The 57,176-nt window shown below is 69.5% G+C and carries 54 protein-coding genes (2 of these 54 only partly in view); 33 read left to right on the forward strand and 21 right to left on the reverse strand.

All coding sequences use genetic code 11. The features are described 5' to 3' along the window. The 3 genes from G4X40_RS15690 to G4X40_RS15700 form a co-directional block, all read left to right on the forward strand. Positions 1–333: the 3' portion of a glutathione peroxidase gene (locus G4X40_RS15690; RefSeq protein WP_277833796.1), read on the forward strand. The gene continues 165 nt to the left of window position 1, outside the view; 333 of the gene's 498 nt are visible here — the last part of the coding sequence; the start codon falls outside the window, past its left edge; it ends in the stop codon at positions 331–333. 132 nt (positions 334–465) lie between these two features. Then, entirely contained in the window at positions 466–1,032 is a 567-nt protein-coding gene (locus G4X40_RS15695) for an OmpA family protein (RefSeq protein ID WP_277833797.1), read from the forward strand. A gap of 99 nt (positions 1,033–1,131) precedes the next feature. Then, a complete protein-coding gene (locus tag G4X40_RS15700; protein WP_277833799.1) occupies positions 1,132–1,809 on the forward strand; it encodes a DUF2334 domain-containing protein in 678 nt (225 codons plus the stop codon). Between the two features lie 4 nt (positions 1,810–1,813). Here G4X40_RS15700 and G4X40_RS15705 read toward each other — a convergent pair whose 3' ends face one another. After that, positions 1,814–2,458 carry an MBL fold metallo-hydrolase gene (locus G4X40_RS15705; protein WP_277833800.1) on the reverse strand — a complete coding sequence of 215 codons (645 nt, stop codon included), beginning with the start codon at positions 2,456–2,458 and terminating at the stop codon, positions 1,814–1,816. Between the two features lie 204 nt (positions 2,459–2,662). Here G4X40_RS15705 and purS point away from each other — a divergent pair, with 204 nt between their 5' ends. Together purS and purQ are read left to right on the forward strand one after the other, a co-directional pair. Further along, entirely contained in the window at positions 2,663–2,899 is a 237-nt protein-coding gene (gene purS / locus G4X40_RS15710; RefSeq protein ID WP_277833802.1) for a phosphoribosylformylglycinamidine synthase subunit PurS, read from the forward strand. Beyond that, positions 2,896–3,573 carry a phosphoribosylformylglycinamidine synthase subunit PurQ gene (gene purQ, locus G4X40_RS15715; RefSeq protein WP_277833804.1) on the forward strand — a complete coding sequence of 226 codons (678 nt, stop codon included), beginning with the start codon at positions 2,896–2,898 and terminating at the stop codon, positions 3,571–3,573. Before purS ends, purQ begins: the two co-directional genes overlap by 4 nt. 68 nt (positions 3,574–3,641) lie before the next feature. On the opposite strand, the gene G4X40_RS15720 is transcribed toward purQ, so the two are convergent. Both G4X40_RS15720 and G4X40_RS15725 read right to left on the reverse strand, forming a co-directional pair. Further along, positions 3,642–4,442 carry a family 1 encapsulin nanocompartment shell protein gene (locus tag G4X40_RS15720; protein ID WP_277833806.1) on the reverse strand — a complete coding sequence of 267 codons (801 nt, stop codon included), beginning with the start codon at positions 4,440–4,442 and terminating at the stop codon, positions 3,642–3,644. Positions 4,443–4,495: 53 nt separating this feature from the next. Further along, positions 4,496–5,563, reverse strand: coding sequence for a Dyp-type peroxidase (locus tag G4X40_RS15725; protein WP_277833807.1), 1,068 nt, complete (start codon positions 5,561–5,563; stop codon positions 4,496–4,498). Between the two features lie 167 nt (positions 5,564–5,730). Here G4X40_RS15725 and G4X40_RS15730 point away from each other — a divergent pair, with 167 nt between their 5' ends. The 7 genes from G4X40_RS15730 (at position 5,731) to G4X40_RS15760 (ending at position 13,633) form a co-directional block, all read left to right on the forward strand. Beyond that, positions 5,731–6,081: a VOC family protein gene (locus G4X40_RS15730; protein WP_277833808.1), complete on the forward strand. Its 351-nt coding sequence runs from the start codon at positions 5,731–5,733 to the stop codon at positions 6,079–6,081. A gap of 91 nt (positions 6,082–6,172) precedes the next feature. Next, the gene (locus tag G4X40_RS15735) at positions 6,173–7,462 is read left to right on the forward strand and encodes a M18 family aminopeptidase (RefSeq protein WP_277833809.1); all 1,290 of its coding nucleotides are present in this window, start codon (positions 6,173–6,175) and stop codon (positions 7,460–7,462) included. A gap of 139 nt (positions 7,463–7,601) precedes the next feature. Further along, positions 7,602–8,171, forward strand: coding sequence for a Uma2 family endonuclease (locus G4X40_RS15740; protein ID WP_277833810.1), 570 nt, complete (start codon positions 7,602–7,604; stop codon positions 8,169–8,171). A 44-nt stretch (positions 8,172–8,215) separates the two neighbouring features. Further along, positions 8,216–10,510 carry a phosphoribosylformylglycinamidine synthase subunit PurL gene (gene purL, locus G4X40_RS15745; RefSeq protein ID WP_277833811.1) on the forward strand — a complete coding sequence of 765 codons (2,295 nt, stop codon included), beginning with the start codon at positions 8,216–8,218 and terminating at the stop codon, positions 10,508–10,510. 165 nt (positions 10,511–10,675) lie between these two features. Then, entirely contained in the window at positions 10,676–12,337 is a 1,662-nt protein-coding gene (locus G4X40_RS15750; RefSeq protein WP_408642230.1) for an alpha/beta hydrolase, read from the forward strand. A 212-nt stretch (positions 12,338–12,549) separates the two neighbouring features. After that, on the forward strand, positions 12,550–12,990 hold the full coding sequence (locus G4X40_RS15755; protein WP_277833815.1) for a CPBP family intramembrane glutamic endopeptidase: 441 nt from the start codon (positions 12,550–12,552) through the stop codon (positions 12,988–12,990). Then, positions 12,983–13,633 carry a TetR/AcrR family transcriptional regulator gene (locus G4X40_RS15760; protein ID WP_277833817.1) on the forward strand — a complete coding sequence of 217 codons (651 nt, stop codon included), beginning with the start codon at positions 12,983–12,985 and terminating at the stop codon, positions 13,631–13,633. Before G4X40_RS15755 ends, G4X40_RS15760 begins: the two co-directional genes overlap by 8 nt. A gap of 24 nt (positions 13,634–13,657) precedes the next feature. Here G4X40_RS15760 and G4X40_RS15765 read toward each other — a convergent pair whose 3' ends face one another. The 6 genes from G4X40_RS15765 to G4X40_RS15790 are packed head-to-tail and all read right to left on the reverse strand — an operon-like array spanning position 13,658 to position 21,353. After that, the gene (locus G4X40_RS15765) at positions 13,658–14,953 is read right to left on the reverse strand and encodes a serine hydrolase domain-containing protein (RefSeq protein ID WP_277834157.1); all 1,296 of its coding nucleotides are present in this window, start codon (positions 14,951–14,953) and stop codon (positions 13,658–13,660) included. Positions 14,954–14,987: 34 nt separating this feature from the next. Beyond that, the gene (locus tag G4X40_RS15770) at positions 14,988–16,943 is read right to left on the reverse strand and encodes an aldehyde dehydrogenase family protein (RefSeq protein ID WP_277833819.1); all 1,956 of its coding nucleotides are present in this window, start codon (positions 16,941–16,943) and stop codon (positions 14,988–14,990) included. After that, the gene (locus G4X40_RS15775; RefSeq protein WP_277833820.1) at positions 16,940–17,857 is read right to left on the reverse strand and encodes a short-chain dehydrogenase/reductase; all 918 of its coding nucleotides are present in this window, start codon (positions 17,855–17,857) and stop codon (positions 16,940–16,942) included. The genes G4X40_RS15770 and G4X40_RS15775 overlap by 4 nt, the downstream gene beginning before the upstream one ends. After that, on the reverse strand, positions 17,857–19,308 hold the full coding sequence (locus G4X40_RS15780; protein WP_277833821.1) for a flavin-containing monooxygenase: 1,452 nt from the start codon (positions 19,306–19,308) through the stop codon (positions 17,857–17,859). The genes G4X40_RS15775 and G4X40_RS15780 overlap by 1 nt, the downstream gene beginning before the upstream one ends. Before the next feature lie 57 nt (positions 19,309–19,365). Next, the gene (locus G4X40_RS15785) at positions 19,366–20,415 is read right to left on the reverse strand and encodes a PDR/VanB family oxidoreductase (RefSeq protein ID WP_277833822.1); all 1,050 of its coding nucleotides are present in this window, start codon (positions 20,413–20,415) and stop codon (positions 19,366–19,368) included. Continuing rightward, positions 20,412–21,353 carry a metal-dependent hydrolase gene (locus tag G4X40_RS15790; protein ID WP_277833824.1) on the reverse strand — a complete coding sequence of 314 codons (942 nt, stop codon included), beginning with the start codon at positions 21,351–21,353 and terminating at the stop codon, positions 20,412–20,414. The genes G4X40_RS15785 and G4X40_RS15790 overlap by 4 nt, the downstream gene beginning before the upstream one ends. 275 nt (positions 21,354–21,628) lie before the next feature. On the opposite strand from G4X40_RS15790, the gene G4X40_RS15795 reads away from it, so the two are divergent. From G4X40_RS15795 to G4X40_RS15825, 7 genes are all read left to right on the forward strand, one after another. Then, entirely contained in the window at positions 21,629–22,795 is a 1,167-nt protein-coding gene (locus tag G4X40_RS15795; protein WP_277833826.1) for an acyl-CoA dehydrogenase family protein, read from the forward strand. Positions 22,796–22,822: 27 nt separating this feature from the next. After that, positions 22,823–24,034: an acetyl-CoA C-acetyltransferase gene (locus G4X40_RS15800; RefSeq protein ID WP_277833827.1), complete on the forward strand. Its 1,212-nt coding sequence runs from the start codon at positions 22,823–22,825 to the stop codon at positions 24,032–24,034. Between the two features lie 28 nt (positions 24,035–24,062). Continuing rightward, a complete protein-coding gene (locus G4X40_RS15805) occupies positions 24,063–26,228 on the forward strand; it encodes a 3-hydroxyacyl-CoA dehydrogenase NAD-binding domain-containing protein (RefSeq protein WP_277833828.1) in 2,166 nt (721 codons plus the stop codon). A 72-nt stretch (positions 26,229–26,300) separates the two neighbouring features. After that, positions 26,301–26,924 (forward strand): TetR/AcrR family transcriptional regulator, encoded by a 624-nt coding sequence (locus G4X40_RS15810; RefSeq protein WP_277833829.1) that lies wholly within the window; start codon positions 26,301–26,303, stop codon positions 26,922–26,924. Between the two features lie 149 nt (positions 26,925–27,073). Next, on the forward strand, positions 27,074–28,618 hold the full coding sequence (locus G4X40_RS15815) for an acyl-CoA synthetase (RefSeq protein WP_277833831.1): 1,545 nt from the start codon (positions 27,074–27,076) through the stop codon (positions 28,616–28,618). Between the two features lie 34 nt (positions 28,619–28,652). After that, a complete protein-coding gene (locus tag G4X40_RS15820; RefSeq protein WP_277833833.1) occupies positions 28,653–29,042 on the forward strand; it encodes a sterol carrier family protein in 390 nt (129 codons plus the stop codon). Positions 29,043–29,115: 73 nt separating this feature from the next. Further along, positions 29,116–30,159 carry a zinc-binding dehydrogenase gene (locus G4X40_RS15825; protein WP_277833834.1) on the forward strand — a complete coding sequence of 348 codons (1,044 nt, stop codon included), beginning with the start codon at positions 29,116–29,118 and terminating at the stop codon, positions 30,157–30,159. Positions 30,160–30,204: 45 nt separating this feature from the next. Here the strand turns inward: G4X40_RS15825 and G4X40_RS15830 are convergent, their stop codons facing one another. Further along, positions 30,205–30,810: a hypothetical protein gene (locus G4X40_RS15830; RefSeq protein ID WP_277833836.1), complete on the reverse strand. Its 606-nt coding sequence runs from the start codon at positions 30,808–30,810 to the stop codon at positions 30,205–30,207. Positions 30,811–31,059: 249 nt separating this feature from the next. Here G4X40_RS15830 and purF point away from each other — a divergent pair, with 249 nt between their 5' ends. The 3 genes from purF (at position 31,060) to purM (ending at position 35,105) form a co-directional block, all read left to right on the forward strand. Next, positions 31,060–32,676 (forward strand): amidophosphoribosyltransferase, encoded by a 1,617-nt coding sequence (gene purF, locus G4X40_RS15835; RefSeq protein WP_277833837.1) that lies wholly within the window; start codon positions 31,060–31,062, stop codon positions 32,674–32,676. A 97-nt stretch (positions 32,677–32,773) separates the two neighbouring features. Beyond that, positions 32,774–33,811 carry an oxidoreductase gene (locus tag G4X40_RS15840; RefSeq protein WP_408642222.1) on the forward strand — a complete coding sequence of 346 codons (1,038 nt, stop codon included), beginning with the start codon at positions 32,774–32,776 and terminating at the stop codon, positions 33,809–33,811. A gap of 169 nt (positions 33,812–33,980) precedes the next feature. Continuing rightward, positions 33,981–35,105 (forward strand): phosphoribosylformylglycinamidine cyclo-ligase, encoded by a 1,125-nt coding sequence (gene purM, locus G4X40_RS15845; protein WP_277833838.1) that lies wholly within the window; start codon positions 33,981–33,983, stop codon positions 35,103–35,105. Positions 35,106–35,210: 105 nt separating this feature from the next. Here the strand turns inward: purM and G4X40_RS15850 are convergent, their stop codons facing one another. The 3 genes from G4X40_RS15850 to ygfZ form a co-directional block, all read right to left on the reverse strand. Continuing rightward, positions 35,211–35,408 carry a DUF3073 domain-containing protein gene (locus G4X40_RS15850; RefSeq protein ID WP_277834161.1) on the reverse strand — a complete coding sequence of 66 codons (198 nt, stop codon included), beginning with the start codon at positions 35,406–35,408 and terminating at the stop codon, positions 35,211–35,213. A gap of 215 nt (positions 35,409–35,623) precedes the next feature. Further along, positions 35,624–36,274, reverse strand: a complete 651-nt coding sequence (locus G4X40_RS15855) for an MOSC domain-containing protein (RefSeq protein WP_277833839.1) — start codon at positions 36,272–36,274, stop codon at positions 35,624–35,626. Next, entirely contained in the window at positions 36,271–37,404 is a 1,134-nt protein-coding gene (gene ygfZ, locus G4X40_RS15860) for a CAF17-like 4Fe-4S cluster assembly/insertion protein YgfZ (RefSeq protein WP_277833841.1), read from the reverse strand. Before ygfZ ends, G4X40_RS15855 begins: the two co-directional genes overlap by 4 nt. 120 nt (positions 37,405–37,524) lie before the next feature. Between ygfZ and G4X40_RS15865 the strand changes: the two genes are divergently transcribed. The 5 genes from G4X40_RS15865 to cydC all read left to right on the forward strand — a co-directional run bounded on the left by G4X40_RS15865 (position 37,525) and on the right by cydC (position 44,644). Next, positions 37,525–38,403, forward strand: a complete 879-nt coding sequence (locus G4X40_RS15865) for an aminodeoxychorismate lyase (RefSeq protein WP_277834162.1) — start codon at positions 37,525–37,527, stop codon at positions 38,401–38,403. A 167-nt stretch (positions 38,404–38,570) separates the two neighbouring features. Next, the gene (locus G4X40_RS15870; RefSeq protein ID WP_277833843.1) at positions 38,571–40,052 is read left to right on the forward strand and encodes a cytochrome ubiquinol oxidase subunit I; all 1,482 of its coding nucleotides are present in this window, start codon (positions 38,571–38,573) and stop codon (positions 40,050–40,052) included. 23 nt (positions 40,053–40,075) lie between these two features. Next, positions 40,076–41,110 (forward strand): cytochrome d ubiquinol oxidase subunit II, encoded by a 1,035-nt coding sequence (gene cydB, locus G4X40_RS15875; RefSeq protein ID WP_277833845.1) that lies wholly within the window; start codon positions 40,076–40,078, stop codon positions 41,108–41,110. Next, positions 41,107–42,852, forward strand: a complete 1,746-nt coding sequence (gene cydD / locus G4X40_RS15880; RefSeq protein WP_408642231.1) for a thiol reductant ABC exporter subunit CydD — start codon at positions 41,107–41,109, stop codon at positions 42,850–42,852. Before cydB ends, cydD begins: the two co-directional genes overlap by 4 nt. After that, positions 42,839–44,644, forward strand: a complete 1,806-nt coding sequence (gene cydC / locus G4X40_RS15885; protein WP_277833847.1) for a thiol reductant ABC exporter subunit CydC — start codon at positions 42,839–42,841, stop codon at positions 44,642–44,644. The genes cydD and cydC overlap by 14 nt, the downstream gene beginning before the upstream one ends. A gap of 308 nt (positions 44,645–44,952) precedes the next feature. Here the strand turns inward: cydC and G4X40_RS15890 are convergent, their stop codons facing one another. The 6 genes from G4X40_RS15890 to G4X40_RS15915 form a co-directional block, all read right to left on the reverse strand. Continuing rightward, complete coding sequence (locus G4X40_RS15890) at positions 44,953–45,681, reverse strand: FABP family protein (protein WP_408642223.1); 729 nt, start codon at positions 45,679–45,681, stop codon at positions 44,953–44,955. Positions 45,682–45,912: 231 nt separating this feature from the next. After that, entirely contained in the window at positions 45,913–46,218 is a 306-nt protein-coding gene (locus G4X40_RS15895; protein ID WP_277833848.1) for a DUF1416 domain-containing protein, read from the reverse strand. Positions 46,219–46,223: 5 nt separating this feature from the next. Continuing rightward, on the reverse strand, positions 46,224–47,057 hold the full coding sequence (locus G4X40_RS15900) for a sulfurtransferase (protein ID WP_277833849.1): 834 nt from the start codon (positions 47,055–47,057) through the stop codon (positions 46,224–46,226). A gap of 45 nt (positions 47,058–47,102) precedes the next feature. Then, positions 47,103–47,600 (reverse strand): DUF4395 domain-containing protein, encoded by a 498-nt coding sequence (locus tag G4X40_RS15905; RefSeq protein WP_277833850.1) that lies wholly within the window; start codon positions 47,598–47,600, stop codon positions 47,103–47,105. 224 nt (positions 47,601–47,824) lie between these two features. Then, positions 47,825–48,307, reverse strand: coding sequence for a thioredoxin family protein (locus tag G4X40_RS15910; protein WP_277833851.1), 483 nt, complete (start codon positions 48,305–48,307; stop codon positions 47,825–47,827). Next, the gene (locus G4X40_RS15915; RefSeq protein ID WP_277833852.1) at positions 48,304–49,092 is read right to left on the reverse strand and encodes an LmeA family phospholipid-binding protein; all 789 of its coding nucleotides are present in this window, start codon (positions 49,090–49,092) and stop codon (positions 48,304–48,306) included. Before G4X40_RS15915 ends, G4X40_RS15910 begins: the two co-directional genes overlap by 4 nt. A gap of 215 nt (positions 49,093–49,307) precedes the next feature. On the opposite strand from G4X40_RS15915, the gene G4X40_RS15920 reads away from it, so the two are divergent. The 6 genes from G4X40_RS15920 to pstB all read left to right on the forward strand — a co-directional run bounded on the left by G4X40_RS15920 (position 49,308) and on the right by pstB (position 55,162). Further along, entirely contained in the window at positions 49,308–50,069 is a 762-nt protein-coding gene (locus tag G4X40_RS15920) for a winged helix-turn-helix transcriptional regulator (protein WP_277833853.1), read from the forward strand. 8 nt (positions 50,070–50,077) lie between these two features. Next, positions 50,078–50,965, forward strand: a complete 888-nt coding sequence (gene mshD / locus G4X40_RS15925; protein WP_408642232.1) for a mycothiol synthase — start codon at positions 50,078–50,080, stop codon at positions 50,963–50,965. Positions 50,966–51,168: 203 nt separating this feature from the next. Further along, positions 51,169–52,305, forward strand: coding sequence for a phosphate ABC transporter substrate-binding protein PstS (gene pstS / locus G4X40_RS15930; protein WP_277833855.1), 1,137 nt, complete (start codon positions 51,169–51,171; stop codon positions 52,303–52,305). 55 nt (positions 52,306–52,360) lie between these two features. Next, positions 52,361–53,449, forward strand: coding sequence for a phosphate ABC transporter permease subunit PstC (gene pstC / locus G4X40_RS15935; protein WP_277833856.1), 1,089 nt, complete (start codon positions 52,361–52,363; stop codon positions 53,447–53,449). Then, the gene (pstA, locus tag G4X40_RS15940; RefSeq protein WP_277833858.1) at positions 53,449–54,357 is read left to right on the forward strand and encodes a phosphate ABC transporter permease PstA; all 909 of its coding nucleotides are present in this window, start codon (positions 53,449–53,451) and stop codon (positions 54,355–54,357) included. The genes pstC and pstA overlap by 1 nt, the downstream gene beginning before the upstream one ends. A 28-nt stretch (positions 54,358–54,385) precedes the next feature. Further along, on the forward strand, positions 54,386–55,162 hold the full coding sequence (gene pstB / locus G4X40_RS15945; protein ID WP_277833860.1) for a phosphate ABC transporter ATP-binding protein PstB: 777 nt from the start codon (positions 54,386–54,388) through the stop codon (positions 55,160–55,162). A 96-nt stretch (positions 55,163–55,258) separates the two neighbouring features. On the opposite strand, the gene phoU is transcribed toward pstB, so the two are convergent. Beyond that, the gene (phoU, locus tag G4X40_RS15950) at positions 55,259–55,936 is read right to left on the reverse strand and encodes a phosphate signaling complex protein PhoU (protein WP_277833861.1); all 678 of its coding nucleotides are present in this window, start codon (positions 55,934–55,936) and stop codon (positions 55,259–55,261) included. Between the two features lie 68 nt (positions 55,937–56,004). Beyond that, on the reverse strand, positions 56,005–57,176 hold the 3' portion of the coding sequence (locus G4X40_RS15955) for an LCP family protein (RefSeq protein ID WP_408642224.1). The gene runs 400 nt beyond the window's last position; the window shows 1,172 of its 1,572 coding nt (coding positions 401–1,572); the start codon falls outside the window, past its right edge; the stop codon is at positions 56,005–56,007.

Genomic DNA, 57,176 nt, shown 5'->3' on the forward strand with positions numbered 1-57,176 from the left:
GACCGCGGGCTGACCGTCGTCGGCGTGCCCTGCAACCAGTTCATGGGCCAGGAGCCGGGTACCGCCGAGGAGATCGAGACCTTCTGCTCGACCACCTACGGCGTCACCTTCCCGCTGCTGGAGAAGATCGAGGTCAACGGCGACGGCCGGCACCCGCTGTACGACGTGCTCACCGCGACCACCGACGCCGACGGCGAGGCCGGTGACATCCAGTGGAACTTCGAGAAGTTCCTCGTCGCACCCGACGGCGAGGTGGCGGCGCGTTTCCGTCCGCGCACCGAGCCCGACGCCCCCGAGGTCGTCGCCGCGATCGAGGCGATCCTGCCGCGCTGATCGACTCGCCCGCAATGTCCGGCCGCACCGCCCGGAGTGTGTGACGATGACGGGCAACCGCCCTGCCGGCGGGGCCAGCGCGCCGGCAGGTCCCGGTCGACGCAGGTCCCGGTCGAGCGAGGGGGAGTGCAGATGCCAGGTGGGGCACGGGGGCGCATGCTCATCGGCGCCGCAGTGGTCGTGGGCGCGGTGCTCGCCGTCGCGGGCTGCTCGGTGGGCGATTCCGTCGGCGACCCTCCGTTCACCTCGGCGGTGAAGACGTCGTCCGTGGCGGTGTCCCCGTCCGGCGCGGCATCGGGCGGCGCGGCATCGGGAGGTCCGGCACCGACCGTCGGCGACCCCGGGGGGAACACCCAGGGCAAGCAGCTGCAGGGCGCCATCGATGCGATCGTCTCCACGTCTCCGATCGCCTTCGACGTCGACAGTGCCGAGCTGACCACGCTGGACGTGGGGACGCTCAAGGCTGTCGCGGCGGTCCTCGAGGGCAATGGTCGGGCGGTGGTCGTCAAGACCTTCGCCCACGGACACACCGACGATCCGGTCGCCGCGAGGTCACTGGCGCACCAGCGCGGTCAGGCAGTCGTCGAGCAACTCGAGGACAACGGCGTCGACATGTCGCGGTTGACCGTCGAGGCGTCCGTCAACCCGCCCGACGGTGTCGATCCGGACCGGGCGCTGGTGACCGTCGGTTCGCGCTGAGTATTCGGTTCTGCCGGACATCGTTCGCGCAGGACGAGCGTCACGCGATGTTCACCCGGACGATCCGTGTCGGTCAACCCGGCTGGTCAGACTCGTGTCATGGCAGGACCGCTGATCGTGTCGGTTTCCGGGATCCACGCGCAGACCCTGCCCCGGGCAGCGGAACTCGCGGCATGGACGGACAGCCGGGGCGTGCCGCTGTCGTTGCTCGTCACCCCGCGACTGTGCGACGGCCGTCGGCTGTTCGACGATCGGGTGACGGTCGCGTGGCTGCGAATGCGCCGGGACGGCTCCGACGCGATCGTGCTGCACGGATACCACGCGGACGCCGGCACGCGGCGCGGCGAGTTCGGGGCACTCTCACGGCGCGAGGCGGAACTGCGACTCGCGGCGGCCGACGGGCTCCTCGATCAACTGGGTCTGCCGACCCGACTGTTCGCGGCACCGCGCTGGGCGCTGTCTCGCGAGGCGTTGCAGGCCTTGGCGCGCAACGGGTTCCGGCTGTCGATCGAGCAGCGTGGGGTCCGGGATCTGTGCGGCGGGCGGCTCGAGGACATGCACCTGCTGGACCTGCGCGCGCGGGTGCGACCCGCGGCGGTCCAGCGGGTCGCCCGGCAGGTGCGCAGCGGACGGGCGGTCCGGCTGGCCGTGAGCGCCGAACGGCTCTGCCGGCCCGAGGTACGGGCCCTGCTGCGGGACGCCATCGTCACCGCCCTCGACAATGGGGCCCACCCCGAGGTCTACCGGTGCGTGAGCGACCGCCGGGCAGCTGCCTGACCCGTCAGCCCAGCTGGACGGACTCGCCGAGCGGGAGCACCCGGAACTCGGTGCCCGCGGGCGCCAGTTCGTCGAGCCGGCCGTGATAGATCCCCTGCGCCTCCGCGGTGATGATCGCCTGGTGGATGGGGACCGCGACGCGCGGTGCCACCGCCCGCAGGTAGTCCACCGACTCGGCGATCTTCGCCCAGGGCGCGGCCGCCGGCACCGCGAGCACACCGATCGCGTGCTCCGGGACGAACAGCGAGTCGCCGGGATGCATGAACACGCCCGGTTCGCTCTCGGTGCCGAGCAGGAACGCCGCGTTGTCGATCACCGGCAGGTCCGGATGGATCACCGCATGCTTGCCGCCGCCGATCGTGACCTGCACGTCGCCGATCGTGAAGTTGTCGCCGGGCCGTACGGCCGTGAAGCCCTCGAACAAGGCCGCGCTCTGCGGGTCGCTGTAGCGCGCTGCGCCGGGGTTGGCGGCGAGCAGCGCAGGCAACCGCTCCGGATCGGCGTGGTCGGGGTGCTGATGCGTCAGCGCGATCGCGTCCAGCCCCGTCAGCGATTCGAACCCCGACGAGAACGTGCCGGGATCGAAGAGGATTCGCGCACCGAGGAGTTCGACGAGTACGCAGGAATGTCCGAAGTGCGTCAGTCGCATGATGATCAGTATGCGCGCCAACGGGGACCGGCGCGCCGCGTACCACCCACGCAGCCGTGATGACGGCAGACGCGGGCTGACCGGTAGACTCCCTGACCGGGGACGGGGCTCGCCACGCAGGCTCGTCACCCACCCCAGGATCGGCCCCTCGAGGTCGGCAACCTCAGGGTCGACAACCCAGGATCGACAACAAGGAGCGACGCGGTGGCCCGTGTAGTTGTGGAAGTCATGCCGAAGGCCGAAATTCTCGACCCGCAGGGGCAGGCCATCGTCGGCGCGCTCTCGCGGCTCGGCTTTCCCGGCGTGTCCGACGTGCGTCAGGGCAAGCGTTTCGAGCTCGAGATCGACGGCAGCGTCGACGACGCCGAGCTGGAGAAGATCGCCGAGTCGCTGCTGGCGAACACGGTGATCGAGGACTGGAAGGTGGTGCGCGTCCAGTGAGTGCCCGGGTCGGAGTCATCACCTTCCCCGGCACCCTCGACGACATCGACGCTGCGCGTGCGGTGACCGCGGTCGGTGCCGAGGCGGTCAGCCTGTGGCACGGCGACGCGGACCTCAAGGGCGTGGACGCGGTGATCGTGCCGGGCGGGTTCTCCTACGGCGACTACCTGCGTTGCGGCGCGATCGCACGGTTCGCGCCGGTGATGGGCAAGGTCGTCGAGGCCGCCAAGGCCGGCATGCCGGTGCTCGGCATCTGCAACGGTTTCCAGGTGCTCTGCGAGGCCGGTCTGCTGCCCGGTGCGCTGACCCGCAACGAGGGCCTGCTGTTCGTCTGCCGCGACCAGTGGCTGCGCGTCGAGTCGAACGCGACGGCCTGGTCGTCACGGTACGAGCAGGGCGCCGAGATCCTCGTGCCGCTCAAGTCGGGTGAGGGCCGCTACCAGGCCTCCGAGAAGGTGCTCGACGAGCTCGAGGGCGAGGGCCGGGTCGTGTTCCGCTACGTCGGCGACAACCCGAACGGCTCGCAGCGCGGCATCGCCGGCGTCGCCTCGGCCAACGGCCGGGTGGTCGGGCTGATGCCGCACCCCGAGCACGCCACCGAGGCGCTGACCGGACCGAGCGACGACGGGCTCGGCATGTTCTATTCGGTGCTCGACGGGGTACTCACCGCCTGAGCGCGACCCGTACACACGCCGAGGGCGGACCGGAATCGACCGGTCCGCCCTCGGCTGTGTTGCAGGGGTCAGCGGGCCTCGAGCGCGACCGACGCCTCGGCGGTGTACGCCAGGAAGGTCAGCGTCTCGACCAGGTACAGCTCGACGGACTCGGCGTCGTGGTGCGTGTAGCCGATCGACAGGTCCTGGCCCAGGCGCAGCTCGAAATCTCCGCCGCGGGTGCTGACCACGAACGCGCCGTCGATGGCGGGCGCCCAGATGATGCCCCCGTCGACCAGCCGGTTCAGGTGCTCGCGGATCGGATAGCCGTGGTCGGACGTCTCGCTGACCGCGGTGTAGACGTCGGCGCCGAGCAGCACCGAGTACGGACCGTCGATCCCGGCCAGGCGCAGCTCGGTCAGCGACTGCGCGATCGCGTTCGGGAGGTCACGCACGTCGGCGGGGATCGGCACCGGGGCGTTGGAACTGCTCGCCCGGATGCCGTCGATGGAGGCCGCGCGGTAGCCCTCGAAGATCGCCCGGTCCTCCACGAACGCCATCTTCTTGGCCGCATCCATGACCGGACCCCAATCGGAGTCCTGCGAGCCACGCTCGACGTCGTCGATCGCCGCGCGGGTGACGGTGAACGGCACGCGCAGTTCGACGAGCGGGACAACCGAGCGCAGTCGGGCCTGCGCGCCCTCGGCCGGCGGGTCGACCGGCGTGAGGTGCCCGGTGCCGACCGCGGCCAGCGTGGGGCCGTCGGGTCCGGTCACGTCGACGACCCTGCGTCCGGCGATGTGACGCTTGAACGTGCGGGCCGCCTCCTCCTCGATCTGCGACCAGGCGTCGGCGCTGATCGGTGCGAGCTCGCGGTGCAGGTTGTTCATCTGCTGCTCCTTCGGTCGGGGGCCTGGTGGGAGTCGGGCCTGGTGGGGTGGGGCTAGCGGGAAGCGTCCGGGTGGGGTGAGTCCGGGTGGGATGAGTCGCTGCCGGGGCGCAGGCTGCCGATGCCGAGCGACCCGGCCGTCGGGGGCGGGGCCGTCGCGGGGGAGTCGGGCTCGGAGGTCGGCCCCGGCAGCGGCGGCAGGTCGTCGAGGAAGTCCGCCGACGGGACGAAGAACAGTGAGCCGGTGACCGCGGTGGTGAAGTCGAGCAGGCGATCGGTGTTGCCGGGCGGGTCGCCGAGGAACATGTTCTCCAGCATCCGCTCGGTGATCGACGGGGTCGCGCAGTAGCCGATGAAGTAGGTGCCCATCTCCCCGTCGCCGACCGAGCCGAAGGGCATGTTGGCACGCAGGATGTCGAGTCCGTTGCCGTCCTCGTCGTCGATCGAGGTGAGCGCCGAGTGCGCGTTCGTGGGCTTGACGTCGTCGGGCATCTCGATGTCGTCGAGCTTGCTCCGCCCGATCGCGCGCTCCTGCTCCTCCACCGAGATCGACTCCCAGGCCGCCATGTCGTGCAGGTATTTCTGCACGTGCACATAGCTGCCGCCGGCAAAGTCGGGGTCGTTGTCGCCGACGGTGACCGCGGCGACGGCGGCCTGACCGACGGGGTTCTCGGTGCCGTCGACGAATCCGATCAGGTCGCGGTTCTCGAAGTACCGGAAGCCGTGGGTCTCGTCGATGACGGTCGCGAACCCGGCCAGGCGCTTGACGATCTGACGGCCCAACTCGAAGCAGGCGTCCATGTCCATGGCCCGGATGTGGAAGAGCAGGTCGCCGGGGGTCGACGGCGCCCGGTGGCGCGGCCCCTGCAGTTCGATGAACTCGTGCAACTCCGCGGGCCGGGCGCCGTCGAACAACCGGCCCCAGGCCGCCGAGCCGATGCCGGTGATCAGCTCCAGGCCGGTGCCGGGCACCCGCATACCCACCGCGCGCTGCAGGCCGATGACGTCGTCGAGCAGATCGTGCACCGTCGCCTCGCCGCCGGGATCGACGGTCGCCACGAGGAAGAGCGCGGCGGGCGTCATCGGGGTGGTCACCGGCTGGGATTGGGCTAACTCGGGCATCAGTCACTCCGACTCGGGTTGATCTTGTCCTCCCCGACGGTAGCCCACGCCGCCGGTCGTCGCCCGATCGTCCGACGCCGCCGGAGAGGTGGGTGCCCGCTGTCGGTGTCTGTTGCCCGGGCTTGACGTCCGGGCCTGATGTCGGGGCTTGGCGCTACCGTGCGTTCATGGCACTGACACTCGGCATGATCACGATCGACTCGGCCGACCCGGGTCCGCTCGCGCGATGGTGGGCGGAGCTGACGGGCGGCACGATCGAGCAGGAGAACGACGGCTGGTTCCACGTCGTCGGCGTTCCAGGGTGGGGGCACAAGCTCGGCTTCCAGAAGGTCGACGACCCGACCCCCGGCAAGAACCGCCAGCACATGGACCTGTCCGCGCCGGACCTCGAAGCCGAGGTCGACCGCGTGCTCGCGGCCGGCGCCACCGAGCTGTACCGGGAGAACATGGACGGCTTCCGGTGGGTGGTGTTCGCGGATCCCGAGGGCAACCGGTTCTGCGTGTCCGGGGCGCACTGAACCGGGTCCCGTGCTGAGCCGGGCACCGCACTGAGCCGGGTCCTGCGCTGAGGCGAACCGGGCACAGACGGGCTCCTGCATGATGGTCGGTATGCCATCGATGACGCAGGCCGACGCCCAGGGATTGTGTTCGTTCGTCGACGCCTCACCGTCGCCGTTCCACGTCTGTGCGACGGTGGCCGGTCGTCTGGCGGAGCAGGGCTTCACCGAGCTGCGCGAGGTGGACGCCTGGCCGTCCGAACCCGGTCGTCACTACCTGATCCGCGGCGGGTCGCTGATCGCGTGGAGCACCGAGGGCGCCGCGGACCGGGCTGCGACACCGTTCCGGATCGTCGGCGGCCACACCGACAGCCCCAACCTGCGGGTCAAGCAGCACCCCGACCTGAACTCGGCCGGGTGGCAGCTCGTCGGGCTCGAGCCCTACGGCGGCGCGTGGCTCAACTCGTGGCTGGACCGCGACCTCGGCATCTCCGGACGGATCAGCGTGCGCGACGGTAACTCGGTGCGCGACAAGCTGGTTCGCGTGGACCGCCCGATCCTGCGGGTGCCCCAGCTGGCGATCCACCTGTCGGAGGACCGCAAGGGCGTGCAGTTGGACCCGCAGCGGCACGTCAACGGGATCTGGGGGATCGGCGACGAGCCGCGGTCGTTCCTGGAGTTCGTCGCCGCGCAGGCCGGGGTCGCCGTGGGGTCGGTGCTGGGCTGGGAACTGATGACCCACGACCTGGCGCCGAGCGCGGTCGTCGGCGAGCGCGGCGAGCTCGTCAGCGCGTCGCGCCTCGACAACCAGGGCACCTGTTACGCCGGGCTGGCGGCACTGCTGGCCGCGGCGCAGCGGCCCGGCCCGGCGATCCCGGTGCTGGCGCTGTTCGACCACGAGGAGGTCGGCAGCATGTCCGACCGCGGCGCGTTCTCGGACCTGCTCTCGGCGGTGCTCGAACGGATCGTCCTCTCCCGCGGCGGCGACCGGGAGGACCTGCTGCGCGCGAAGCCGGGGTCGGTGTGCGCGTCCGGGGACATGGCGCACGCGACGCACCCGAACTACCCCGATCGGCACGAGCCCGCCCATCGGATCGCGGTGAACGGCGGACCGGTGCTCAAGGTCAACCAGAACCTGCGCTACGCCTCGGACGCCGCCGGTGCGGCCGCCTTCGCGCTGGCCTGCGACCGGGCGGGGGTGCCGCTGCAGCGCTACCTGCACCGCGCGGACCTGCCGTGCGGCTCGACGATCGGTCCGATCACCGCCTCGCGCATCGGGGTGTCGACGGTCGACGTCGGTGCCCCGCAGCTGGCCATGCACTCGGCGCGCGAGCTGATGGGCGCCGCCGATGTGACGGCGTACGCCGAGGCGCTGGCGGCCTTCCTGACCCCAGGCGAGTAGTCGCGGCGGGTCGGGCGCCGGGCGGTCGACGCGCACCACGGTCGGTGCGAGACTGGAAGTGGTGCAGGTGCCCCGCGATCCGTGCGGGTCCCACGTGATCACGGGCGTTCCGACCGGCATCCGGTTGAAGGGAGGAACCGTGGCCAGCCCCACCGTCCCCGATCATCTCGTCACGCTGGACGAGTGGAACTCCCGGCCGCGATACGAGCGTTTCGTCGTCGAGGTGGTCGCCGGCGTGCCGGTGATCGAGCCCCGGCCGATGCTGCTGCATCAGCGGGTCGCGAACCGGTTGGTCACCGCCCTCGACCGGCAGCTGCCGGATGAGCTGTCCGCGGTGGGTCACATCGAGTTGCTGCTCGAGAGTTCCCCGCTGACCGTGCGCTGCCCGGATGTGCTCGTCGTCGGTAGTGCACTGGTCGCCGCGAACCGCCGCCGAGCCCGGGCCACGGACGTGTCGTTGGTGGTCGAGGTGGTGTCGGAGTGCACGCGCCGCACCGACCGGGTGACGAAGTTCGCCGAGTACGCGCGGGCCGGGATCGGCCGGTACTGGATCGTCGACATCGCGGGCACACCGCGGTTGTCCGCGTTCGAGTCGAGCGGTGCCGGTTACGTGCCGGTCGGCGAGCTGGTCGGTGACGGTCGTCTCATCGTCGCGGGGCGCGAGGTCGCGCTGGACGTCGCTGCGCTGACGGCTCGTCGTCCCCGGTAGACTCGGGCACACTGCCTGCCTCCAGGGAAGGGACCGAAAAGCTCGTGTCAGCAGAAGGCCGCTCCACGTCAGTCGACACCGTCACCAACGCCGCAGCGACCCCCGAGCTGGCTCAGCCGCACCGGGAACTCGGCCTCAAGGATGACGAGTACGCCCGCATCAAGGAGATCCTCGGACGCCGTCCGACCGACGCCGAGCTGGCGATGTACTCGGTGATGTGGTCCGAGCACTGCTCGTACAAGTCCTCCAAGGTGCACCTGAAGTACTTCGGCGAGACCACCACCGACGAGATGCGCTCGTCCATGCTCGCCGGCATCGGCGAGAACGCCGGCGTCGTCGACATCGGCGACGGCTGGGCGGTCACCTTCAAGGTCGAGTCGCACAACCACCCGTCCTTCGTCGAGCCCTATCAGGGCGCGGCGACCGGTGTGGGCGGCATCGTCCGCGACATCATGGCGATGGGCGCGCGCCCGATCGCGGTGATGGACCAACTGCGCTTCGGTGCGGCCGATCACCCCGACACCCGCCGCGTGGTCGATGGCGTGGTCGCCGGTGTCGGCGGCTACGGCAACTCCCTGGGCCTGCCGAACGTCGGCGGCGAGACCGTGTTCGACGCCTCCTACCAGGGCAACCCGCTCGTGAATGCGCTGTGTGCGGGCGCGATGCGCGTCGAGGACCTGCACCTGGCGTTCGCGTCGGGCGCCGGCAACAAGATCATCCTGTTCGGCGCGCGCACCGGCCTCGACGGCATCGGCGGCGTGTCGGTGCTCGCGTCGGAGACCTTCGACGAGTCCTCGGGCGGACGCCCCAAGAAGCTCCCCGCCGTCCAGGTCGGTGACCCGTTCACCGAGAAGGTGCTCATCGAGTGCTGTCTGGACCTGTACCGCGACAAGCTGGTGGTGGGCATCCAGGACCTCGGCGGTGCCGGACTGTCCTGCGCCACCTCCGAACTCGCGGCGGCCGGTGACGGCGGCATGCACATCCAGCTCGAGAAGGTGCCGACCCGCGCGAAGGGCATGACCCCGGCCGAGGTGCTCTCCAGCGAGTCGCAGGAGCGCATGTGCGCGGTCGTCACGCCCGAGAACGTCGACGAGTTCATGGCGGTCTGCAAGAAGTGGGATGTGCTGGCCACAGTGATCGGCGAGGTCACCGACGGTGAGCACCTCGTCATCGACTGGCACGGCGAGACCGTCGTCGACGCGCCCGCGCACACCATGGCGCTCGAGGGTCCGGTCTACGAGCGCCCGGTGCAGCGTCCCGACAAGCAGGACGCGCTGATCGCCGACACCACCGCGAAGCTGGCCCGCCCGCAGACCGCGGACGAGCTCGAGGCCACGCTGCTGAAGATGATCTCCTCGCCGGCGCTGTGCAGCCGCAGGTGGATCACCGAGCAGTACGACCGCTACGTGCGCGGCAACACCGTGCTCGCCGAGAACGCCGACGGCGGTGTGGTCCGCATCGACGAGCAGACCGGCCGCGGCATCGCGCTCGCGACCGACGCGTCCGGCCGCTACACGATGCTCGACCCGTACGCGGGCGCCCAGCTCGCGCTCGCCGAGGCGTACCGCAACGTCGCCGTCACCGGCTCCACCCCGAAGGCGGTCTCCAACTGCCTCAACTTCGGTTCCCCGGAGGATCCGGGCGTGATGTGGCAGTTCCAGCAGGCCGTCCGCGGCCTCGCGGACGGCTGCGCGCAGCTCGGCATCCCCGTCACCGGCGGCAACGTCAGCTTCTACAACCAGACCGGCGCGACCGCGATCCTGCCGACCCCGGTCGTCGCCGTGCTCGGCGTCATCGACGACGTGCACCGCCGCATCCCGACCGGGCTCGGCCTCGAGCCCGGCGAGACGCTGATCCTGCTGGGGGAGACCCGCGACGAGCTCGACGGCTCGATCTGGGCGCAGGTCGAGCACGACCACCTGGGCGGCGTGCCGCCGAAGGTGGACCTCGAGCACGAGCGCCTGCTCGCCGAGATCCTGCTGGCCGGCAGTCGCGACGGGCTGATCTCCGCCGCGCACGACCTGTCCGAGGGTGGCCTCGCGCAGGCAGTCGTGGAGGCGGCGCTGGCGGGCGAGACCGGCTGCCGGATCCTGCTGCCCGAGGGCGCGGACCCGTTCGTGTCGCTGTTCTCCGAGTCGGCCGGCCGGGTGCTGGTCGCGGTGCCGCGCACCGAGGAGACCCGGTTCACCGCGATGTGCAGCGCCCGCAAGATGCCGTGGACCCGGATCGGCGTGGTCGACCAGGGTGCGGACTCGGTCGAGGTGCAGGGCCAGTTCTCCGTCACCCTCGACGAGTTGCGCCGGCACCACGAATCGACGCTGCCGACCCTGTTCGGATAGGTGTCGGTGGGGCAGCGGGGCCTCGAGTCCGATCGGTCGGGCGAGGACGTGCCGACGGACGGTGCGGCGGTCGACGTTGCAGACGCCGCCGCCGTCGCCACGGAGCCCCCTGCCCGGGTCGAGCGTCGGCCGCGGCACCCGTTCGCGGCCTGGGCGTGGAGCCTGGTGCGGCTGGACTTCGTCGGCATCGTCTTCGCGGCGCTGTTCTTCTGCTGGTCGCTCACGCCCTCGCTGCTGCCTCGTGACTGGCTGTTCCAGGGGCTGATCGGCGGCATCAACGCCGTCATCGGCTACGGCGTCGGTGTCGTGATCGGTTGGCTCGTACGCCGGTTCGTGCTGGCAAGAGTGCCGTGGTGGCCGCTGCCCGACCGGGCGATGTGGTGGCTCAAGGCGATCGCGGTCACTGCCTCGATCGCCGCCTCACTGCTGATGCTGGTGTGGTCGGCGCACTGGCAGCGCCAGCTCGCCGCGCTCATGGACGCCGAGGGCACCACCACGACCGGGTACATCCGTACCGGTGTGCTGAGCATGCTGGTCGCGGCGCTGCTGATCTCGCTGTTCCGGGTGTTGCGAGACCTGGTCCGATGGGTTGCGCGCCAGATCAATCGGCTGCTCAAGGTGCCGCGACCGGCGGCCAACCTGCTCGGACTGCTGGTGGTCCTGGTGCTCGCGCTCACGCTGGTCGACGGCGTGCTGCTCCGGGGCATGTATGCCGCCGCGAACTCGGTCTTCGGCCTGCAGAACAACCGCACCCCGTCGGGCATCGCCGAGCCGATGCTCCCGGAGCGCTCGGGTTCGCCCGAGTCCCTGGCCAAGTGGGACACGCTGGGCTACGAGGGCAAGTATTTCGTGGCCCGCGGTCTGCGTGCCGACGCGCTGAGCACGGCCAACGGCACAACGGCGATGCAGCCGATCCGGGTGTATGTCGGCCTGGACTCCGCACCGACTGCGCAGCAGCGCGCCGACCTCATGCTCGCCGAACTCGAACGCACCGGGGCTTTCCGCCGCAAGGCACTGGTGGTCATCCCGACCACCGGCACCGGCTGGGTCAATCCGACGGCCGCGCAGGCGATCGAGCTGATGTACAACGGCGACACCGCACTGGTGGCCATGCAGTACTCGTACCTGCCGAGCTGGATCTCGTTCCTGGCCGACCGCGACAAGGCCGCCGCCGCCGGAAGACTGCTGTTCGACACCGTCTACGGCAAGTGGTCGAGCCTGCCCGAGCAGGCGCGGCCCAAGCTCTACATGTACGGCGAGAGCCTCGGCACGCAGGCGGGCGAGGGCGCGTTCAAGGGCCTCGGCGACATCCGGTCGAAGACCGACGGGGTGCTGTGGGTCGGTCCGCCCAACTCGAACCGGTTGTGGCGGCAGTTCGTCGACCGGCGGGACCCCGGCAGCACCGAGGTGTCGCCGGTCTACGTCGACGGGTTGGTCGTGCGATTCATCAACAACCCCGCGGATCTACGCAAGCTCGACGACCAGCCATGGCTCGAGCCGCAGGTGCTGTACATCCAGCACCCGTCCGATCCGGTGGTCTGGTGGTCGCCGGATCTGATCCTCAAACGCCCGGACTGGCTCTCGGAGCCGCCGGGGCCGGACCGGCTGCCGGCGATGAAGTGGTTCCCGTTCGTCACCTTCTGGCAGGTGTCGGCCGACCTCGCCAACGCCGCGGGGGTGCCGGACGGACACGGGCACAACTACGGCACCTCCGTGCTCGACGGGTGGGCGGCCATCGCCGCACCGCCCGGGTGGACCGCGCAGGACCAGCAGCACGCGCGGACGGTGCTGAAGCAGGTGATGAAGTCCCAAGGGCCGGAGAAGTGACCGGAAGCCGTTGCGCAGCAACACTTGCTGTGGCGGGTGCGCTGTGGTGGGCCAACCGGGCACCGAAGCCGCGCTCCGCGAACGCACGAGCCGTGCTGGGCGCCGGCGTCGCACTGTCCGCTACCGCGGTCGCGTCCGCCGTCGGCATCTCTTCCCGGAAGCTCGGTCTGGCCCGGTCCGACGTCGGTGCGGGATGTCGTCTCGGAGCCGCCGTGGGTGCCCCCTTGTTTGCCGGCTGGGCGGTCGCGTCGTCGGTGCCGGCGCTGCGGGCCCGGCCTGCGACCGGCGCACATGACGACCTCGCTCGGTGGGTGCTGCTACGGATTCCGCTGGGCACCGTCGTGACAGAGGAACTGCTGTTCCGTTCAGTGTTCTACGCGCTGACGCGACGGGCATGGACGCCACCGGTGGCCCGGGCGGTGTGCGCGGTGGCGTTCGGACTGTGGCACGTCCGTACCGCCCGCCTGGCCGGCGACAGCGTCCCGCTCGTGTTCGCGGCGACCACGGCCGCCGGCGTCGGGTTCGACTGGCTGCGCGCCCGCAGCGGCAGCGTGGTCGCGCCGGCGCTCGTGCACTACGCGCTCAATGCCGGTGGGGCGCTGATGATCGCACGAACCTCTCGGGGAGTGGGCTATCCTGACGGCGATGTCTGACGCCGAGGGTTCAGCGGGCGCTTCCCCCCGCCGCTGGGCAGGCCGTACCGCCGACGAACGGATCGATGAGCGTCGACGCCAGTTGCTCGACGCGGGTTACCAACTGCTGGGCACCGAGGGGGCTTCCGCGGTGACCGTACGGGCGGTGACCCGATTGTCGGGGTTGTCGCCGCGGTATTTCTACGAGAGCTACGCGAGTCGTGAGGACCTGTTGCGGGCGGTGTTCGACGACCGGTTCGCCGTCATCCATCAGGCCGTGCAAGACGCCATGGTCGGCGCAGACCCCGGCTTCGATGCCCAGGCGCGGGCATCGATCGACGCCACCGCGCGGTGTCTGGAGGAGGACCCGCGGCTCGGCCGGGCGCTGCTGCGTGAGTCGCTGGCCGACGACACCCTGCGCGCCTACGCCGAGCGGGCGCTTCCCGAGTTCGTGGCGGGCGTGGCGCTGCGAGCCGTCGACGTCGCCGCGGTCGCGGCCTTGGATCCGGCCGAGCTGCAGGTGCTCATCTTGGCGGTCTCCGGCGTCCAGGTGTCGCTGCTGCTGTCCTGGTGCGAGGGGTTGCTGCCGCTGCGCCGCGGGGAGTTGGTCGACAAGGTGGTCGCTGTGGTCGCAGGAATCGTCGGCAGCGCCGGCCTACTGTGAGCTTCCCTTCGTGCTTGCCGTCTTTCATCGCACAGTCTTCGGAGTCTCTGTGGCGATGCGGGCAGGAATGGCCAGGAACGTGAACATCTCCGGGTAGAGCACCGGCTTGCCGCTGGTGATCAGGCCCACCGACACCGCACGGTCCGGATCGGCCCACCCGAGGACGTTGCTCAAACCGAGGTGACCGAAGAGATTCGCGGTGTCCGGACCCCACAGACTGAACCGGCGTTCCCCGAGCATGAAGCCTCGGCTGTACCGCAGCGGTACCCCGAGGCTGCAGTCCACTTCCAGTTCCGCTGTCGGCGCGATCGCGCGTGCAACAGTGCCCGGGTTCAGGACGCGTACCCCGTCGAGTTCCCCACCGCGGCGCAGCAGTTCGAAGAACCGGGAGAGTTCCTCGGCGGTGGTCACCACATTTCCCGACGGCACGACCGAGGTGAGGAACCGCCGGTCGTTGGTCAGCCGGACCGTGTGCTCAACCGAGGTGCCGAGGATGCGCCCGAGGATCAGCGACAGCGGCGGCAGCGTCGGAAGCCCTGTGACGTAGTTCTTTCCGACCGAGGCGTCATCGGCGGGGTCGACACCGTAGTTCGTCCACCGAAAGCCCAAGGGGTCGAGGATCTCTCGCGCCAGCACGGTGCGGATGTTGTCGCCGGTGACGCGTTCGACGACCTCGCCGATGACGATGCCGCCGGTCACCGCGTGATAGGCGAGTTGCCGTCCCGGCCGGAAAACGGGCCTCGTCTCGCACATCGCGCCGATCACCGCGGCCCGGTCGTCGAGGTGGTCGAGGTCCATCGCCGCAGCGGGATGGAGCGGGATGCCCGCGCGGTGCGAGAGCAGATGAGCGATCGTGATCGATTCCTTGCCGTGCCGCGCGAAGTCCGGAATGTACTCGCCGACGGGGATGTCCAGGTCGATCACGCCGCGCTCGGCGAGCAGGTGTGCGACGACCGCCGTGATGGCCTTGGACGCTGAGCAGATGCCGAACGGCGTCTGGGTCGTCGCCGCCGTCCTGGGAGTGGACGGACCGTCGCCCGGGCCGTTTCCGTCGGAGTGGCCGATGGAGCGGTTGAGCACGACCTGCCCCTCGCGCCGCACGCACAACTGGATCGCAGGATGTACGCCGCTGCGGTAGAGGTCGACGGCGGTGTTCCAGATGCGATCGATGCTCCGGGGATCCATACCGACGTCGCGCGGGTCGACTTCGGACCCGCGATCGGTGACAGCGTCGAGGTCGCGGGGGACCCGGATGCGGCGCAGCGGATCCGGCAGCAGCGGAATCCGGGGGAGCTGGGGGATTCGGGACAGCTGGGACATCAGTGCCACGTCGGCCGGTTCCCTCGAGCGGCGATCATGCGAGTGCCCGTTCGCAGCCGCTCAGGATCAGCCGGAAGACGGTGCTCAACGCCGGACGGATCACCCCCGCCGCCAGAGCGCCGCCGTCGACCTCCGACACCCAGGTCACAAGGCAGCTGTCACTGCCGTCGTTCGTGATGTCGATGGTGGCGCCGAGGTGGCTGACGAGCGGAAGTGATCGGGTGATCACGTACCGGATCTGCGTCGGCCGCTCGAACCCGATGATCTCCTCGCGGAAATAGGCTGCGGGGCTGAAGACCTCCCGAACCGCACCGACGCCGTGGGGTTCGTCGACACCGCGGCGGGTGTGCCGCACGAGAACGCCGGGCAGTGCCTTGGCGAAGTTGGATCCGTCGGCGAGCCAATCGAACACGGCCATCGCAGGAGCGGGGATCGACCGCTGTACCTCCACCCGACGCGGGTGGAGGGCCTGTGTGCGCCCGAGACGGTGCGTGATGCTGCCGCCGTCGTCGAGCCGGCCGGCCCTGCGCAGCAAGTCGGACTTCGCCGCCGAGTACGGGAATCCGGCCAGCTTGCCGATGACGGAGAGTTCGATCCGATTGGCGGTGATCGCCTGGGTCCGGGTGAACTTCCGGATGCCGTACGGTCCACCGAGTCGAGCCCCCACCCCGGATGTCTTCCAACCGGATTGGGGAATCGGGTGACACAGGATGTGGGTGGCCGCGTCGTTGATGTTCACCGTGCCCGCCTCGAGACGTGCGGCGATGCGCAGTGCCCCGGATCGGTTGCGTGACCATACGCTGGCGGACAGTCCAAAGGGCGAATCGTTGGCGAGCCGGATCGCCTCGTCGACGTCGGCGACGCGCATGATCGGCAGCACCGGACCGAAGGTCTCCTCGTTCATCACCGCCATCGTGTGGTCGACACCGGTGAGCACAGTGGGTTCGAATCCCTGACCGGCGTCGGCCTTACGCCCGCCGGTGACAGCGGTGGCGCCCTTGGCGACGGCGTCGTCGACATGGCGGGTGACGATCTCGAGTTGGTCGGCGGTGATCAGTCCGGTGATGTCCACATCGAAACCGTCACCGGCGTCCCGCAGGCTCCGCACCAGATCGGCCACCCTGGTGACGAGCTCGTCATAGATGTCGGCGACCGCATAGACCCGCTCGACGGAGACGCACATCTGGCCGGAGTTGAGCATTCCACCCAGGACGATGCCCTGCGCCGTCTGATCCAGGTCGGCGTCTGCGAGCACGATGGCCGGGTCGTTGCCCCCCAACTCGAGGCTGTACGGCTTGAGTGCCGCGGCGGCTGTCGCCGCGATCGCGGTCCCGGTGCGTGCGGTCCCGGTGAACTGGATGAAGTCGACGGCGTTCACCACGGCCGCACCGGTGGACCCGGCCCCGTTGACCCCCGTGAACACCGGAGGTGCGCCGATCTCGGTCCAGCCCTCGAGCACCGCAGTGGCGGCGAGCGGGGTGTGTTCGGACGGCTTGACGATCACCGCGGCGCCTGCCAGGAGAGCAGGAATCGCATCCCACAGGAACATCGCCAGCGGGAAGTTCCACGGACTGATCACCCCGACCACCTGGTACGGGACATGGCGGATGCGCAGCGCTTTGAGCGCGGTGACCAGACTGGTCGGCCAGGGCGTTTCGTCGGCGAGGAACTTTTCCGCACGGTCGCAGTAGTAGTGCAGCACGGACAGGCTCGACGACAGTTCGATACCGATCTCGGCCGGTGGTTTGCCCGTCTCGGCCTGCAGCAGGTTGTTGATGCGCTGCTCGTTCGCGTAGATCCAGTCGCGGAATCGGTGCATCCAACGCACCCGGGCAGCGACCGGCAACGCTGCCCATTGTGGTTGTGCCGCACGCAATTGCGAGACCGTCTGCCGGACGTCCTCGGCGGATGACGTCCGGACGGTGCCGATGGTTCGGCCGTCGGCGGGGCTGCACACGTCGATGCTCTGGGCTCGGGTCGTGGTGGTCATGATGCGTCCTCGGGTGCGCTCGGCAGGCAGGTGGTTTCGAGCTTCCGCAACAGTTCGTGCACCCGGCGGTCGTCGACGAGATAGAGGTCCATCAGCGGCGTGAGGATTCCGCGCAGCGCCGAGACCGGCCACCAGGCTCCCGGTGACATCACCGACGACGAGCGGTGCTCGACCCCCGAGACCAGCGCCGAGGCCGCCTCGGTAGCGGTGATGCGCCGGCGTAGCGGCCCGGGCAACATGGAGTTCAGCTGCGCTCCGAGCTCGTCGGAGTCCAGCGCGTTCCGGGTCAGCTCGGTCTCGACGATGCCGTAATAGCAGGTCGTCACGCTGACCCCGTGCGGTGCCAGTTCCAGCCGGAAGGCACGACTGAGCTGTTCGGTGGCGGCCTTGCTGATCATGTACGCGGCGCCACCGACCGGCGGACAGAACGCGGCGCAGGAGGCGACGACCACGATGTGCCCCCGGCTGCTGATGAGGTGGTCGACCGCCGGCAGGACGGTGTTCAGCACGCCGGTGACGTTGACGTTCAGCACCGCGTCGAAGTGCTGCGGATCGGCGCCCCGCAGCGTCCCGGCGGGTGGGGTGATCCCGGCGTTGGCGACGACCAGATCAAGCCTGCCGAATCGGCCTACTGCCTGCTCCACAGCCATCCTCATGGCCGTGCGGTCGGTGACGTCCGCGCCGATGGCCAGCGCACGGTGTTCGCCGAGTGTGGCCACCACGTCCTTTGCGGCGGTCTCGTCGCGGTCGACGACGACCACCGACGCACCCTTGTCGGCCAGTTGCGTCACCGTCTGCCGGCCGATGCCGTCACCGCCGCCGGTGACGAGCGCGACCTTGCCGGACAGGTCGAACGTGGTCTGACCCGGAACGAGCATGCGGCACAGGGCGATGGGGAGGTCGATCAGGCTCATCAGCTGACCACCTCGTAGTTGTCCAGGTCGAAATTCCTTGTCCGATGCCGGTATTCGAAGGACCAATTGGGGTACAGGCCAGAGTTCTCCCCGCTGCCGTTGGTGTAGTAACTCGCGCAGCCGCCCTGCAGCCAGGTCCCGTGCTGCGACCGCCGATGGACCTCGTCGACGAACGCGTCCTGGACCTCGTGGCGGAGGTCGAAGCGCGTGATGCCGCGCTGGCGAAGTTTCTTGATCCCGCTGACGATGTAGTCGATCTGGCCCTCGATCATGAACACGGCCGACTGGTTGCCCGCGGCGCCGAACCTGCCCAGGATCGTGAACATGTTCGGGAACCCGGCAGTGGCCACACCCAGGTACGACTGCGGCCGGTCACGGTAGACGTCGTTGACCGACCTGCCGTCGATGCCCTTGATGCCGTCGCCGACCCGGGGCGTCGCGGTGAATCCGGTGGCGAACACGATGGTGTCCACCGCGTGCTCGACGCCGGCACCGTCCACGATCGAGTGCTCACGGATCTCGCTGATGCCCTCGGTCACCACCGTGACGTCGTCACGGCACAGCGCCGGATAGTACTTGTCCGAGAAGATCGCCCGCTTGCATCCGATCATGTAGTCGGGAGTGAGCTTGCTGCGCAACTCCGGATCGGACACCTGCCGCGCGAGCTGGAGCCGGCCGAGCGCCTCGAACGGGTGACGGAAGGCCGTGTTGGTGAACCCCGGCAGTCCGAACGACTCGATGGCGGCATACCAGCCGGTCCGCATCAGCCGCTGCGTCAGCGGTAGCAGTGAGTACAGGGTCTTTTCGGCAAGGGTGATCGACCGGTCCAGGCGGGGGACGATCCACGCCGGCGTCCGCTGGAACACGACCACCTCGTCGGCGACGTCGCTGATCGCGGGAATGACCTGAATGGCCGTCGCGCCGGTGCCGATGACGGCGACGCGCTCACCCGACATGTCGTGGTCGTGATCCCAGTGCAGCGTGTGAAACATGCTGCCGCCGAAGGTGTCCATGCCGGGGAGCTGCGGGATGGACGCCTCGGTGAAGGCGCCGACCGCGGTCACCAGGACGTCCGCGGTCATCTCGCCGTGATTCGTGCGGATCTGCCAGGTGCTGGTGGTCTCGTCGAATACCGCCGACTCGACCTCGGTCCCGAACCTCATGTGGCCGGTCACGTCGAACTTCTCGGCGACGTCGCGCAGGTAGTCGAGGATCTCGCCCTGACTTGCGTACTTGTGGGACCAGGCCGGGTTGGGTGCGAACGAGTAGCAATACAGTACGGAGGGCACATCGCATGCGGCACCGGGATAGGTGTTGCGACTCCAGGTTCCACCGAGGTCCTCGGTTCGTTCGAGGATGGTGAAGTCGGTGATGCCCGCCTGCCGCAGCTTGGCGCCGAGGCCGATGCCGCCGAAGCCGGCGCCGACGATGACGATCGGGTGATGGTCCATGGTCGTTGTCCTTGGAGGTGGTCGTGTTCCCTGGAGTGGTCGGCGAGTGTGCAGCGGTTACAGGTCGAGCACGACGGTGCCCTCGCCGCGAGAAACGCAGGGGAGCATCGTGTCGTCGCGTTCCGAGTCGAGCAGCAGGGTGTCGCGGTGGTCGATCTCGCCACAGAGGACCTTCGCCCTGCAGGTCCCGCAGAAGCCCTGCTGACACGAGTAGGTCACCGAGGGCTCCACGCGGCGGATCGCGCTCAGCGCGGATTCGTTCGCGCCGACCGTGACGGTCGTCCCGGTGCGCGCAAGGGTGATGTCGAATTCCGCGCCGCCGCGCACCGGCGGTGGGGAGAACCGTTCGCTGTAGAGTCGCGCGGTCGGATTCGGCTCGGAGAGAAGCGACTTGGCGTCGTCCATCAGCGCAGGCGGCCCGCACAGGTATACCGCGGCCCCCGTCTCGGCCTCGCCCAGAACGGCGGCGATGTCGGGTAGGCCGTGTTCGTCGTCGGTGCGCACGGCGACGTGGTCTCCGTAGCGAGCGAGTGTGTCGAGGAAGGGCAGGCTCTCGCGCGAGCGTCCCAGGTAGACCAGTCGCCAGTGGGCGCCGGACCGGCGAGCCTGCTCGATCATCGACAGCATCGGAGTGATGCCGATTCCCGCGGCGACGAAGAGATAGGAACTCTCCTGCACCATGTGAAATGCGTTGCGCGGTCCACGAATCCGCAATGTGCTACCGACTCGGACGGTCTCGTGGATCTCACGGGAGCCGCCGCCTCCGTCCTCGATACGCCGCACTGCGATGCGGTAGTGCTTGCGATCACGGATGTCACCGCAGAGCGAGTACTGACGCATCCGGCCCGACGGCAGGATGACGTCGAGGTGGGCGCCCGGCGTCCAGTGGGGGAGGTCTGCGCCGTCGTCGGCGGCGAGGGTCAGGGCGAGCACCCCGTCCGCGACGTGCTCGACGTTCGCCACCGTCAGGTCCTGCTCGAATCCGGCCAGTCGCACGGGCTTCGGCCGGGACAACAGCTCGGCCGCGGGGCTCTGCGTGAAGACGCGCAGGTAGCTGCGGTAGGTGGCCAGTGCCAGGTCGAACCCGGTGTCGAGGGCGGTGCTCATCGGCCGTCCTTGATCGGGGCGGTGGCCAGGTAGCGAACGGCGGCCTCCATGCCGGGCAACTGCGACGGATGGAAGCCCGGACGTAGGTAGACGGGGATCTCGGTGACGAATCCGGCGATGTTCGGGATGACCCGTCGACGCGTGGCGCGGATCATGTCGGTGACCAGCCCGGGCATCCAGCCCAGTGGCGCGTGGCTCTGGTTCAGTTCCGGGTCGTGGGCGGCCAGCCAGGTGAGCGTCGTGATTCCGGTGACGGCGAGGGCGAGGCTGCCCAGCACGGCCATCCGCGCCCGGCGTGCGTAGCTACCGTCGACGTACATGTAGGCGTCGAACACGACGCTGCGATGCTCGACCTCCTCTGCGCCGTGCCACTTGAGCAGATCCAAGATCATCGGGTGGATGCCCGAGTTCTCGAGGCCTTCGGATTCGAGGAAGAACTTTCCCCACACCGCGGTGTAGTGCTCGAGTGCGGAGAACAACGCCAGACGCTCGCAGAGCAACTGGTGCCGGATCCGCTCGGATCCGGTGTCGCTCATGATCAGATCGATGATCCTGTCCATCCGGTCGATCACGGGCTGCGGATCCAGGCCGAGTTCGACGAGCCGGCCCATCATCCCGCCGTGCTGGTCGGCGTGGGTCGCCTCCTGGCCGATGAATCCGATCATCTCTTCGCGCAGTCGGGGGTCGTCGACGAGGGGGAGGGCCTGCGCCATCGCGCGTGACATCGCCTTCTCGCCCTGCGGCAGCAGCAGGTGCATGCAGTTGTAGACATGAGCGGCGATCGGGTTGCCGGGGACGTAGTGCATCGGGACGTCGTCCCAATGGAAGTCCATGTCGCGGGCGTGGATCGCGTGCGCTTCCGAGGTGTGGAGCGGTGACGCGGTGCTCGGGGAGATGACGGTGTTCGGCCGGACGGCCGACGTTGCTGGGAGGCTCATGGCGACTTCCTCGCGGTGGTCGAGTAGTGCTGGTCAGTGAACTGGAAACACCCGTTTCCTGTGTTGTTGCGAGTATGGAGGACTACGGGCGCGGCGTCAATGGCGCCGGCGCACCGAATCAACTATTGGCAGAACGCCAATATGTGCGTAGCATCGCCTGGCATGGCCGCCGGGATGCGCGTAGCCCCTGGTGTGTGACCAGATCATTCATGGTTCCGGCGTCGATGAGCCGGAGTGGCCGATATTGGCAAGTCACCAATTACGGAGGAACTTCGATGGCGAGCAGTGTCTGCGATCCGCAGGTGGACGACGCGACGGTGTCTGAGTTGCGGGAGCTGGCCGAGACCGCCCGCGGCTTCTTCGAGAAGGAGGTGACACCGCACCGGGAGCGGTTCGCCGCGCAGGGTTTCCCGGATCGCAAGTGCTACGAGCGGGCGGGCGACCTGGGCCTGCTCTGCATGTCGGTCCCCGAAGAGTACGGCGGTGGCGGAGGCACCTTCGCCCACGAGGCGGTGCTGTTCACCGAGCAGGTCAGGGCCGGCGACTCGGCACTGCAGCTCGGTGTGCACACCGGGATCGTGCCGCACTACCTGATGGCGTATGCCTCGCACCAGAACAAGCTCCGGTGGTTGCCCAAGCTCGCCTCCGGTGAGTGGGTCGGCGCGATCGCGATGACCGAACCCGGAACCGGGTCGGACCTGCAGAACATCGCCACCAAGGCAGTCAAGGACGGCGACGACTATGTGATCACCGGCGCCAAGACGTTCATCTCCAACGGGCGCAACTGCGACTTGCTGATCATCGCGGTCAAGACCGACCCGGGACAGGGCGCGAAGGGCGTGTCCCTCGTGGTCGCGGAGGTCTCCGACGACACCCCCGGATTCGAGCGTGGTCGGCTGCTCAAGAAGGTCGGCCAGAGGGGGCAGGACACCACCGAGTTGTTCTTCGAGGGCCTGCGGGTACCGCAGGCAAACCTGCTCGGATCGGCTGAGGGACAAGGCTTCTTCCAGTTGATGGAGCAGCTGCCGCAGGAGCGGTTGATCTGCGGGGTCGCGGCCGCGGCGGCCATCGAGACCGCCGTCGGTGAGACGCTGCGATACGTCAAGGAGCGCCAGGCCTTCGGCAAGCCGCTGTTCGCGCTGCAGAACACGCGGTTCGAGCTCGCCGAGTGCGCGACGCTCGCGCGCGTCGCCCGCACCTTCGTCGACGACGCAGTCGCCAAGCACCTGCGCGGTGAGCTCGACGTCCCGACCGCCGCAATGGTCAAGTACTGGACCACCGAGCAGCAGACCCAGGTGGTCGATCGCTGCGTCCAGCTCCACGGTGGCTACGGCTACATGGACGAGTACCCGATCTCCCGGATGTGGATCGACGGCCGCATCTCCCGCATCTACGCCGGCGCCAACGAGGTCATGAAGGACCTCATCGCGCGCTCCCTCTGACCGAACATGAACGCGGAAAGCAGGAACATGACCGAGGCATATATCTACGAGGCCATCCGAACGCCCCGTGGCAAGGGCAAGAAGAACGGTGCACTGCACGGCGTCAAGCCGATCGACCTCGTCGTGGGGCTGATCGACGAGCTGAAGGCACGCCACCGGGGACTCGACCCGCAGGCCATCGACGACATCGTGCTCGGCGTGGTCTCGCCGATCGGCGACCAGGGCGGCGACATCGCACGCACCGCCGCACTCGCGGCGGGGCTGCCGGACACGGTGGCGGGCGTGCAGCTCAACAGGTTCTGCGGCTCGGGGCTCGAGGCAGTGAACACCGCCGCGCAGAAGGTGCGGTCGGGCTGGGAGCAACTCGTGCTGGCCGGTGGCGCGGAGTCGATGTCGCGGATCCCGCTCGGTTCGGACGGCGGTGCGTGGGCGCTCGACCCTATGACCAACTACCGCACGCACTTCATTCCGCAGGGTGTGAGCGCGGACCTGATCGCCACGATCGAGGGCTTCACCCGCGACGACGTCGACAGCTTCGCGGTGCGCTCGCAGCGTAAGGCCGCCGCGGCGTGGTCGGGCGGCTACTTCGCGAAGTCCGTTGTGCCGGTGAGGGACATCAACGGGACGGTGCTGCTGGCCCACGACGAGTTCATGCGTCCCGACACCACGGTGGACACGCTCGCGGGCCTGAAGCCGTCGTTCGCGGGTATCGGCGAGGCCGGCGGGTTCGACGCGGTCGCGCTGCAGCGCTACCACTGGGTCGAGAGGATCGACCACGTCCACCACGCCGGCAACTCCTCGGGCATCGTGGACGGCAGCGCGCTGGTGCTCGTCGGCAACGAGGCTGCCGGCCGGGAGGCCGGTCTGACCCCGCGGGCCCGCGTCGTCGCCTCCGCGGTCACCGGCAGCGACAGCACGATCATGCTCACCGGTCCGGTCCCGGCGACCGAAAAGGTCTTGGCCACGGCAGGTTTGACCGTGGACGACATCGATCTGTTCGAGATCAACGAGGCCTTCGCCTCGGTGGTTCTGAACTACCAGAAGAAGCTGAACATCCCGGACGAGAAGCTGAACGTCAACGGCGGCGCGATCGCCATGGGGCACCCACTCGGGGCGACCGGCGCGATGATCACCGGAACCATGGTCGACGAGCTGGAGCGGCGTGGCACCAGACGAGCCCTGATGACCTTGTGCATCGGCGGCGGCATGGGCATCGCGACCATCATCGAACGCGTCTGAGCGTCCCACCCGGACAAGGAGAACGAACATGGCAGACAACATGATTGCCTGGGACCTCGGCGCCGACCGCGTGCTGGTCCTGACGATCGACGACCCCTCGCAGGCCACCAACACGATGACCGAGGAGTTCGCGAGGGACCTGACCGCGACGGTCGACCGCCTCGAATCCGAGAAGGACACCTTCGACGGGGTCATCCTGACCTCCGGCAAGGACACCTTCTTCGCCGGTGGTGACCTCAACCTGCTGATGAACGCCGGCCCCGCGGACGCGGAGTCGATCGCGGCCGGCCTCGACACCTACAAGGCGGCGTTCCGGCGCATCGAGACGCTCGGTAAGCCGGTCGTCGCGGCGATCAACGGCACCGCGCTCGGCGGAGGGTTCGAGATCGCCCTCGCCTGCCACCACCGCATCGCCCTCGAGGCGAAGGGCAGCCTGCTCGGCCTGCCCGAGGTGACGTTCGGCGTGCTGCCGGGTGCCGGCGGGGTCACCCGCACGGTGCGGTTGCTCGGCATCACCAACGCCGTGTTGAACGTGGTCGGGCAGGGCCAACGGATGAAGCCGGCCAAGGCGCTCGAGGTCGGCATCGTCGACGAGGTCGTCGCCGACCGGGAGGAGATGTTCGCACGGGCGCGCGCATGGATCGCCGCGAACCCCGACGCGGTGCAGCCGTGGGATGCAAAGGGGTACAAGATTCCGGGCGGCGGCCCGTCGAGCCCGGCGCTCACGGCCAACCTGCCCGCCTTCCCGGCGACCGTGCGCAAGCAGCTCAAGGGTGCGCCGATGCCGGCGCCCATCGCGGTGCTGTCGGCGGCGGTCGAGGGCGCGCAGGTCGACCTGGACACCGCGTTCGCGATCGAGACCCGCTACTGCGCCAACCTGATCTGCGGCCAGGTCTCGACGAACATGATCAAGTCACTTTTCTTCGACCTGAACAGCATCAACAAGGGGGCCTCGCGCCCGGCGGGCTTCGCGCGTCGCAAGGCCGAGAAGGTCGCCGTCCTGGGCGCCGGCATGATGGGCGCCGCGATCGCTTACGTCACCGCCGCGTCGGGCGCTCAGGTGGTGCTCCGCGACGTCAGCCTCGAGGCGGCCGAGCGCGGCAAGGACTACTCGCGAGGCCTCCTGGACAAGGCGGTGGCCAAGGGCAGGATCACCCCGGCCAGGCGTGACGAGGTGCTCGGCCGAATCCTGGCCACCGACAACGTCACCGACGTCAAGGGCGCCGACTTCGTGGTCGAGGCGGTCTTCGAGGATCTGGAGCTGAAGAAGAAGGTCTTCGCGGAAGTCGAGCCGCTGCTCGCCGAGGACGCCCTCATCGCGACCAACACCTCGGCGCTGCCGCTGAGCGAGATGGTGACCGCGGTCGGTCGTCCCCGCGATTTCATCGGCCTGCACTTCTTCAGCCCGGTCGACAAGATGCCGTTGCTGGAGATCGTGGTCGGCGAGAACACCGGGGACGAGGCGCTGGCCCGCGCGTTCGATTTCGCCCAGCAGATCCGGAAGACCCCGATCGCGGTCAAGGACGTCTATGCGTTCTACGCCAACCGGGTGATCGCCCAGTTCGTCGACCAGGCGGTGGCGATGCTGGCGGAGGGGGCACACCCGGCGAGCATCGAGCAGGCCACCACCCAGGCAGGCTTCCCGGTCGGCGCGTTGGCCCTGCTCGACGAGGTCAACATGAAGACCACGTTGAAGATCCAGCGGGGGGCGATCGCGGCAGCCACGGCGGAGGGATCGACCTACGTCGAGACTCCGGGGACCCCGGTGCAGGAGCGGATGGTCGAGGAGTTCGACCGTCCGGGTCGGCTCGCCGGGCGCGGCTTCTACGACTACGCGCGGGACGGCTCCCGGCTCGGTCTCTGGGATGGCTTGCGCGAGCACTTCCACAAGCCGGAGGTCGAGATCCCGTTCGAGGACATGAAGGAACGGTTGCTGATCGCCGCCGCGCTGGAGGCCGCTCGTTGCGTCGAGGCCGGGGTCGTGCGCACCGTCGCGGATGCCAACATCGGTTCGCTGTTCGGGATCGGATTCCCGGCCTGGACCGGCGGTGCGATCCAGTACATCAACCAGTACGACGGCGGACTGGGCGGATTCGCCGCGCGGGCCGACGATCTGCGCGCGAAGTACGGCGACCGGTTCGAGGTTCCCGAGTCGCTGCGCGAGATGGCCGCAGCCGGCAAGGACTTCGGCTGACGACACCTCGTCCTCGCCGACGCGCGCCTCGGTGCGGGTCGGCGAGGACCAGGGGTGGGCTACGGTTCGATCATGGCATCTGATGTTGCGCCGCGCCGGCAGCGATTGGAACCGGACGAGCGTCGAAAGCAGATCCTGGACTGCGCCATCCGGTTGTTCGGTGAGCGGCCCTACGCGGATGTGTCGACCGTGGAACTGGCTCGGGAGGCCGGGGTCGCCCGGGGACTGATCAACCACTACTTCGGCACCAAGCGGGACCTCTACCTCGAGGTCGTCCGGGCGATGGTCATCGTGCCGCCGTCGGATCAGATGGTTCCGCCCGCTGGGAGCCTGCGCAAGAAGATCGACTGGTTCCTCGACTGGTTCCTCGACATGGTCGGGCGGCACGGTCAGACCTGGCTCGCCGCGATCGGTGCGGAGGGCATCGCGAACGACGCTGAGGTCCAGTCCATTCTGGCCGAGGCCGACGACCTTGCGGCCGACCGTGTGCTGGCTGTCGTGGGCCTCGATCCAGGGGCGTCCGACGGTGCGCAGCTACAGGCGATGACCCGTGCCTACGGGGGTATGGTCAAGGCCGCTGTACGGGAATGGCTGGATCGAAAGACTCTGACACGCAGCGAAGTTCACATTTTGTTGCGGCAGACCCTGTTGGGTCTCGTCAAGGATGTGTACCCCAGGGTCGTCGGCGAAGAATAAGGCCGTCGAAGCTATTGACAGGCTGACAACAGTGACCGACGATTGAGGTGCATTCGGCCGCAGCATGTCTCGATCGACTTTCGATCGGCGCCGGCCGGTGGGTCATCGTCCAAGCCCGTGTGCGGGCCGCGAAGCGACAGAGAGTCGACATGTACCTCACTCAGGGCCTTCATCGAGCCGTCCAGTCCACCCCCGACGCGGTGGCCACGATCTACGGCGACCGTCGCCGGACCTTCCGGGAGCACGTCGACCGTGTCGCGCGCCTGGCCGGGGCGCTGCGCGGCCTCGATGTGGAGCCCGGCGACCGCGTCGCCATCCTCTCGCTCAACAGTGATCGATATGCCGAGTATCTCGTCGCGGTGCCGTGGGCGGATCTGGTGCTCAATCCGGTGAACATCCGTTGGGCGCCACCGGAGATCGCATACTCGCTCAACGACTCGGACACCCGTGTCCTGCTGGTCGACGATGCGTTCGCGGCTGTGGTACCCCACCTGCGTGAGGCCTGCCCGAGCCTGGCGGCGATCATCCACTGCGGTGACGCGCCGACTCCCGAGGGGCTGCTCTCGTATGAGCAACTGGTGGCGGACAACGAGCCCGCGGAGGATGCGCGCCGAAGCGACGACGCGCTCGCCGGAATCTTCTACACCGGCGGCACCACGGGCTTCCCCAAGGGCGTCATGCTCAGCCACACCAACATGGTCACCTCCGCGCTGGGGACCGTCGCGAGCGGTGAACTCCTCGGCTACGGCGCATCGATGTTGCACGTCGCCCCGATGTTCCACCTCGCGGATCTGGCCGCCTGGGCCGGGCAGGTGATGCTCGGCGGTCCGCACGTGATGGTGCCGTTCTTCGAGCCCGTCGCGGTCTTCGAGGCGATCGAGAAGCACCGTCCGACCGACGTGCTGATGGTTCCCACGATGGTCCAGATGCTCGTCGACCACCCCCGAATCGGGGAGTTCGATCTCTCCGCGATGCAGCGGATCCTCTACGGCGGATCGTCGATCAGCGAGGGACTGCTGACCCGCACGATGGAGCGCTTCCCGCACGTTCGGATGACCCAGGCCTACGGCATGACCGAGGCGGCGCCGGTCGTCGCGCTGCTGCTGCCCGACGATCACTACGGCAAGCGGCTCGGTTCGGGCGGGCAGGCGGCGCTGCACGCGGAGATCACGATTCTCGACGTGTCCGGTGCCGCCGTCCCGACCGGTACGGTCGGGGAGATCTGCACCCGCGGCGGCAACGTGATGCAGGGCTACTGGAACAGGCCGGAGGAGACGGCTGACGTACTCCGCGACGGGTGGTATCACACCGGGGACATGGGCTATCTCGACGAGGACGGATTCGTCTTCGTGGTCGACCGGCTCAAGGACATGATCGTCACCGGCGGCGAGAACGTGTACTCGGCCGAGGTGGAGAGTGCGCTGAGCAAGCACCAGGCAGTGCAGGCATCGGCGGTGATCGGCGTCCCGGACGAGAACTGGGGCGAGCGGGTGCACGCGGTCGTCGTGCTCGCACCCGGAACCGAGACGACGGCGGAGGAGCTGACGGTGTTCTGCAAGCAGCACATCGCCGGGTACAAGGCTCCTCGCACCGTCGAGTTCGTCGACGCGCTGCCGATGTCGGGCGCGGGCAAGATCCTCAAGCGGGAACTGCGGACGAACCACGAGGGTCCGGCAGAGGCCCGGTCGATGTGACGGCCCGCGGGGCGGCAAGCGGTACCGTTCGCAAGTGCCGTCCCGTTCCGTCGCCGTCGATCCGGCCCAGGTGCGCGCCGCCGTTCTGGCGGTCGCGCAGTGGCTGCGTGACGAGACCACCCCGAAGCCGGCCCGGAGCGAACTCGCGGCGGCCGTGAGGCTGAGCGCACGGGCGCTCGCGCAGGCGGCACCGGGCTCGAGTGTGGAGGTGCGGGTGCCGCCGTTCGTCGCGGTGCAGTGCATCAAGGGGCCGCGGCACACCCGCGGCACCCCGCCGAACGTCGTGGAGACCGACCCGCGCAGCTGGCTGCTCATCGCGACCGGGCTGCTCACCTTCGCCGACGCGGCCGACCGGGGGTTGCTCAGCGCCTCCGGATCGCGGGCCCCCGAAGTGGCGCACTGGATGCCGCTGGTGCGCCCCTGATCTGGCCGGGACTTCCCGCGACGGCGCTGGTTCGACGTTAGATTCGAACCAGCCGACGAGAAGAGGGGCGATCATGGCCGAGACCATGCGGGCGGAGCGGTTTCACGCGGACACCGGCGAATACGGCATCGAGGACGTGCCGATTCCCGAACCCGGCCCCGGGGAGGTGCTGATCAAGGTCGCCTTCTGCGGCATCTGCCATTCGGACCTGAGCCTGATCGACGGGACGTTCCCGCGGATGCTGCCGGTGGTGACGCAGGGCCACGAGGCGTCGGGCACGATCGCGGAACTCGGCCCCGGTGTGACGGGCTGGAGCGAGGGCGACCGCGTCATCCCGGCGGCCGGCCGGCCCTGCATGGTGTGCCGCAACTGCCGGCGCGGCGCCTTCAACGACTGCCTGAACATCCAGCTGATGGCCTTCGCCTACGACGGCGCGTGGGCGGAGTATCACGTCGCGCAGGCGCCTGGGCTGACCAAGGTGCCGGACAATGTGCCGCTCGAGCAGGCGGCGATCCTCGCCGACGCGGTCTCGACGCCCTACGGTGCGGTCGTGCGCACCGGCAAGGTCGCGGTCGGCGAGACCGTCGGGGTGTGGGGTGTGGGCGGTATCGGCACCCACATCGTGCAGCTTGCGCGCCTCGTCGGTGCGGTGCCGATCATCGCCGTCGACATCAACCCGGTCGTGCGCGAGCGCGCACTCGAGCTCGGCGCCGACCACGCCTTCGACTCCCGCGATCCCGACCTCGCGAAGAAGGTCGCCGAGGCCACCGACGGCCGGATGCTCGACGTGGCGTTCGACGCCGCGGGTCTCAAGGTGACCTTCGAGCAGGCGTTGGACTGCCTCGGGGTGGGCGGCCGGCTGATCTCGGTGGGCATGAGCGGGCAGGAGCCGGGTATCGGTTCGACTGCGGCACTGGGGTTGTCGCGCAGGCAGGTGTTCGGGCACCTGGGCTACAAGCCGGAGGACATCGGCACGTTGGCGGAACTGGTGTCCCGCGGCCGGCTCGACATATCCCGGTCGATCAGCGAGATCCTGCCGCTCGAACGCATCGCGGAGGGGATCGAGAAGCTCGAGAACCACGTCGGCGACCCGATCCGGATCCTCGTGCAGCCCTGACGGCGCCGGTGGCGGACCGCGTGTCCGGTCCGCCACGCGCGGGTATCAGGCGGCGGCCGACGTGGTCCCGTCATCCTTCGACGTGCCACCGCCGCCGGCCTGCTCGGTGCCGTCGCCACCTTCGCCGTCCTTTTCGGTGTTCCCGCCGCTCTCCGAGGTCCCCGGGTCTGCTTCCGTCTCGTCCGGATCTTCGGTTGTCCCGCCGGACTTGTCGCCTTCCGACTCGGTGTCCTTGCCCTGACCGTCGGCGGGCTCTTCCTTCGTGGCGTCCTTGTCCGCGGGTTTCTCGGCCTCTGGTTTCTGGGTTTCGGGGTCTCCCGCCTCGGGCTGGGGCTCCGCCGCAGGCGGGTTCGCCTGCGGTGCGGGCGCCGGTGCCGGGGCGGGGGTGGGCGCCGCGGCAGGAGCGGCTCTGCCGTCGCCCGATCCGGAGGAATGCGCCGCCGGGCCGGATCCGCCCGAGTTCTGTGGGGCCTTCGCGGCTGTTCGCGGCGCCGGGGCCGGCGCAGCCGTCGTCGGACGAGGTGTCGTCGTGGTGGTGTGCATCGCCGGGGTCATCGGGGTACCATCCTCGGCGCCGTCGCCGTCACCCCCGCAGGCCACCAGGCTCACCGCCGCCAGGGCGCCCGCGCACAGCAGTCCGATTCGCTTCATTTCGCCGTCCTCGTTCGTCGGTCGAGCGGCCAGACCCCGACTGCCGGCCCCCATCGCGTGCAACAAATAGCAAAGCAACGCTAAGTAGATGGCCGGTCGACAGACAGGAAATCCACAGAAACCGAGACCGTTCGGTGATCTGGCTGGGCATCGGGGATCGATCGGCCCGGACATGACGTGGCGTGGCCCACACTGCGACACCACGTAGACTGGGGGAGCCCCAACCCGCCCGAGAGGGAGCTCCCTGCGGTGACTGACGCGCATTTCACGGCCGACCTGCCCCATCGTCTTCAGTCGAATCCTCCACACCTCGACACCCCGCACCCCGTCGGTCTCGACGACGGCGGCGAGACGGCGCCCCGCGAGGAGTGCGGCGTCTTCGGTGTCTGGGCTCCGGGGGAGGACGTTGCCAAGCTCTCCTACTACGGGCTGTATGCGCTGCAGCACCGCGGCCAGGAGGCGGCGGGCATCGCCGTCGCCGACGGCTCGCAGGTCCTTGTCTTCAAGGATCTCGGCCTGGTCAGCCAGGTCTTCGACGAGCAGACCCTCGCGGCGATGCACGGCCACGTCGCGATCGGCCACACCCGGTACTCGACCACCGGCTCGACGACCTGGGAGAACGCCCAGCCGATCTTCCGGACCACCTCGGCCGGCACCGGCATCGCGCTCGGCCACAACGGCAACCTCGTCAACACCGCCGAACTCGCCGGCGTCGCCCGCGAGGCGGGGCTGCTCGACTCGAAGCGTCCCGGCGCCGGCACCTCCGACTCCGATCTGGTCGGTGCGCTGCTCGCGCACGCCGCCGGCGACAGCACGATCGAGCAGGCGGCGATGGAGCTGCTGCCGCGGCTGCGCGGCGCCTTCTGCCTGACCTTCATGGACGAGCACACGCTCTACGCCGCGCGCGACCCGCACGGGGTGCGCCCGCTGTGCCTGGGCCGGCTCGACCGCGGCTGGGTGGTCGCCAGCGAGACCGCGGCGCTCGACATCGTCGGCGCGTCGTTCGTCCGGGAGATCGAGCCCGGCGAGTTGCTCGCCATCGACGCCGACGGGGTGCGCTCGTCGCGGTTCGCTGCGCCGCAACCCAAGGGCTGCGTGTTCGAGTACGTCTACCTGGCCCGGCCCGACAGCACCATCTCCGGCCGGTCGGTGCACGCCACCCGCGTGGAGATCGGCCGTCGGCTCGCGACCGAGCACCCGGCCGAGGGCGACCTGGTGATCCCCGTCCCCGAATCGGGCACGCCCGCAGCCGTCGGCTACGCACAGGGATCGGGCATCCCGTACGGGCAGGGCCTGATGAAGAACGCCTACGTCGGCCGCACGTTCATCCAGCCCAGCCAGACCATCCGGCAGCTCGGCATCCGGCTCAAGCTCAACCCGCTGCGCGAGGTCATCCGCGGCAAACGGCTGATCGTCGTCGACGACTCGATCGTGCGCGGCAACACCCAGCGTGCACTGATCCGGATGCTGCGGGAGGCCGGGGCGCTCGAGGTGCACGTGCGCATCGCGTCGCCGCCGGTGAAGTGGCCGTGCTTCTACGGCATCGACTTCGCGTCCCCCGCGGAGTTGATCGCCAACGGTGCGGGCGCCGGGCAGGACGGCTCGACCGTCGAGGAGATGGTCGACGGGGTGCGCCGCTCCATCGGCGCCGACTCGCTCGGGTACATCTCGATCGAGGGCATGGTCGCGGCAACCGAGCAGCCGAAGACGCGGCTGTGCACGGCCTGCTTCGACGGCAACTACCCGATCGAGCTGCCGGAGGACTCGGCGATCGGCAAGAACGTGCTCGAGGGCATGCTGCACACCGCCGCGGGCGGGGCGGTCGCCGGCGGCAACGACAACGTCAGTGCCCTGAGTCGTCCCTGAGGGTCGTCCCCGAGGTTGATCGTCCGGACCATACCGGCGCGACCCGCATCGCGATAAGCTCAGGCTTACCGGTCCGGACGATGATGGGGTGGTTGCGATGTCGACGAGGCAGGACGCCGAGAGGGGACGTACGGAGCCGCTGATGGTCGCGGACTTCGCCCCGTCGGACATGCCTGATCAGCAAGGCCGGACGGTGCTCATCACCGGCGCGAACGGCGGGATCGGTCTCGGCGTGGCCCGCGCGTTGGCCGCGCAGGGCGCCCGGGTGTTGCTCGCCTGCCGCAACCCCGACCTGGGTGACCTCGCGTTGCAGCGGGTGCGTGAGGTGTCCGGCGACGGCGTCGAGCCGGTGCTGATCCCACTCGACCTGGCAGACCTGGCATCGGTCCGTGCCGCGGCAGAGCAGGTCGGCGAGCACACCGACACCGTCGATGTGCTGATCAACAACGCGGGTGTGATGGCCACCCCGCACTCGTACACCCGCGACGGGTTCGAGAAGCAACTGGGCACCAACCATCTCGGGCACTTCGCCTTCACCGGACGGGTGCTGCCGCTGCTGCTCAAGACCCCCGGCTCCCGAGTGGTGACGGTGGCCAGCGTCGCGCACCACGGCGGCGAGCTCAAGCTCGACGACCTGCACTTCCAGCGGCGCCGCTACCGGAAGATGGCCGCCTATAGCCAGTCGAAGCTGGCCAACCTGCTGTTCAGCAGCGAACTGGCACGGCGGCTCGAGCGACGGGGTCTGCCGACGATTTCGGTGGGCGCGCATCCGGGCGCGGCGGCCACCGACCTGTTCGACCCGTTCGTGCCGGGCTTCCCCGGACTGCGCAGCTTCGCGAGGACGGTCGTCGGGTTGATGGCGAACGACGCGGACCACGGCGGCTATCCGCTGCTCTATGCGGCGACCATGGCGGACGTCCGCAACGACGACTACCTCGGTCCGACGAAGCTGGGCGGACTGCGCGGACCCGTCGAGCGGTCCCCGCGGAGCAAGCGCGCGGCGGATCCGGAACTGGCGCGGCTGCTGTGGAAGTACTCGGTGCAGCTGACCGGCGTGAAATACCCCGAGCTGGAGCCGGATTCCGGCCGGGACGCCGAGCCCGCCCCGGTCCGCGAGTCGAACGTCGGGACGTGAGTGAACCGACACCAACGCCGCTGAACTGCACGGATGGCTCTCCGGTACCGTTAGCGTGCACGTGTGGTGTGCCCCGGCGCGCCGGACCGTGTGTTTTCGCCGTACCGGGCGAGTTCTTCGCCTACGCGGATGTACGCCATTGCCGACACGATGCTGGAGTCAAAACCCCATGACCGACAAGCCCCTGCCCGGGGGAGCGACCCCCTCTGCCGACCGCACCCCAGCTGCCGGGGCCTCCTACGCCGCCGCGGGTGTGGACATCGCCGCGGGTGAGCGCGCCGTCGAACTCTTCGCGCCGCTGGCCAAGAAGGCCAGCCGCCCCGAGGTGCTCGGCGGGCTGGGCGGGTTCGCGGGACTGTTCGCACTCAAGGGCAACTACCGTGAGCCGGTGCTGGCGGCCTCATCCGACGGCGTGGGGACGAAGATCGCCATCGCGCAGGCGATGGACAAGCACGACACCGTGGGCCTGGACCTGGTCGCGATGGTCGTCGACGACCTCGTCGTGTGCGGTGCCGAGCCGCTGTTCCTGCAGGACTACATCGCGGTCGGCCGCGTGGTGCCCGAGCGGGTCGCGCAACTGGTCGGCGGGATCGCCGAGGGGTGTGTCCAGGCCGGCTGCGCGCTGCTCGGCGGCGAGACGGCGGAACACCCCGGGCTGATGGCCGACGGTGACTACGACCTGTCCGCCACCGGCGTCGGCGTGGTCGAGGCCGACTCGGTGCTCGGCCCCGACCGGGTGCGCCCCGGCGACGTCGTCATTGCCATGCGGTCGTCGGGCCTGCACTCGAACGGGTACTCGCTGGCGCGCAAGGTGCTGCTCGAGATCGCGCACATGCCGCTGTCCGGCCACGTGGAGGAGTTCGGCCGCACGCTCGGCGAGGAGCTGCTCGAGCCCACCAAGATCTACGCGAAGGACTGCCTGGCGCTGATCGCCGAAACCGACGTGCGGACCTTCTGCCACGTCACCGGCGGCGGGCTGGCCGCGAACCTGTCCCGGGTGATGCCGGCCGGGCTCGTGGCCGAGCTGGACCGTGGCACGTGGAGCCCGGCCCCGGTGTTCTCGCTGATCGCCCAGCGCGGTCGTGTCGAGCGCGCCGAGATGGAGCACACGTTCAACATGGGCGTCGGCATGGTCGCGATCGTCGCGCCGGAGGACGTCGACCGCGCCCTCGCGGTGCTGACCGCGCGGCACATCGACAGCTGGGTGCTGGGCTCGGTCAAGAAGGGGCCCGAGAAAGAATCCGGCGACGCCGCCGAGCGGGCTTTCCTCGTGGGGGAGCACCCCAGGTTCTGACCGGCACGGGGCCGGCGAGGCCTGTCCGCCGCCGGCCCGGCGACGAGCATGCGTGAGGGGGAGCCGCTTGAAGCGGCTCCCCCTCAACGCTGTGCGTGGGTGCGGTCAACCACGCCAATCGTCGTAGTCGTCTTCATCCCAACGAGAAGGACCATCCTTTTCGGAACGCTGGTCCGCCAGCACCCCGTTACGCTCCGAGTTCGAGAGCTCACGCTGGAGGCTCTCGAAGTCGGTGGTCGGTGAGCTGTACTTGAGCTCTCGTGCAACCTTGGTCTGCTTTGCCTTTGCCCGGCCGCGGCCCATGGCTGACCCCCTCGCGCTTTCACGGGGCGGCCTGGGGAAAGTGGCGGCCCCGTTGGTGTTTGTGAATTCTTCCTGGCACACACTGTAGCGCGCCGAATCGATCGGCGCTTCCACCGCCTGGGCGTTGTGACGATTCCACCATCGCCTGGTGGGCCCAGGTGTCGACACCCGAGGCGGGACCTGTCCCGTTCAGCCGGCCAGGTGCCCGGAATTCGTCACACCCGCGCCCGCAACCGGGTCAGCAATCTGCCCGCGTCGCGGGCCACCTTCGGCGCCGGATCGGGGCCCGCCAACAGCATCTCGAGTTGCTCGATCCGGGCCGTCCCGGTGAACAGTGAGCGGATGGTGACGCCGTGGTCGGGAACCGACATCACGGTGACGGGGTCGCCGGCCGTCACCGGTCCCTCCTCGAGCACGCGCAGGTACGCGCCCACGGCGCCGTGCGCGGCGAAGCGCCGCACCCACAGTGGCTCGGCTGACCACCGGCCGAACGTCGCGCACGGGGTGCGCGGGATGGTCACCTCCAGCAGTGGCCCGGTCGTCCCGATCCGCCAGCGCTCGCCGATGACCGCGTCGCTGGGGGTCGTGTCGCGTAGTCGCAGGTTCTCGCCGAACCACCCCGCCGGCAGCGGCCGGTTCAGCTCGCGCTCCCAGTGGTCGGCGTCGGCTCCGTCGTAGACGTAGACCGCCTGGTCGAGGCCGCCGTGGTGTTCCGTGTCGCACACGTGGTCGCCGGCGAGGCCGAGCGGTCCGATGTGCACCGCCCCCGGCACGGGACGCTTGTCGATGGCGGTGGTGCCCACGCGGCCCGCGTCGGGCCGATCGGCATGCACCACGCACACGGCCTCGATGCGGCCGGTCGTCATCGGCCGCGGAGCCGGTCCACGGCGGCGCGACCGGGCTGGAACAGGTCCTGCGCGGGCATCGAGTCGGGGTCGATCGCCGCGGCGCAGGGGCCGGCGGTCAGCGGCGTGTCGGCCGGAATCGTGCGCTTGACCAGCGCCAGTGCGACGGGGCCGAGCTCGTGGTGGTCGACGACGGTGCCCACCCGGCCGACGGTCCGGCCCTCCGCGGTGACCACGGGATCGCCGACCTCGGGCCGCCCGTCCGCGGAGCCGTCGAGGTGCAGCAGCACCAGGTTCCGCGGAGGCTTGCCGAGGTTGTGCACCCGGGCTACGGTCTCCTGGCCGCGGTAGCAGCCCTTGTCGAGGTGGACGGCGCCGGCCTCGTCGACCCCGCCGATCCAACCCAGTTCGTGCGGGATCGCGCGCTCGTCGGTGTCCAGGCCGAGGCGGGGTCGCTTGGCCTCCACGCGCAGTGCCTCGAACGCCCACATGCCGGCCGGTGCGGCCCCGGCGGCGGTCAGCCGCTGCCACCACTGCACCATCTGATCCCGGGGGACCAGCAGGTCGGCCGCGTGTTCACCCGGCCAGGGCATGCGGCGCACGAAGCCGCCGCCGGGCAGCGGAGTCGCTGCATACGGCCGGTCGGGCACCGGCACGAGGTCGGCGAGCGCACCGTGCTCCAGGTCCGGCCCGAGCAGGGTCAGCACCGCGAGCTCGTCGCTCGCCGTGGGCTCAGCCTTCGCCCAGAAGACCATCTTCTGCAGGTAGTCGAGCAGGGCTGCGCCATGGGTCGGCTCGGTGTCGATCCACGTCACGCCGTCGAGGTCGGTGAGGACGAAGTGCTGCTCGACATGGCCGGCGATGTCGAGCACCAGGTCTTCGGCACTGGAGCGGTCGGGCAGGGCCGTGAGGTGCTGACTGGTGATCGAGTGCAACCACGACAGTCGCTCGTCGCCGGCAAGCCGGATACCGGCGCGATGCGAGCGGTCGACCACCGCGACACCGGTGGTCGCGGCCCGCTGCTCGGTGAACGGATCCCCGTAATGCCAGGCGACGCCGTGGTCGACGGATCCGGCTGCGGAGTCGACCGCGCTCGGCAGCGCGAGCAGGGGACTGGGAGAGCTGGCACGTGAGACATGCGGATCGGCCACGGCCCGATCCTACGGCGACTGGACCGTTGTGGTCGATATGGTGAGCGCATGGCTGACGGCGGAGCGACGACCAAGAGCAAGGCACGGCCCACCTCCGGCGGGGCGCCGGACGAGACCGGGATGCCCGTCGACGGCGCGGCGGCGGCCCGCGTGGTGCTGACGCTGGACGGTGAGCTGCACGATCCGAACCAGCCGCTGCTGCACGCGGACGACCTCGCGGCGGTGCGCGGCGACGGCGCGTTCGAGACGCTGCTGGTGCGCAAAGGTCGCGCCTGCGTGGTCGAGGACCACCTGGCGCGGCTGGCGAATTCGGCCCGGCTGCTCGACCTCCCGGCGCCGGACCTCGGCGAGTGGCGGGCCGCCATCGAGATGGCGGCGCAGGAGTGGGGCACCGCGCAGGAGGGTGTGTTGCGACTGGTGTTGACCCGCGGTCGCGAGCAGGGCGGGGCGCCCACCGCCTACCTGACGGTGAGCCCGATGTCGGACCGGGTCGATCGGGTGCGGCGCGAGGGCGTCTCGGCGATCACCCTCGAGCGCGGATTCTCGATCGACCTCGCCGCGACCGCGCCGTGGCAGCTCCTCGGCGCGAAGACCCTCTCGTACGCGACGAACATGGCGGCGCTGCGGTACGCCCACACACAGGGTGCCGACGAGGTCATCTTCGTCAGCGCCGAGGGCAACGTGCTGGAGGGTCCGCGGTCGTCGGTGGTGATCTGGCTGGACGGCACGTTCATCACCCCGCCCGCCGAGCACGGCATCCTCGCGGGGACCACCCAGCGCGGCCTTTTCCGCGTCGCACGTGAGCGCGGCATCGAGTGTGCCTACCGTCCGGTGCGTCCGGCGGACCTGATCGCGGCGGAGGGGGTGTGGATGCTCTCGAGCGCCACACTGGTCGCGCGCGTGCACACGCTCAACGGTCTGGCGCTGGCCACGTCACCCGTCGACCGTGATCTCCATGACATGGTCGAAGCCGCCGTGCAACCCATTTCCGCAGGTTAGGCTCGAATCGCACGGTCGGCGGGGCCACGTTCGGGGTGGCGGGACGAGTTTCGGGTCGGCGGCGCCCCGACATTGTTACTACGGTGCGTAGTAGCTACCGCTACAAACTGTAGTAGTTGGTCCGACAACGTTCCGGCGCGCAAGCGCCGCCGACGTGGGAGCGCGCCTTGGAGACCCTCGATGTATCGCGGTGGCAGTTCGGCATCACCACCGTCTACCACTTCATCCTCGTCCCGCTGACCATCGGGCTCGCACCGCTGCTGGCGATCATGCAGACGATGTGGGTGGTCACCGGCAAGGACCACTGGTATCGGCTCACCAAGTTCTTCGGGAAGCTGTTCCTGATCAACTTCGCGCTGGGCGTGGCGACCGGCATCGTCCAGGAGTTCCAGTTCGGGATGAACTGGAGCGAGTACTCCCGGTTCGTCGGCGACGTCTTCGGCGCCCCGCTGGCACTCGAGGGCCTGGCCGCGTTCTTCCTGGAGTCGACGTTCCTGGGACTGTGGATCTTCGGCTGGGAGCGGCTGCCCAAGCTCGTCCACCTGGCCACCATCTGGATCGTCGCGATCGGCGTCAACGCCTCGGCGTACTTCATCATCGTGGCGAACTCCTTCATGCAGCACCCGGTCGGGGCCACCTTCGACCCGGAAACCGGTCGTGCGCACCTGACCGACGTGTGGGCGCTGCTGAGCAACAACACCGCGATCGCCGCGTTCACCCACACCGTCGCCGGCGCGTTCCTCACCGCCGCCGTGTTCGTCACCGGCATCTGCGGCTGGTGGATGGTGCGCAACATGCGCAAGGCGAAGACGGCCCCGGAGGCGCAGGCCGAGTTGCTGGTCGACGACGCGCGCACCATGCACCGGCCGGCCGCCCGCCTGGGCATCCTGGTGATGCTCATCGCCGGCGTCGCGCTGATCTTCACCGGTGACGTGCAGGGCAAGCTGATGTTCAAGCAGCAGCCGATGAAGATGGCGTCGGCGGAGTCGCTGTGCCACACCGAGACCGACCCGAACTTCTCCGTCCTGACCCTCGGCACGCACAACAACTGCGACAGCGTCACCCACGTCATCTCGGTGCCGTTCGTGCTGCCGTTCCTGGCGGAGGGCAAGTTCTCCGGGGTGACCCTGCAGGGCGTGCAGGACCTACAGCAGCAGTCGGTCGAGAAGTTCGGTCCCGGCGACTACCGGCCGAACCTGTTCGTCACCTACTGGGCGTTCCGCGCGATGATCGGGCTCGGTGTCGGCGCGGTCGCGCTGGCGCTGCTCGGACTGTGGGTCACGCGTGGGGGCAGAGTGCCCGACCAACGCTGGTTCAGCTGGCTGTCGCTGGCGGCGATACCGACGCCGTTCCTGGCCAGCAGCGCCGGGTGGATCTTCACCGAGATGGGGCGGCAGCCCTGGGTGGTGCACCCGAACCCGACCGGCGACCAGAACATCCGGCTGATGGTGCAGCAGGGCGTGTCGGACCACCCGGCCGCGCTGGTGCTCACCTCGCTGATCGTGTTCACGCTGTTGTATGCGGCGCTCGCGGTGGTCTGGTTCTACCTGATCCGACGGTATGCGATCGAGGGGCCACCGCCGGCCCGCACCGCCGCGGCCGAATCCGGCGAGGGCGGCGACCTCGAGCAACTGTCGTTCGCGTACTAGCCGGACCGGGAGAGGGACAGATCATGGGACTGCAGCAGTGGTGGTTCATCCTCATCGGGGTGCTGTTCACCGGCTACTTCGTGCTCGAGGGTTTCGATTTCGGCGTCGGCATGCTGATGCCGATGCTCGGCCGCCGGTCGGACACCCGCCGGCGGGTCATGCTGAACACCATCGGCCCGGTGTGGGACGGCAACGAGGTGTGGCTGATCGTCGGCGGCGGCGCGATGTTCGCGGCCTTCCCCGACTGGTACGCGACGCTGTTCTCGGGCTTCTACATCCCGTTGCTGGTCATCCTGGTGGCGTTGATCCTGAGGATCTGCGCGATCGAGTACCGCGGCAAGATCGACGACGACAAGTGGCGTCGCCGGTGCGACTGGGGGATCGGGATCGGCTCGTGGGTGCCGGCGATCCTGTGGGGGGTGGCCTTCGCCAACATCGTGCGCGGGGTGCCGATCGACGCCGACAAGCGGGTGACCTCCGGGTTCTTCGAGCTGCTCAACCCGTACGGAATCCTCGGCGGGGTGACGACCGCGCTGGTGTTCGCGCTGCACGGAGCGGTGTTCCTGGCGCTCAAGAGCGACGGTGAGGTCCGCACCGACGCGGTGAAGACCGCTGCGTGGCTGGCGCTTCCGGCGGTCCCGGTGGCCGGCGGGTTCGTGCTGTGGACGCAGCTCGCACACGGTGGCAAGGCGTGGACGTGGGTGTTCGTCGGGCTGGCCGCCATCGCCCTGCTCGCGGTGGTCGCGCTGACCCAGGCCGCGCGCGAGGGCTGGGCGTTCGTGTTCACGACGGTCGCGATCATCTCGGCGATGGTCGTGCTGTTCGGTTCGCTGTTCCCGAACGTGATGCCGTCGACGACCGATCCCGCGTACAGCCTGACGATCTACAACGCGTCGTCGAGTCACTACACCCTCATGGTGATGACGTGGGCAGCCGGCTTCATGACCCCGATCGTGCTGCTCTACCAGGGCTGGACGTACTGGGTGTTCCGCAAGCGCATCCACGTCGACCACATCCCGCCGTCGGTCGGCCTGCCGCTGGCCTCGGCGAAGGACTGAGCACAGTGGCGGTGTCCGTCAGGGCAGATCCACCCGCGTCAGAACCACCCGTCGCAGACCCGCCGCGTCGGCGTGGCCCCGTCGATCCGAGGTTGTGGCGGTACTCGCGTGCGGCCCGCGGCCACCTGGTGCTGACCGTCGCGGCCAGTCTGGTGACGGCGGCGGCGGTGATCGTGTCGGCGTTGATGATCGGGCGGGTGCTGGGCGGCGTGATCACCGACCCCACTCGGCGGACCCTCGGTGACTGGCGGTTCGAGCTGATCGTGTTGGCGGCGGCGATCGCGGTGCGCACCGCAGCGACCTGGGTGAACGCCCGCTTCGGGCATCGCGCCGCGCTGCGGGTCGTCGCGGAACTCAAGTCGGAGGTGCTCACCGCGGCGGCGACCGGCGACCCGCGCCGGCTGGTCGCCGACCGTGAGCATCTGGTCACCGTGCTCACCCGGGGCCTCGACGGGCTGCGGCCGTTCCTGACCGGCTACCTGCCGGCGCTGGTGCTCACGATGACGGTCACGCCGATCACGCTGGCGGTGATCTTCACCCAGGACCTCACCTCGGCGTGGATCGTGCTTGCCACGCTGCCGCTGATCCCGGTGTTCATGATCCTGATCGGACTGCTCACCAAGGGGCGGGCCGCGGCGAAACTCCGTGCGATGAGCAGGCTCTCGGCGCAACTTCTGGACCTGATCGCCGGACTGCCGACGCTGCGGGCGCTCGGCCGTCAACACGGTCCGGCGGCGCGGGTGCGGGCGCTCGGCGAGGCACACCGCACGACCACGATGGCCGCACTGCGGTTGGCGTTCCTGTCCGCGATGGTGCTGGAGTTGCTGGCGACCCTGTGTGTCGCGCTGGTCGCGGTCAGCATCGGACTGCGACTGGTGTTCGGCGACATGAGCCTGCAGGCCGGGATCATCGCGCTGATCCTCGCGCCCGAGGTGTACCTGCCGCTGCGCACGGTCGGCGCCCAGTTCCACGCCGCCGAGGACGGGGTCGCCGCGGCCGACGACGCCTTCGCGATCATCGAGCAACGGTCCGCGGGTGTGGCGGCGGGCACCGCCGCGCCGCCGGTCCGGAACGTGTCCGTCGAACTGGAGAACGTCAGCGTGCGGGCGCGTTCGGGGCATGCCCCGCACCGGCTGACGGCGACGGCCGAGCCGGGCCGGGTGACGGTGCTGACCGGACCGAACGGCGCGGGCAAGTCGACCGCACTGGAGGTCCTGCTGGGGCTGATCGTGCCCGACTCGGGCCGGGTGACGGTGGGCGGCGTGGACCTGACCGGCTGCGACCGGAAGGCGTGGTGGTCACGGGTGGCCTGGCTGCCGCAGCACACCGCATTGATCCCCGGCACGCTCGCCGAGAATCTGCGGCTGACCACCGGCATCGACCCGGTTCCGGAGGCCGACCTCGCGGCGGCCGCGCGGACCGCGGGCTTCGACGAGGTGCTCGCCGGGCTGCCGGACGGGTGGGACAGCACGGTCGGGACCGGCGGGGTGGGGCTGTCGCTCGGGCAGCGACAGCGGCTGGGCCTGGTCCGTGTGCTGGTCTCCGATGCGCCGGTGCTGCTGCTCGACGAGCCGACCGCCCACCTGGACCCGGCGGTCGAGGCGCGCGTGCTCGCCGCGATCCGCGAACGGGCGGCGGCCGGGTGCACGGTGCTGCTGGTCGGGCACCGTCCGGCCGTGCTGGCGGCCGCGGACCGGGTGGTCCGGGTGGCGGCTTCGGAGGTGGCCGATGTTCGCGCGTGACCCGCTCTGGCGTGCGGTCCGGCTGTTGCACCTGCCGCCGTGGCGCGTGGCGGCGGCGCTGGCGGCCGGGGTGGGTGCGCTCGGCAGCGCGCTCGCGCTGGCGGCGCTGTCCGCATGGCTGATCACGCGAGCCTGGCAGATGCCGCCGGTGCTGATGCTGTCGGTCGCGGTGACCGCGGTGCGGGCGCTCGGCATCGGCCGCGGGCTGTTCCGCTACCTCGAGCGGCTGGCCTCGCACGACACCGCCCTGCGCGGGATGGCCGCGGCACGTGAACAGATCTACCGGCGCCTGGCCGACGGCGACCCTGCCGCGGTCGAGGGCATCCAGCGCGGCGACCTGTCGGCGCGCACCGGCGCCGACGTCGACGCCATCGGTGACGTGGTGGTGCGTGCCCTGCTGCCGATCGGGGTCGCGATCGTGCTGGCGGCCGCCGCGGTCGGGCTGCTGGCCTGGATCTCCCCGACGGCGGCGTCGGTGCTCGCGGCGGCGCTGGTGATGTCCGGGGTGGTCGCGCCGGCGCTGTCCGCACGAGCCTCCGCGGCGGCCGAACGGGCCGGGGTCGCCGCCGCCTCCCGCTACAGCGCGGCGGCGGTGCTGGCGCTGGACCAGGCCCCGCAACTGCGGGTGGCAGGAACCCTGGGCCGTGTTCTGGGCCGGGCGCACGGCGAGCAGGACCGGCTGGTCCGGGCCGTCGACCGCGCCGCGCTGCCGGCGGCCTTCGCGACCGCGGCCACCCCGCTGGCCATGGGGGCGGCGGTACTCGGCTCGCTGCTGATCGGAATCGACCTCTACGCGCACACCGCGATGACACCGATGGCGCTGGCGATCCTGGTGCTGGTGCCGCTGTCCGCCTTCGAGGCGATGGCGGTGCTGCCGGACGCGGCGGTGCAGCTGACCCGCTCGCGGGCCGCCGCGCGGCGCATCATGGCGTTGCTCGACCGGGCCGGCACCGCGGTCTCCGCGGCGGAAGACGGTGTGCAGCCGGAAGCCCCGCCGGCGATCCCGACGACGCCGCGGCTGACGGCGCGAGAACTGTGTACGGGCTGGCCGGACGGTCCCGCGACGGACCGCCCGGTGGAACTGGACCTGCGCCCGGGCCACCGGGTTGCGGTCGTCGGTCCGAGCGGCGCCGGCAAGACCACGCTGCTCATGACGCTGGCCGGGTTGCTGCCGCCGCGCGGCGGCGACGTGCTCGTCGGCGACGCCGCGACCACCGATCTGAGCGAACCGGACTTACGCGCCCGCGTCGGTTTCTTCGCCGAGGATGCGCACCTGTTCGACACCACGGTTCGCGAGAACCTGCGCGTCGCCCGCGGGGACGCCGCCGACGAACAACTGCTCGACGCGCTGGCGCAGGTCGGGCTCGGCCGGTGGTGCGCGGAGTTGCCGCAGGGCCTGGACACCGTGCTGACCGGCGGCGCCGCGGCGGTCTCCGGTGGGCAGCGGCGCCGGCTGCTGCTGGCCCGCGCGTTGCTGGCCCCGGCTCGGGTGCTGCTGCTCGACGAGCCGACCGAACATCTCGACGCCGCGGCCGGTGCCGAGTTGCTGCAGCGCCTGCTGGACCGACGGTCGGGCCTGATCGATCCGGCGCGCACGGTCCTGGTGGTGACCCACCAGTTGCCGGCGCGGACCGAAGCCGATGCGGTGATCGAGATCGGCGGCGGCGCAGGGTGCGTCGCCGGTGACGACGTCCCCGCACGGGCGGGGGAGAGTGGCGCAGGAGAAGTCAAGGAAAAAGCGGCGGACGAAGCGGCGGAAAAATGCGTTGCCGACGCGATGGGCCGGGCGTAGCTTCGTGTCTACACGAGGAAGGAGGTGGTCTGAAGTTGAATGACTTGTGGACACGTGAGGTGACTGTCAGCTAGTCGCACGTTGCTGACGGAGTTCAGTGGCGCCGATGGAGTTTCACTGACCGCGCACGCGGCTGGCGAATCCCCGGCAGTCGCCCGACCCCCGAGCCCCCGGCTGTCCAGCCGGGACCCGCGCCCGAGACGCTCTGATCGTCCGACGCCGGTATGGTTCGGGGGTCGCCCCGTTTCCGGGGCAGGGATCATGCGAGCGGGCAGCGATCATGCGAGCAGATGCCCGCGCGGCGGGGTTCAGCCGACGTAGCGCTGCAGGCGTGCCGACAGGTGCGGTCGCATCTCGCCGTCGCCCTGGATGCGTTCCTCGACATAGGCCAGGTCGCCGCCCTCGACGATGCCGTACAGGCGCTTGGCGCCGCCGTACTGCGGGCCGGTCGCGGTGCGGATGACCACGTCGGTGGCGATCTCCCAGGAGGACTGGCTCAGCGGGGCGCCGTAGAACAACTCGACCACGCCGGAACTGTGCGTCACCACGAACTCGATGACGTCGTCGTCGCTGATCCGCCAGTATCCGGACTCGCGCAGGGTGGGGCGCACGTACTCGCCGGACTCGTCGAGCAGCCACGAGCGGGACTCCCAGACCAGGTAGTTCCCGCCGTCGTGCGAGATCACGATCTGCTGTCCGAAGTGATGACTGCCGAGTTCGGCGTTGTCGGCCTCGCCCTCGCCGCGCCAGACCCCGACCAGCGGGATCAGCGCGAGGAGTTCGTCGTTCAGGTTCGGGCCGAGGCGCAGGTTCGCGGTGTCCTCGGGCACGGGGAGACCCGACAGCGAGGGGACGTTCCGATCGGACGTGTGCTTGGCGCGCTCGGCGGCCGCGGCGACGGCGCGGTCACCGGAACCCCGGACCACGCCCGGCGTGCCGGGTACGGCCGGCTCGGGCGTCGACGACCCGGTTTCGGACGGTCCCGTCTCCGGCGACGCGTCGTCGTCCGGAACCGGGGCCTGCGACTGGTCGGTCACGACTCGTCGGTCACCAGGCGGTAGACGGTGTAGATGCTGAACCAGGCGATCAGAACGCAGACCAGCACCAGGAGGATGTCGAAGAAGATGACCACGAACTCACCTTAGCCCCACGCGTAGACGACTTCGCCCCCGGGCGGTGATTCGATCCCTGGTGGGACCGAAACCGCGCCCGGGGGCGAAGTGTGTTGCGCCGGTTCGGCTACGCCGCGACGGCCACTGATCGTCCGGCTACGCCGAGACGGTCACGTCGGCCTGGTGGATGCCGTTGCCGGTCGGGCTGACCTGAACGTCGCCGTTGCCCGTGGACGAGAGCGCACGCAGCGTCCACGTCCCGGGGGCGGCGAAGAATCGGAAGTCGCCGGTGGCCGAGGCGACGACCTCGGCGGTGAACTCGCCGGTGCCGTCGAGCAGGCGCACGAAGGCGCCGCCGACCGGCTGGCCGTCAGCAGCGAGGACGCGACCGGTGATGACGGTCTCCTTCTCGGTGTCCACGCCCGCGGGCAGGGTCTGGGCCTGCACAGGTGCTCCGCACATTTGACTTACGCTCCCAACTCGATCGGAGCGCCCACGAGGGCGCCGTACTCGGTCCAACTGCCGTCGTAGTTCTTCACGCCCTGGTGGCCCAGCAGCTCCTGCAGCACGAACCAGGTGTGCGAGGACCGCTCGCCGATGCGGCAGTAGGCGATGGTCTCCTTGGCGCCGTCGAGGCCGGCGTCCGCGTAGATCTTGGCCAGTTCGTCGTTCGACTTGAAGGTGCCGTCCTCGTTGGCGGCCTTGCTCCACGGCACGTTGATCGCGCTCGGCACGTGGCCGGGACGCTGCGACTGCTCCTGCGGCAGGTGCGCCGGGGCCAGGATCTTGCCGGAGAACTCGTCGGGCGACCGCACGTCGACCAGGTTCTTGGTGTTGATCGCGTCGATGACCTCGTCGCGGAACGCGCGGATGGTGTTGTCGATCGCGGCGGCCTTGTACTCGGTGGCCGGGCGGTTCGGGACGTCGGTCACCAGCTGGCGGGCGTCGAGCTCCCACTTCTTGCGGCCACCGTCGAGCAGGCGGACGTCGTTGTGGCCGTACAGCTTGAAGTACCAGTAGGCGTAGGCGGCGAACCAGTTGTTGTTGCCGCCGTAGAGCACCACGGTGTCGTCGTTGGAGATGCCGCGCGAGGACAGCAGCGCGGAGAACTGCTCCTGGTCGACGAAGTCGCGCCGGACCTGGTCCTGCAGATCGGTCTTCCAGTCGAGCTTGACCGCACCGCGGATGTGGCCGCCGTCGTAGGCGCTCACGTCCTCGTCGACCTCGACGAAGACGACATTCGGGGAGTCGAGATTCTGCTCGGCCCAGTCGGCGGTGACCAGGACATCAGAGCGAGCCATGTGGATCCTTTCCTTACTTTTCTGTGATGGTTGGCTGCGACCTGGTCAGGTCGCCGGGGTGGGGGAGTCGGGGGAGGCGCCCGCGGGGGCGCGGCGCAGCCGGGCCACCAGCGGGTACATCTGGCAGCCGAGGCAGATGCCGAAGGCGGCGTTGAGCAGCGCGGCGATCAGCGCGAAGGCGGTGGCGATGGTGCCGATCAGCGGCAGCCCGCCCAGGTAGCCCGCGACACCGACCACCGCGAAGATCAACCCGACCAGCTGGGCGAACCTCAGTTGGGCGACGGGCTCGCGCTCGCGGACCGGAGACAGCCGCGGCGCCACGACGTTCGCGAACAGGGCGCCATAGGGGCTGCGACGCGGGCCGAGAAACGCGCCGAGCGCGAACACGACCGCCTGGACGGCAAGGACCAGACCCGCGGCGATCGGCGAGAACGCGGCCACCACCAGCGTCACGACCAGTGCGGCGGTGGTGATCCAGGCCGCGAACCGGGGCCCGCGGACGTCCACCTGGGGTTGGGTGACCGGGGAGGTGAGAGTCGACATGATGAGGTGCTCCTGCGCTAGGTGCGGGTGGGCCCGACAGAGATTCGGCCGTCCCGCGAAGGGGAGGGGGTAATCGGTCCGGGCGATCAGGGATGCGGCGCTCAGGCGCGGCGAGCCGGCGGATCGATCAGCGACAGGTACAGCAACAACCGCCGAGGCGGCACAGATCGACTGCGCGGCGTCGAGTGAGCATCAGCTCAGAGCGGTTGGACACGTCGAACACCCTACCCGTTCGTCCCGGCGGGCGGCTCATCGGTTCCACATAATGGGCGCAGGGCATCCCGGAGGTCGCCGATGGCGGGGACGCCGGAGATGCGGTGGCGCTGGGCGCCCGCGGCGTCGTAGAGGAAGGTGGTCGGCAGGGAGTGCACGCCCAGTTCTTTTGCCAGAGCGGGGTGTTCGTCGATGTCGAGTTCCAGGTCGGTGATCTGCGCACCGGTGGAGACGCCGAGTTCGCGCACCACCTGGGCGACCGCGCGGCGCACGCCCGCGCACGGTCCGCACCAGTCGGCGGAGAAGTGCAGCACGGTGGGGCCGGTCGTCGAGACGCCCGCGGCGACCAACCGTCCGCGCAGGCCCGAGTCGTCGGCGTCGACACCACCGGTCGGCGACGCGCCGGCCCGGACCCGGCCCGCCCGTTGCCGCAGCACCAGGCCCACTGCGACCGCGATGACGACGGCGACGGCGAGCACGATCAGCGGAATCATCGGGTGGTGGCTCCCTCGAACTCGTCGACCGACAGTGTGACGTGCTCGGCCGAGCCCTCGATCACGATCTGCGATCCGTCGACATGGACCTCGGTGGGGGTGACGCCGAAGGGAAGATCCTGCGGGTCGATGGTCTTGTTGAACAGCGCGAGGACTGCGGGGCGCAGCGGTTCGGGCACCTCGGCGACAGGGGTGTCGGGGTCGCCGACCGAGAAGTTCGACGCGGCGATCCGCACCTGGTTGCCGACCAGCAGCAGATCGGCCTGCACCGAGACCTTCGCAGTAGCCGGGCCGACCGGCACGGTGCCGGTCAGCACCACACCGCCGGCATCGACGACGCCGGTGGACTGCCGCACAGCAGCCGCCTCGGTGGACTGTCCGCGGGGGGCGGAGACCTCCAGGTCGGGGATGCCGAGCGCCTGGCCGAGGCTGGTCTGGTCGATGATCATCCGACCGTCGAGATGGTCGACCTGGACCGAGTCGACGCTGTTGCCGATCAGCTTCGACGGCGGCAGTTCGACGCCACGCAGCGTGGCCGCGATGGTCACCGGCCCGGCGAAGTCGGTGTGCACGCCCTTCGCGAGGATGCTCACCTTGTCGTAGCGGCCGGCCGCGACCTGGGTGAGGAAGGGGAACCCCGCGATCGTCACCGAGGGATCGGACTCGAGGTGTGCGCCCTGCCGGACGGCCCGCGACAGGTGGTACTCGGTGTACGCGGCGGCACCGAAGTCCACGCCTACGGCGACGACCACCAGGGCGAGCAGGCTGACGATGAGTTTGCGCACCTGCACATTGTGACGGACGTCGATCCGTGTGGGCATCCGTGGCTGCCCGGAGCGCAGGGCGCGTGTGCCGGGTGTGGCGAAAGTGACCAGTGCGGCTGGCGTCGGGCGTCGCCGCCCACAGGCTAATCTTGTCTCCAGCGCCGACGACGGCGAGGACCACGCGCTTGCAGGCCCTGGTGCCCCAGCCGTGGTGCGATGCTCCACCAGGAGGTTGCGTGGATCTACTGCTGTTGACGTCTGATCCCACACCTGATGCTGTGCTGCCGTCCTTGAGTCTGCTCTCGCACACCGTGCGGACCGCCGCGGCCGAGGTGTCCTCGCTGATGGACGCCGACGCGGCCGACATCGCGCTGGTCGACGCGCGGACAGACCTGGCTGCGGCGCGCGGACTGTGCCGGCTGCTGGCCAGCACGGTGGGGGATGTCCCGGTGGTGGCGGTGCTCACCGAGGGCGGCCTGGTCGCCGTCAACCCGGAATGGGGACTGAGCGACATCCTGCTCTCGGGGACCGGTCCGGCGGAACTCGACGCCCGGCTGCGCCTCCTGGTCGGGCGGGGGCGTGCGGTCGGGGAGGAACAGGAAGCCGACACCATCACGCTCGGCGAGCTGGTCATCGACGAGGGCACCTACACCGCGCGGCTGCGCGGTCGTCCGCTGGACCTGACCTACAAGGAGTTCGAGCTGCTCAAGTACCTCGCGCAGCACGCGGGCCGGGTGTTCACCCGCGCGCAACTGCTGCAAGAGGTGTGGGGATACGACTTCTTCGGCGGCACCCGCACGGTCGACGTGCACGTGCGCCGATTGCGCGCGAAGCTCGGCACCGAGTACGAGTCGCTGATCGGCACCGTCCGCAACGTCGGGTACAAGGCGGTCCGTCCCGCACGCACCGCCGGCGCCGAGCCTCAGCCCGTCGGGGCGCAACCGGAAAGCGCCGGGGACCAGGGCACTGCGGAGATCGACGGATTGGGGTTGGCGTGATCGCGACCATCTCGGCGCCGCTGACGGCGGTCACATCGGAGCTCGCCGAACGGGTGCGCCAGATCTGCGCGGACGCCGGTGCCGTCGACGGCACCGCACCGGTCGGCGACCAGGTGTTGCGCTCGCTGCGTGGACCGGACGGTTCGCGGCATCTGGTCGCCCGGTTCGGCGACACGGTCGTCGGCTACGCGAACGTGACGGCGGAGCCTGCGATGGTGGAGGTCGTCGTGGACCCCGGCCACCGTCGTCGCGGCATCGGCACGGCGCTGGTGACTGCGGCGCTCGACCTCGGCGGCCCCGGTGCGCGGGTCTGGGCGCACGGGGACCTGCCGCCGGCGCAGGCGTTGTCGGGTCGGCTCGGACTGGCTGCCGCGCGCGAGTTGCTGCAGCTGCGCCGACGGCTCGACGACCCGCCGTTGCCCGCACTCGAGGTACCCGGCGACCTGGTGCTGCGCACCTATCGGGGCGAGGCGGACGACGCGGAGTTGCTGCGGGTCAACAACGTCGCCTTCGACTGGCATCCCGAGCAGGGCGGGTGGACCGAGAGCGACATCGCGGAGCGCCGGGCCGAGTCCTGGTTCGACCCGGACGGGGTGTTCCTGGCCTTCGCCGCCGACGATCCGGCGACGCTGCTCGGCTTCCACTGGACCAAGGTGCATCCGGCGCAGCGGGACGAACCCGCGCTCGGCGAGGTGTACGTGGTCGGCGTCGACCGCAGGGCGCAGGGGCGTGGACTCGGACGGCTGCTGACGCTCGCCGGGCTGCATCATCTGCAGCGACTCGGGCTGCCCGCGGTGCTGCTCTACGTTGAGGCCGACAACGGTGCCGCCGTGCGGACCTACGAGCGGCTCGGCTTCACGCGGTTCCACACCGACGTCGCCTACGCCCGAGCCTGACACCTCCGCGCCCGACACCTCCGCGCCCGACACCTCCGCGCCCGACACCTCACGGGCCCCGAAACTCCGGGGCGACAGGAATCACAGGCAATCGGACGTCGCTGTTCATCTTTTGTTCACCCGGAGTCGGATGATCGTCCATACGCCGCCCCTACCTTGCTTCCTGGGCGGCACAGGGCTGCCCGTACAGATGGAGGCAACAGGTGAACCTCAAGCGCAGTTCCGCCCTGGTCGGCCTGGTGGGGGTCGTGGCGGTGGCCTCGCTCACGGCATGCGGCAGCGACAACAACGCGGCCTCGTCCGCGTCCGGCAGCGTCACGCCGGCCTCCAGCGCGAGCTGCGCGGGCAAGGACAAGCTCTCCGCCGCCGGTTCGTCCGCGCAGAAGAACGCGATGGACCAGTTCACCGCCAAGTACATCGAGGTGTGCAACTCCAAGGGCAAGAGCAAGAACGTCGCCTACACCGCGAGCGGATCGGGTGACGGACGCACGCAGTTCATCGCCAAGCAGATCGACTTCGCCGGTTCCGACTCGGCGATCAAGGGCGACCAGGCGGCCAAGGCGAAACAGCGGTGCGCGGGCACCGACGCCTGGAACCTGCCGATGGTGTTCGGCCCGGTCGCGATGGCCTACAACCTGCCGGGTGTCGACAACCTGGTCCTCAACGGCGAGACCATCGCGAAGATCTTCGACGGGTCGGTCAAGAACTGGAACGACCCGGCGATCGCCGCGCTGAACCCGGGCGTGAAACTGCCCGACCAGCAGATCGGCGTGGTCTACCGGTCCGACTCCTCGGGCACCACCGACAACTTCCAGACCTACCTGACCGCCGCCTCGCACGGCGCCTGGACCAAGGGCGCCGGATCGGACTTCGTCGGCGGGGTCGGCAACGGTTCGAAGGGCTCGGCCGGAGTCGCCCAGGCGGTGCGGACCACCCCCGGTTCCATCGCCTACGTCGAGGAGTCCTTCGCGGCCCAGAACAAGCTGCAGACGGCCAGTCTCGACAGCGGCTCGGGCCCGGTCGCGCTCAGCACCGAGGCCGCGGCCAAGTCGGTGGCCGCCGCCAAGTTCGCCAACCCGGCGAGCGACGACCTGACGCTGGATCTGAAGGCGATGTACTCGAGCAACGAGCCCGGCGCCTACCCGCTGGTGCTCGCCTCCTACGACATCGTCTGCTCCAAGGGGTACGACGCGGACACCGCCGAGGCGGTCAAGTCGTTCCTGACGAGCGCGGCCAACGAGGGCCAGCAGGGCCTCGGTGCGCTCGGCTACGTGCCGCTGCCCGACACGATCAAGACGAAGCTGATGACCTCGATCAACGCCATCGCACCGGCGTCCTGATCGGTGACACCGAGCGAGATGCCCATATATTTGGACGCGAGAGGTCTCAGGTGAGATGAGCGAGGCACCGACGAGGACCTCCACACCGCGTCACGCCCGCCCGGAGTCCGGCGATGCCGGATCTCCGGCGGGCGTCGCGGGGGCACAGCAGAACCCACCACCGGAGGCACCGATCAGCACGCTGGGGACGGCCGGACCGCGCACGAACGAGACCAAGAAGGTCGTTCGGCCCGGTGACCGCATCTTCACCACGCTGACCTCCGGGTCGGCGATCTTCATCACGGTGCTGATCGGCGCAATCGCGGTGTTCCTCGTCTGGCGTGCGGTGCCGGCGTTGTCGCGGAACCAGGTCAACTTCCTGACCAGCCACGAGTGGGCCACCGTCGACATCACCCACATGGCGTTCGGCGTGGCGGACCTGTTCCAGGCCACCGTGCTGGTGTCGCTGTTCGCGCTGGTGCTGGCCATGCCGGTGTCGCTCGGCATCGCTATCTTCCTGACCCGCTACGCACCCAAGAAGGTGTCCGGGCCGCTGGCTTATGTCATCGATCTGCTCGCCGCGGTCCCGTCGGTCGTCTACGGCCTGTGGGGCCTGCTCGTGCTGGCCCCCGCGATCCGGCCGGTCGCCGAATGGCTCAACCGGAACCTGGACTGGCTGTTCCTGTTCAAGAGCGGATCCGGCTCCGTCGCCGGCGGCGGCACCATCTTCACCGCCGGCATCGTGCTGGCGGTGATGATCCTGCCGGTGATCACCGGCGTGACCCGTGAGGTCTTCGCCCAGACCCCGACCTCCCACATCGAGGCGGCGCTCGCGCTAGGCGCGACCCGTTGGGAGGTGGTGCGGATGGCGGTCATCCCGTTCGGCAAGTCCGGTTACGTCAGCGGCTCGATGCTCGGCCTGGGCCGCGCCCTCGGCGAGACGATGGCGCTGTACCTGATCCTGCAGACCACCTCCCAGCGGTTCGGCTGGTCGCTGTTCGACAGCGGGGCGACCATCGCCTCGAAGATCGCCCTCGGCTACGCCGAGTTCAACAACAACATCCAGGCGGGCGCCTACATCGCCGCCGGCTTGGTGCTGTTCGTGCTCACCTTCGTCGTCAACGCCTCGGCGCGCGCGGCGGTGTCGCGGGGAAGGAAGTCCTGATGAGTACCGGCACACTGAACCGGCCCGTGAAGCGGGCGACCTTCGAGGGCCTCAACACGCGTCGCCGGGTCAAGAACACCGCCGCCACCGTGTTGGTGAGCCTGTCCGTGGTGATCGCGCTCGTGCCGCTCGGCTGGGTGCTGTACACGGTGATCGCCAAGGGACTGCCCGCCATCGTCAGCCCGACGTGGTTCACGCATTCGCTCAGCGGGCTCGCGGCGGCGTCGCCGGGAGGTGGCGTCTACCACGCGATCGTCGGCACCGTGATGCAGGGCGCGGTATGCGCGGCCATCTCGATCCCGCTGGGTCTGCTCGTCGCGGTGTATCTCGTCGAGTACGCGGGCACGTCCAAGCTGGGACGCCTGACCACCTTCATGGTCGACATCCTCAGCGGTGTCCCGTCGATCGTGGCCGCGCTGTTCATCTACGCACTCTGGGTGGCCACCTTCGGTTTCCCCAAGTCAGCGCTGGCCGTGTCGCTGTCACTGGTGCTGCTGATGGTGCCGGTGGTGGTGCGCTCGACCGAGGAGATGCTGCGCATCGTCCCGCAGGACCTGCGGGAGGCGTCCTACGCGCTGGGCGTGCCGAAGTGGAAGACCATCCTGCGCATCGTGATCCCGACCGCGCTGCCCGGCACCATCACCGGTGTCATGCTGGCGCTGGCCAGGGTGATGGGCGAGACGGCGCCGCTGCTGATCCTGGTCGGCTACGCGCCCTTCATCAACTTCAACATGTTCGGCGGCGAGATGGGCTCGCTGCCGGGGGTGATGGTGGACCAGATGAACAACCCGACCCAGGCCGGATCGGACCGCACCTGGGGCGCCGCGCTGACCCTCATCCTGATCATCGCGGTGCTCAACATCGCCGCGAAGCTGATCGCCCGACTGTCGTCGGTCAAATCCCGATGACCCCTGATCTCCAGTTAGGAACCCACTGATGGCCAAGCGCCTGGACCTCAAGGACGTCAACATCTACTACGGCAAGTTCCACGCCGTGGCCGACGTTGCGCTGTCCGTTCCGCCGCGCAGCGTCACCGCGTTCATCGGCCCGTCGGGCTGCGGCAAGTCCACCGTGCTGCGCTCGCTCAACCGCATGCACGAGGTCACCCCCGGCGCCCGGGTCGAGGGATCGGTGCTGCTCGACGGCGAGGACATCTACGGATCCGCCGTCGACCCGGTGGCCGTGCGCCGCACCATCGGCATGGTCTTCCAGCGGCCGAACCCGTTCCCGACCATGTCGATCCGCGACAACGTGGTCGCCGGCCTGAAGTTGCAGGGCGTCAAGAACCGCAAGGAGCTCGACGAGATCGCCGAGCAGTCGCTGCGCGGCGCGAACCTGTGGACCGAGGTCAAGGACCGCCTCGACAAGCCGGGCGGCGGCCTGTCCGGCGGTCAGCAGCAGCGTCTGTGCATCGCCCGCGCGATCGCGGTCTCGCCCGACGTGCTGCTGATGGACGAGCCCTGTTCGGCGCTCGACCCGATCTCCACGCTCGCGATCGAGGACCTGATCACGGAGTTGAAGAAGGACTTCACCATCGTCATCGTCACCCACAACATGCAGCAGGCCGCGCGGGTGAGCGACCAGACCGCCTTCTTCAACCTCGCCGGTGTGGGCCTGCCCGGCCGGCTCGTCGAGATCGACGACACCGAGCAGATCTTCTCCAACCCGTCGCAGAAGGCGACCGAGGACTACATTTCCGGCCGCTTCGGTTAGGTCCCCGCAGCAGACCGGTATGGCTGCACGGTCAGGGCACACAAACGGCGCCGGTGCTCGCAGTCGCGAGCGTCGGCGCCGCCTGTGTGTCCTACGTCAGTCTTCCTGTAGCAGTTCGTGCTCCGGCAACTGACCGGGCATGCGGCCGGTGGCCAGGAAGATGACCCGCCGCGCCACCTGCACCGCGTGATCGGCGAACCGCTCGTAGAAACGGCCCAGCAGCGTCACGTCGACCGCCGCCGCGACACCGTGGCTCCAGTCGCGGTCCATCAGCACGGTGAACAGGTGCTTGTGCAGGTCATCCATCGCGTCGTCCTCCTCCTGGAGGCGCGCGGCGCGTTCGGGGTCGCGGGTCAGCAGCACCTCGCGGGCGGCGGCGCCGAGCGCGACCGCGACCCGGCCCATCTCGGCGAAGTAGCCGTTGACCTCTTCGGGCAGCGCATGATTCGGGTGCCGGCGCCGGGTGATCTTGGCGACGTGCAGGGCCAGCGCGCCCATCCGGTCGAGGTCCGCGACGATCTGGATCCCGCTGATGACCTGGCGCAGATCGCCGGCGACGGGGGCCTGCAGCGCGAGCAGCGCGAAGGCCTTCTCCTCGCAGGAGACGCTCAGCTGCTCGATCTGCTCGTTCTTGGTGATCACCTGCTCGGCCAGCGAAAGGTCCGCCTGCAGCAGGGCCTCGGTGGCCCGTTCCATGGACTCCTCGGCGAGCCGGCACATGTCGGCCAGCTGCGTGGCAAGGTCACTCATCTGTTCGTGGTAGGCAACGCGCACGAGGGACAAGCCTACGGGGTGGGGTGGTGTTCGTCACCACCGTCGGATGAACGTCGGATGAACGTCGGTCAGCCGCAGGTGGTGTCGGCGGCGTTGGTCACGCTCAGGTCGGCAGGCAGCGAGCCCGGATCGTTGCTGTCGCTGGCGATCACGGGGTGCACCTCGGTGCCGTACGAGGCCGGCGTCCGCACCCGGCCGGCGAAGTCGGTGCCGATGACGACCTCGACGACCGAGTCGAGATCGTCCGTGCGTTGCAACACCGCGCCGGGCAGTGCCGAGGCGACCGTCGCGGCCTCCGCCTCGTTGCCACCGGAGAACTGGACGATGGTCTTGTCCGAGGAGTGCGTGTAGTCGCCGATGTTCGCGATCTGGAAACCCTCGTCGCCCAGGGCGTCCGCGGCGGTGCCGGCGACCCCGGACCGTTTGGTGGCGTTGCGCACCTGCACAGAGACCGAACTCGGCGACACCGCGGTCAGCGTGGCCGACGAGCGTGACGGGGCCGTGCGGTCGGCGAGCGACCGCGTGTCCGCGGCCTGGTGCGCGGCGTCCCCTTCGGTGGTGTTCTTGCCGGCCGTGTGCTCGTCGTCCTTCTTCTCGCCCGGCAGCGGATCGTCGTCGATGATCGCGTTGAAGATGTTCTCGATGTCCTGCAGGCGGGGGGTCTCGTTGCCGTAGTCGTCGGTACCCGACGTCGGCACGGTCAAGAAGGTGACCGCGCCGGCATCGACGCTCTGCAACGACTGGCCGAGCTTGAGCAGCGCCTGGGTGTCGAGGTTGTCGCCGAACGCCGAGTGGGTGAATGCGGAGATGAAGCCGTTGAGCTTGCCCGGATCGAGCAGCACCTTGTTCGACAGCGCCGCGCGCAACAGCGAGGAGAGGAACATCTGCTGGCGCTTGATGCGCCCGTAGTCGCCGTTGCCCTCGGCCTCGACCTTGCGGGCCCGCACATAGTTCAGTGCGGTCTTGCCGTTGATCCGCTGCGGGCCTGCCTTGCGCAGGACGGTGCCAAGTTCGTCGTCGACCAACGGCATGGTCGTGCACACGGTGACCCCACCGACGGTGTCGACCATCGACTCGAAGCCCGAGAAGTCCATGCCGACGAAGTGGTTCACCTTCAACCCGGACATCTTCTGGATGACCTTGACCAGGCACTTGGGCCCACCGACGGCGTAGGTGCCGTTGAGCTTGACGTCCGACTCCGAGGCGACCAGAGCGCCGGTGTACTCGCCCTTGTCGTTGT

Origin of the sequence: Speluncibacter jeojiensis (assembly GCF_029589495.1) — a bacterium.
GTDB lineage: Bacteria > Actinomycetota > Actinomycetes > Mycobacteriales > Mycobacteriaceae > Speluncibacter > Speluncibacter jeojiensis.

Bases quoted from the DNA above. Each gene is read 5' to 3' on its own strand.
- G4X40_RS15695 (WP_277833797.1), top strand. From the start codon at position 466: ATGCCAGGTGGGGCACGGGGGCGCATGCTCATCGGCGCCGCAGTGGTC.
- G4X40_RS15700 (WP_277833799.1), top strand. From the start codon at position 1,132: ATGGCAGGACCGCTGATCGTGTCGGTTTCCGGGATCCACGCGCAGACC.
- G4X40_RS15705 (WP_277833800.1), bottom strand. From the start codon at position 2,458: ATGCGACTGACGCACTTCGGACATTCCTGCGTACTCGTCGAACTCCTC.
- G4X40_RS15720 (WP_277833806.1), bottom strand. From the start codon at position 4,442: ATGAACAACCTGCACCGCGAGCTCGCACCGATCAGCGCCGACGCCTGG.
- G4X40_RS15725 (WP_277833807.1), bottom strand. From the start codon at position 5,563: ATGCCCGAGTTAGCCCAATCCCAGCCGGTGACCACCCCGATGACGCCC.
- G4X40_RS15730 (WP_277833808.1), top strand. From the start codon at position 5,731: ATGGCACTGACACTCGGCATGATCACGATCGACTCGGCCGACCCGGGT.
- G4X40_RS15735 (WP_277833809.1), top strand. From the start codon at position 6,173: ATGCCATCGATGACGCAGGCCGACGCCCAGGGATTGTGTTCGTTCGTC.
- G4X40_RS15760 (WP_277833817.1), top strand. From the start codon at position 12,983: ATGTCTGACGCCGAGGGTTCAGCGGGCGCTTCCCCCCGCCGCTGGGCA.
- G4X40_RS15765 (WP_277834157.1), bottom strand. From the start codon at position 14,953: ATGTCCCAGCTGTCCCGAATCCCCCAGCTCCCCCGGATTCCGCTGCTG.
- G4X40_RS15770 (WP_277833819.1), bottom strand. From the start codon at position 16,943: ATGACCACCACGACCCGAGCCCAGAGCATCGACGTGTGCAGCCCCGCC.
- G4X40_RS15775 (WP_277833820.1), bottom strand. From the start codon at position 17,857: ATGAGCCTGATCGACCTCCCCATCGCCCTGTGCCGCATGCTCGTTCCG.
- G4X40_RS15780 (WP_277833821.1), bottom strand. From the start codon at position 19,308: ATGGACCATCACCCGATCGTCATCGTCGGCGCCGGCTTCGGCGGCATC.
- G4X40_RS15785 (WP_277833822.1), bottom strand. From the start codon at position 20,415: ATGAGCACCGCCCTCGACACCGGGTTCGACCTGGCACTGGCCACCTAC.
- G4X40_RS15790 (WP_277833824.1), bottom strand. From the start codon at position 21,353: ATGAGCCTCCCAGCAACGTCGGCCGTCCGGCCGAACACCGTCATCTCC.
- G4X40_RS15795 (WP_277833826.1), top strand. From the start codon at position 21,629: ATGGCGAGCAGTGTCTGCGATCCGCAGGTGGACGACGCGACGGTGTCT.
- G4X40_RS15800 (WP_277833827.1), top strand. From the start codon at position 22,823: ATGACCGAGGCATATATCTACGAGGCCATCCGAACGCCCCGTGGCAAG.
- G4X40_RS15805 (WP_277833828.1), top strand. From the start codon at position 24,063: ATGGCAGACAACATGATTGCCTGGGACCTCGGCGCCGACCGCGTGCTG.
- G4X40_RS15810 (WP_277833829.1), top strand. From the start codon at position 26,301: ATGGCATCTGATGTTGCGCCGCGCCGGCAGCGATTGGAACCGGACGAG.
- G4X40_RS15815 (WP_277833831.1), top strand. From the start codon at position 27,074: ATGTACCTCACTCAGGGCCTTCATCGAGCCGTCCAGTCCACCCCCGAC.
- G4X40_RS15825 (WP_277833834.1), top strand. From the start codon at position 29,116: ATGGCCGAGACCATGCGGGCGGAGCGGTTTCACGCGGACACCGGCGAA.
- G4X40_RS15830 (WP_277833836.1), bottom strand. From the start codon at position 30,810: ATGAAGCGAATCGGACTGCTGTGCGCGGGCGCCCTGGCGGCGGTGAGC.
- G4X40_RS15840 (WP_408642222.1), top strand. From the start codon at position 32,774: ATGTCGACGAGGCAGGACGCCGAGAGGGGACGTACGGAGCCGCTGATG.
- purM (WP_277833838.1), top strand. From the start codon at position 33,981: ATGACCGACAAGCCCCTGCCCGGGGGAGCGACCCCCTCTGCCGACCGC.
- G4X40_RS15850 (WP_277834161.1), bottom strand. From the start codon at position 35,408: ATGGGCCGCGGCCGGGCAAAGGCAAAGCAGACCAAGGTTGCACGAGAG.
- G4X40_RS15855 (WP_277833839.1), bottom strand. From the start codon at position 36,274: ATGACGACCGGCCGCATCGAGGCCGTGTGCGTGGTGCATGCCGATCGG.
- G4X40_RS15865 (WP_277834162.1), top strand. From the start codon at position 37,525: ATGCCCGTCGACGGCGCGGCGGCGGCCCGCGTGGTGCTGACGCTGGAC.
- cydB (WP_277833845.1), top strand. From the start codon at position 40,076: ATGGGACTGCAGCAGTGGTGGTTCATCCTCATCGGGGTGCTGTTCACC.
- cydC (WP_277833847.1), top strand. From the start codon at position 42,839: ATGTTCGCGCGTGACCCGCTCTGGCGTGCGGTCCGGCTGTTGCACCTG.
- G4X40_RS15895 (WP_277833848.1), bottom strand. From the start codon at position 46,218: ATGTGCGGAGCACCTGTGCAGGCCCAGACCCTGCCCGCGGGCGTGGAC.
- G4X40_RS15900 (WP_277833849.1), bottom strand. From the start codon at position 47,057: ATGGCTCGCTCTGATGTCCTGGTCACCGCCGACTGGGCCGAGCAGAAT.
- G4X40_RS15905 (WP_277833850.1), bottom strand. From the start codon at position 47,600: ATGTCGACTCTCACCTCCCCGGTCACCCAACCCCAGGTGGACGTCCGC.
- G4X40_RS15910 (WP_277833851.1), bottom strand. From the start codon at position 48,307: ATGATTCCGCTGATCGTGCTCGCCGTCGCCGTCGTCATCGCGGTCGCA.
- pstC (WP_277833856.1), top strand. From the start codon at position 52,361: ATGAGCGAGGCACCGACGAGGACCTCCACACCGCGTCACGCCCGCCCG.
- pstA (WP_277833858.1), top strand. From the start codon at position 53,449: ATGAGTACCGGCACACTGAACCGGCCCGTGAAGCGGGCGACCTTCGAG.
- pstB (WP_277833860.1), top strand. From the start codon at position 54,386: ATGGCCAAGCGCCTGGACCTCAAGGACGTCAACATCTACTACGGCAAG.